The 55,221-nt window shown below is 62.3% G+C and carries 52 protein-coding genes; 31 read left to right on the top strand and 21 right to left on the bottom strand.

Annotation, left to right across the window (positions count from 1 at the left end):
* Positions 1 to 128, bottom strand: a 128-nt coding sequence (locus tag BUB04_RS20455) for an IS1634 family transposase N-terminal domain-related protein (RefSeq protein ID WP_492215221.1), incomplete at its 3' end; no start/stop codon positions are given.
* A 505-nt stretch (positions 129 to 633) separates the two neighbouring features.
* Between BUB04_RS20455 and BUB04_RS19435 the strand changes: the two genes are divergently transcribed.
* The 7 genes from BUB04_RS19435 (at position 634) to BUB04_RS14615 (ending at position 9,603) form a co-directional block, all read left to right on the top strand.
* Positions 634 to 1,173: a tetratricopeptide repeat protein gene (locus tag BUB04_RS19435; RefSeq protein WP_178372005.1), complete on the top strand. Its 540-nt coding sequence runs from the start codon at positions 634 to 636 to the stop codon at positions 1,171 to 1,173.
* 88 nt (positions 1,174 to 1,261) lie between these two features.
* Positions 1,262 to 1,795, top strand: a complete 534-nt coding sequence (locus BUB04_RS14640; protein WP_073040791.1) for a chemotaxis protein CheW — start codon at positions 1,262 to 1,264, stop codon at positions 1,793 to 1,795.
* Positions 1,792 to 3,807 (top strand): methyl-accepting chemotaxis protein, encoded by a 2,016-nt coding sequence (locus BUB04_RS19430; RefSeq protein WP_073040789.1) that lies wholly within the window; start codon positions 1,792 to 1,794, stop codon positions 3,805 to 3,807. The genes BUB04_RS14640 and BUB04_RS19430 overlap by 4 nt, the downstream gene beginning before the upstream one ends.
* Positions 3,808 to 3,822: 15 nt before the next feature.
* Positions 3,823 to 6,174 carry a hybrid sensor histidine kinase/response regulator gene (locus BUB04_RS14630; protein ID WP_073040787.1) on the top strand — a complete coding sequence of 784 codons (2,352 nt, stop codon included), beginning with the start codon at positions 3,823 to 3,825 and terminating at the stop codon, positions 6,172 to 6,174.
* A 522-nt stretch (positions 6,175 to 6,696) separates the two neighbouring features.
* Positions 6,697 to 7,749 carry a chemotaxis-specific protein-glutamate methyltransferase CheB gene (gene cheB / locus BUB04_RS14625; protein WP_178372004.1) on the top strand — a complete coding sequence of 351 codons (1,053 nt, stop codon included), beginning with the start codon at positions 6,697 to 6,699 and terminating at the stop codon, positions 7,747 to 7,749.
* A gap of 103 nt (positions 7,750 to 7,852) precedes the next feature.
* A complete protein-coding gene (locus BUB04_RS14620; protein ID WP_073040783.1) occupies positions 7,853 to 8,647 on the top strand; it encodes a response regulator in 795 nt (264 codons plus the stop codon).
* A 29-nt stretch (positions 8,648 to 8,676) separates the two neighbouring features.
* Entirely contained in the window at positions 8,677 to 9,603 is a 927-nt protein-coding gene (locus BUB04_RS14615; protein WP_245795208.1) for a diguanylate cyclase, read from the top strand.
* Positions 9,604 to 10,324: 721 nt separating this feature from the next.
* Here the strand turns inward: BUB04_RS14615 and BUB04_RS14610 are convergent.
* Complete coding sequence (locus BUB04_RS14610) at positions 10,325 to 10,813, bottom strand: hypothetical protein (RefSeq protein WP_143156509.1); 489 nt, start codon at positions 10,811 to 10,813, stop codon at positions 10,325 to 10,327.
* A 174-nt stretch (positions 10,814 to 10,987) separates the two neighbouring features.
* Between BUB04_RS14610 and BUB04_RS14605 the strand changes: the two genes are divergently transcribed.
* The 4 genes from BUB04_RS14605 (at position 10,988) to BUB04_RS14590 (ending at position 14,421) form a co-directional block, all read left to right on the top strand.
* Positions 10,988 to 11,956 (top strand): radical SAM protein, encoded by a 969-nt coding sequence (locus BUB04_RS14605; protein ID WP_245795207.1) that lies wholly within the window; start codon positions 10,988 to 10,990, stop codon positions 11,954 to 11,956.
* A gap of 215 nt (positions 11,957 to 12,171) precedes the next feature.
* Positions 12,172 to 13,098: a sulfite exporter TauE/SafE family protein gene (locus BUB04_RS14600; protein WP_435051098.1), complete on the top strand. Its 927-nt coding sequence runs from the start codon at positions 12,172 to 12,174 to the stop codon at positions 13,096 to 13,098.
* Between the two features lie 16 nt (positions 13,099 to 13,114).
* Positions 13,115 to 13,549: a DUF1634 domain-containing protein gene (locus BUB04_RS14595; RefSeq protein ID WP_073040779.1), complete on the top strand. Its 435-nt coding sequence runs from the start codon at positions 13,115 to 13,117 to the stop codon at positions 13,547 to 13,549.
* A 14-nt stretch (positions 13,550 to 13,563) separates the two neighbouring features.
* A complete protein-coding gene (locus BUB04_RS14590; protein ID WP_073040777.1) occupies positions 13,564 to 14,421 on the top strand; it encodes a universal stress protein in 858 nt (285 codons plus the stop codon).
* A 51-nt stretch (positions 14,422 to 14,472) separates the two neighbouring features.
* Here the strand turns inward: BUB04_RS14590 and BUB04_RS14585 are convergent, their stop codons facing one another.
* Entirely contained in the window at positions 14,473 to 15,669 is a 1,197-nt protein-coding gene (locus BUB04_RS14585; RefSeq protein ID WP_073040775.1) for an FprA family A-type flavoprotein, read from the bottom strand.
* Between the two features lie 245 nt (positions 15,670 to 15,914).
* Here BUB04_RS14585 and BUB04_RS14580 point away from each other — a divergent pair, with 245 nt between their 5' ends.
* Positions 15,915 to 16,640 (top strand): tetratricopeptide repeat protein, encoded by a 726-nt coding sequence (locus BUB04_RS14580; RefSeq protein WP_073040773.1) that lies wholly within the window; start codon positions 15,915 to 15,917, stop codon positions 16,638 to 16,640.
* Positions 16,641 to 16,723: 83 nt separating this feature from the next.
* Here the strand turns inward: BUB04_RS14580 and BUB04_RS14575 are convergent, their stop codons facing one another.
* Both BUB04_RS14575 and BUB04_RS14570 read right to left on the bottom strand, forming a co-directional pair.
* On the bottom strand, positions 16,724 to 17,548 hold the full coding sequence (locus tag BUB04_RS14575; RefSeq protein ID WP_073040771.1) for a nitroreductase family protein: 825 nt from the start codon (positions 17,546 to 17,548) through the stop codon (positions 16,724 to 16,726).
* A gap of 18 nt (positions 17,549 to 17,566) precedes the next feature.
* Entirely contained in the window at positions 17,567 to 18,340 is a 774-nt protein-coding gene (locus BUB04_RS14570; RefSeq protein ID WP_073040769.1) for a competence/damage-inducible protein A, read from the bottom strand.
* A 110-nt stretch (positions 18,341 to 18,450) separates the two neighbouring features.
* Between BUB04_RS14570 and BUB04_RS14565 the strand changes: the two genes are divergently transcribed.
* Complete coding sequence (locus tag BUB04_RS14565) at positions 18,451 to 19,179, top strand: amino acid ABC transporter ATP-binding protein (RefSeq protein WP_073040807.1); 729 nt, start codon at positions 18,451 to 18,453, stop codon at positions 19,177 to 19,179.
* A 77-nt stretch (positions 19,180 to 19,256) separates the two neighbouring features.
* Positions 19,257 to 20,327: a branched-chain amino acid aminotransferase gene (locus tag BUB04_RS14560; RefSeq protein WP_073040767.1), complete on the top strand. Its 1,071-nt coding sequence runs from the start codon at positions 19,257 to 19,259 to the stop codon at positions 20,325 to 20,327.
* A 784-nt stretch (positions 20,328 to 21,111) separates the two neighbouring features.
* On the opposite strand, the gene serA is transcribed toward BUB04_RS14560, so the two are convergent.
* The 6 genes from serA to BUB04_RS14530 all read right to left on the bottom strand — a co-directional run bounded on the left by serA (position 21,112) and on the right by BUB04_RS14530 (position 27,737).
* A complete protein-coding gene (gene serA, locus BUB04_RS14555) occupies positions 21,112 to 22,692 on the bottom strand; it encodes a phosphoglycerate dehydrogenase (RefSeq protein WP_073040765.1) in 1,581 nt (526 codons plus the stop codon).
* Positions 22,693 to 22,999: 307 nt separating this feature from the next.
* The gene (locus BUB04_RS14550; protein ID WP_073040763.1) at positions 23,000 to 23,719 is read right to left on the bottom strand and encodes an ABC transporter ATP-binding protein; all 720 of its coding nucleotides are present in this window, start codon (positions 23,717 to 23,719) and stop codon (positions 23,000 to 23,002) included.
* Positions 23,712 to 24,488, bottom strand: a complete 777-nt coding sequence (locus BUB04_RS14545; protein WP_073040761.1) for an ABC transporter ATP-binding protein — start codon at positions 24,486 to 24,488, stop codon at positions 23,712 to 23,714. The genes BUB04_RS14550 and BUB04_RS14545 overlap by 8 nt, the downstream gene beginning before the upstream one ends.
* Positions 24,489 to 25,514 carry a branched-chain amino acid ABC transporter permease gene (locus BUB04_RS14540; protein ID WP_084076521.1) on the bottom strand — a complete coding sequence of 342 codons (1,026 nt, stop codon included), beginning with the start codon at positions 25,512 to 25,514 and terminating at the stop codon, positions 24,489 to 24,491. It abuts the gene before it with no gap.
* A 15-nt stretch (positions 25,515 to 25,529) separates the two neighbouring features.
* Positions 25,530 to 26,456, bottom strand: coding sequence for a branched-chain amino acid ABC transporter permease (locus BUB04_RS14535; protein WP_073040757.1), 927 nt, complete (start codon positions 26,454 to 26,456; stop codon positions 25,530 to 25,532).
* 108 nt (positions 26,457 to 26,564) lie between these two features.
* Positions 26,565 to 27,737 (bottom strand): ABC transporter substrate-binding protein, encoded by a 1,173-nt coding sequence (locus BUB04_RS14530; protein WP_073040755.1) that lies wholly within the window; start codon positions 27,735 to 27,737, stop codon positions 26,565 to 26,567.
* 180 nt (positions 27,738 to 27,917) lie between these two features.
* Here BUB04_RS14530 and BUB04_RS14525 point away from each other — a divergent pair, with 180 nt between their 5' ends.
* On the top strand, positions 27,918 to 28,496 hold the full coding sequence (locus BUB04_RS14525; protein ID WP_073040753.1) for a flavodoxin family protein: 579 nt from the start codon (positions 27,918 to 27,920) through the stop codon (positions 28,494 to 28,496).
* Between the two features lie 138 nt (positions 28,497 to 28,634).
* Here the strand turns inward: BUB04_RS14525 and BUB04_RS14520 are convergent, their stop codons facing one another.
* From BUB04_RS14520 to pgeF, 4 genes are all read right to left on the bottom strand, one after another.
* Complete coding sequence (locus tag BUB04_RS14520; protein ID WP_218588480.1) at positions 28,635 to 29,051, bottom strand: four helix bundle protein; 417 nt, start codon at positions 29,049 to 29,051, stop codon at positions 28,635 to 28,637.
* A gap of 99 nt (positions 29,052 to 29,150) precedes the next feature.
* Entirely contained in the window at positions 29,151 to 30,137 is a 987-nt protein-coding gene (locus BUB04_RS14515; RefSeq protein ID WP_073040750.1) for a dihydroorotate dehydrogenase, read from the bottom strand.
* Complete coding sequence (locus BUB04_RS19095; protein ID WP_073040803.1) at positions 30,083 to 30,955, bottom strand: dihydroorotate dehydrogenase electron transfer subunit; 873 nt, start codon at positions 30,953 to 30,955, stop codon at positions 30,083 to 30,085. Before BUB04_RS19095 ends, BUB04_RS14515 begins: the two co-directional genes overlap by 55 nt.
* 13 nt (positions 30,956 to 30,968) lie before the next feature.
* On the bottom strand, positions 30,969 to 31,775 hold the full coding sequence (pgeF, locus tag BUB04_RS14505) for a peptidoglycan editing factor PgeF (protein WP_073040801.1): 807 nt from the start codon (positions 31,773 to 31,775) through the stop codon (positions 30,969 to 30,971).
* A 337-nt stretch (positions 31,776 to 32,112) separates the two neighbouring features.
* On the opposite strand from pgeF, the gene BUB04_RS14500 reads away from it, so the two are divergent.
* The 10 genes from BUB04_RS14500 (at position 32,113) to BUB04_RS14455 (ending at position 43,428) form a co-directional block, all read left to right on the top strand.
* A complete protein-coding gene (locus tag BUB04_RS14500; protein WP_073040748.1) occupies positions 32,113 to 32,628 on the top strand; it encodes an FKBP-type peptidyl-prolyl cis-trans isomerase in 516 nt (171 codons plus the stop codon).
* A gap of 272 nt (positions 32,629 to 32,900) precedes the next feature.
* Positions 32,901 to 34,082 (top strand): ABC transporter substrate-binding protein, encoded by a 1,182-nt coding sequence (locus BUB04_RS14495; RefSeq protein ID WP_084076520.1) that lies wholly within the window; start codon positions 32,901 to 32,903, stop codon positions 34,080 to 34,082.
* A 134-nt stretch (positions 34,083 to 34,216) separates the two neighbouring features.
* Positions 34,217 to 35,119 carry a branched-chain amino acid ABC transporter permease gene (locus BUB04_RS14490; protein WP_073040745.1) on the top strand — a complete coding sequence of 301 codons (903 nt, stop codon included), beginning with the start codon at positions 34,217 to 34,219 and terminating at the stop codon, positions 35,117 to 35,119.
* A gap of 2 nt (positions 35,120 to 35,121) precedes the next feature.
* Positions 35,122 to 36,096, top strand: coding sequence for a branched-chain amino acid ABC transporter permease (locus BUB04_RS14485; RefSeq protein ID WP_073040743.1), 975 nt, complete (start codon positions 35,122 to 35,124; stop codon positions 36,094 to 36,096).
* 6 nt (positions 36,097 to 36,102) lie between these two features.
* Positions 36,103 to 36,930: an ABC transporter ATP-binding protein gene (locus BUB04_RS14480; protein ID WP_143156507.1), complete on the top strand. Its 828-nt coding sequence runs from the start codon at positions 36,103 to 36,105 to the stop codon at positions 36,928 to 36,930.
* 14 nt (positions 36,931 to 36,944) lie between these two features.
* Entirely contained in the window at positions 36,945 to 37,676 is a 732-nt protein-coding gene (locus BUB04_RS14475) for an ABC transporter ATP-binding protein (RefSeq protein ID WP_073040741.1), read from the top strand.
* 40 nt (positions 37,677 to 37,716) lie between these two features.
* The gene (locus tag BUB04_RS14470) at positions 37,717 to 39,036 is read left to right on the top strand and encodes a phenylacetate--CoA ligase family protein (protein ID WP_073040739.1); all 1,320 of its coding nucleotides are present in this window, start codon (positions 37,717 to 37,719) and stop codon (positions 39,034 to 39,036) included.
* 114 nt (positions 39,037 to 39,150) lie between these two features.
* Positions 39,151 to 41,007, top strand: coding sequence for an indolepyruvate ferredoxin oxidoreductase subunit alpha (gene iorA, locus BUB04_RS14465; RefSeq protein ID WP_073040737.1), 1,857 nt, complete (start codon positions 39,151 to 39,153; stop codon positions 41,005 to 41,007).
* Between the two features lie 40 nt (positions 41,008 to 41,047).
* Positions 41,048 to 41,665: an indolepyruvate oxidoreductase subunit beta gene (locus tag BUB04_RS14460; RefSeq protein WP_084076519.1), complete on the top strand. Its 618-nt coding sequence runs from the start codon at positions 41,048 to 41,050 to the stop codon at positions 41,663 to 41,665.
* 374 nt (positions 41,666 to 42,039) lie between these two features.
* Entirely contained in the window at positions 42,040 to 43,428 is a 1,389-nt protein-coding gene (locus BUB04_RS14455; protein WP_073040733.1) for a hypothetical protein, read from the top strand.
* A 118-nt stretch (positions 43,429 to 43,546) separates the two neighbouring features.
* On the opposite strand, the gene BUB04_RS14450 is transcribed toward BUB04_RS14455, so the two are convergent.
* From BUB04_RS14450 to BUB04_RS14430, 5 genes are all read right to left on the bottom strand, one after another.
* The gene (locus BUB04_RS14450) at positions 43,547 to 44,989 is read right to left on the bottom strand and encodes an adenylate/guanylate cyclase domain-containing protein (RefSeq protein WP_073040731.1); all 1,443 of its coding nucleotides are present in this window, start codon (positions 44,987 to 44,989) and stop codon (positions 43,547 to 43,549) included.
* 287 nt (positions 44,990 to 45,276) lie between these two features.
* Positions 45,277 to 46,767 carry a diadenylate cyclase gene (locus BUB04_RS14445; RefSeq protein ID WP_073040796.1) on the bottom strand — a complete coding sequence of 497 codons (1,491 nt, stop codon included), beginning with the start codon at positions 46,765 to 46,767 and terminating at the stop codon, positions 45,277 to 45,279.
* Positions 46,768 to 47,206: 439 nt separating this feature from the next.
* Positions 47,207 to 47,653, bottom strand: coding sequence for a DUF2914 domain-containing protein (locus tag BUB04_RS14440; protein ID WP_084076517.1), 447 nt, complete (start codon positions 47,651 to 47,653; stop codon positions 47,207 to 47,209).
* Between the two features lie 220 nt (positions 47,654 to 47,873).
* Positions 47,874 to 48,980 carry a M20 family metallopeptidase gene (locus tag BUB04_RS14435; RefSeq protein WP_073040729.1) on the bottom strand — a complete coding sequence of 369 codons (1,107 nt, stop codon included), beginning with the start codon at positions 48,978 to 48,980 and terminating at the stop codon, positions 47,874 to 47,876.
* Positions 48,981 to 49,020: 40 nt separating this feature from the next.
* Positions 49,021 to 49,539: a GNAT family N-acetyltransferase gene (locus BUB04_RS14430; RefSeq protein WP_073040727.1), complete on the bottom strand. Its 519-nt coding sequence runs from the start codon at positions 49,537 to 49,539 to the stop codon at positions 49,021 to 49,023.
* 340 nt (positions 49,540 to 49,879) lie between these two features.
* On the opposite strand from BUB04_RS14430, the gene BUB04_RS14425 reads away from it, so the two are divergent.
* The 5 genes from BUB04_RS14425 (at position 49,880) to acpP (ending at position 53,872) form a co-directional block, all read left to right on the top strand.
* Positions 49,880 to 51,118, top strand: coding sequence for an aminotransferase class I/II-fold pyridoxal phosphate-dependent enzyme (locus BUB04_RS14425; protein WP_073040725.1), 1,239 nt, complete (start codon positions 49,880 to 49,882; stop codon positions 51,116 to 51,118).
* Positions 51,119 to 51,383: 265 nt separating this feature from the next.
* Positions 51,384 to 51,917: a thermonuclease family protein gene (locus BUB04_RS14420; RefSeq protein WP_073040723.1), complete on the top strand. Its 534-nt coding sequence runs from the start codon at positions 51,384 to 51,386 to the stop codon at positions 51,915 to 51,917.
* A 120-nt stretch (positions 51,918 to 52,037) separates the two neighbouring features.
* The gene (locus BUB04_RS14415) at positions 52,038 to 52,502 is read left to right on the top strand and encodes an NUDIX hydrolase (protein WP_073040721.1); all 465 of its coding nucleotides are present in this window, start codon (positions 52,038 to 52,040) and stop codon (positions 52,500 to 52,502) included.
* Positions 52,503 to 52,693: 191 nt separating this feature from the next.
* Positions 52,694 to 53,620, top strand: coding sequence for a TetR/AcrR family transcriptional regulator (locus BUB04_RS14410; RefSeq protein ID WP_073040719.1), 927 nt, complete (start codon positions 52,694 to 52,696; stop codon positions 53,618 to 53,620).
* Positions 53,621 to 53,623: 3 nt separating this feature from the next.
* Complete coding sequence (gene acpP / locus BUB04_RS14405) at positions 53,624 to 53,872, top strand: acyl carrier protein (RefSeq protein ID WP_073040716.1); 249 nt, start codon at positions 53,624 to 53,626, stop codon at positions 53,870 to 53,872.
* Between the two features lie 75 nt (positions 53,873 to 53,947).
* Here acpP and BUB04_RS14400 read toward each other — a convergent pair whose 3' ends face one another.
* The gene (locus tag BUB04_RS14400) at positions 53,948 to 54,148 is read right to left on the bottom strand and encodes a hypothetical protein (RefSeq protein WP_073040714.1); all 201 of its coding nucleotides are present in this window, start codon (positions 54,146 to 54,148) and stop codon (positions 53,948 to 53,950) included.
* A gap of 882 nt (positions 54,149 to 55,030) precedes the next feature.
* On the opposite strand from BUB04_RS14400, the gene BUB04_RS20420 reads away from it, so the two are divergent.
* On the top strand, positions 55,031 to 55,221 hold a 191-nt coding region (locus tag BUB04_RS20420), incomplete at its 3' end, for an IS1634 family transposase N-terminal domain-related protein (RefSeq protein WP_492215220.1).

The following is a 55,221-nucleotide window of genomic DNA, read 5'->3' as shown; positions in this document are numbered from 1 at the left end:
AGCTTTCCCAAATTGAGAAGAGTCCTCTGCCTAGGCCCCTTGGGAGTCCTGTAGGACTCAACCAACTGGTGGTAGAAGTAGGTGGTTCCCGTTTGGTGATCTTTTTTTCTGACTCGTCGAATGAACATAGTAGCAGGACATTAGCATGAGGAGGGAAGGCGAGTCAATTCTGGCCCCTTATTTTCTACCACTACACCCAATTTTCGAGGCCCCTTCAACGGCCTTTCAGATAGTTAGATGAGCAAAATCGGCACACTGTCGCACTATGCAGCATATAGATGACAAACTTGGGCCAAGGCGATCCTCTTCCGGAAGAATTCGGCGCGTGAACCGATGACCGCCGGGGTCCCCTCCTTTCGGATCTCCCCCTTCCCACTTCAGGGCCGTCTGACCCTCCATCCCGATAAAGGTCTGGTGCTGTTTGCACCCAAACGGCAGGGGACGCCCAATCGGGAAGGGGCGGGTCAGCAGGAAAAGAAGGCGCCCGACGTTTCCTTCCGCTTCTCCGGTGAAGATGCGGGACTTCTCAAGTCGGTCCCTCCCGCGCCCGGGGGAATCCCGAAACCGCGGGAAATTTCGGCGCACCCCTCCCTGTTGAAACCGGCCACGGGCTTTCCGGGCGATGGCGGGAATGTGAAAACAAAGGACCCCGACCGGCTGCCGGAAATCCCGTCCGCGGAAGATCTCCAGGCTTTGGTGAATCAAGGGGAGCTGGAAAGCGCCCTGAAGCGAGCCACGGCCGCCCTGGAAAAGGATCGGTCGGCGGACGACGTGCTTCGCCGCATGGTGTCGGTTCTGGTGCAGGCTCTCAGCAACGCCGGGAGGCGCGACGATGCCGTGGCACTCCTGGAGCGGGCGGCCGCCCGCTGCAGACTGGATCCGGCCTACCCCATGCTGAAGGCCTCCCTTTGTTGTGAAGCCGGGGACCGGGAGGGTGCCATCGCCGCGTACCGGCAGGCGCTCTACCTGGATTCCTCCCTGGCGACGGCCCTCCTGGGACTGGGCACGCTCTATCGGACCATGGGAAACGAAGACAGAGCCCGGCGCTCCTGGGCGAAGGCCTTGGAAATTCTGGAAGCATGCGAGCCGGAAGAAGAGGTGCCCTACGGAGAAGGGCTCTCGGTGGCCCAGGCCCGCGCCCTGGTCCACCACCTGCTGGCCGGCAGGGAGTAGGGAGCAGGCGGGGCTCGTCCCGGCTGGTCGTGGACGTCACCTGTAGGCATGGTTCGCGAACCGCCCCTACGCAAAGAAGGAACATCCCATGGAAAACGCCAAGCTGGCCGTTCTGAAGGAACGGGCCAAGGCCCTGGCCAAGGGCGGCAACAAGGTAAGGGACGAAGAGGGTGAGGAATTCCTCGTCTTTTCCGCCGGCGGGGAACGCTTCGGCGTGAAGGCCGGGTTCGTGCGGGAGGTGGTCCGCGTGGAGGAGCCGACGCCGCTGCCGGGGATCCCGCCCCATGTGCTCGGTATTTTGAATGTGCGGGGAGAAATCGTTCCGGTGGCGGATCTGCATAGGCTTCTGGGTATCGAAGGCGGCCGGTCGGAATCGGTGGACCGCGTCCTCATCCTGGAAATCGGAAACGTGGTGCTGGGCTTGGCGGTGGATGGGGTGGACGGCATGCGGCGGCTCGATGCGCAGCACCTCCAGCCCGCCCCCTCTTCCGTGGCCGCATCCACCCCGGCGGCCGTGCTGGGCCTGGCGGCGAACCGGGTCCTGATCCTGGGCGGAAGGGAGCTTCTGAACGGGTTGTCTTCGGCGGACTCTGGATCCATGCAGGCAGGGAGGAATTCATGATCTTGGGAAGACTTCAAAAAAGTCTCACATGGCGGATGGCGGTTTCCTTCGGGGTTCTGGTCACGGCGGCCCTGGTCCTTTCGGGGGCTGTCAACTGGATCTATGCCGAACGGGATGTCCGGGAGGAGGCCTTCCGGACCCTTTCGGTGGTGAGCGACTTCCATAGGGATCGGCTGGAGTCTTATTTCGCCGAGAGGCTGCGGGCTTTCCGCATGTTGGCCGAATCCCGGGACGTGCATGACATTCTGGGCTGGGCCGCCCGTCGGGCCGCCCTTGAGAACGTCGAGGGAGAGGAAGCCAATTGGAACAGCTACGTTCTTTTGGCGACCAAAGCCCATGAGCGGTTCGTTTCCAAGGCGTCCAACTTGGACCTGGCGGACCTTCTCATCCTGGCCCCGGATCATCCCTCCCCCGTCTATTCCATGCGTTCCGGAGTGAAATCAGTTCCGGAACTGAACGAAGGCACCTCCAAGTCGGTGGAATCCCTCTGGGCGGAAGTGCTTCGGGAGCGCCGAGCGGTCTGGGGAAGACCGGCTCCCCACGGATCGGGCGGACGTCCGTCCCTCATCGTGGCCATTCCCATCAAGGCCGTAAAGGGGGAGGGGCTGGCCGGTGTGCTGCTGGCGGTGCTCAATACCGGCGCCCTGGACGACATCATCAGCCGGGACGGCTACCTGGGGGAGACGGTGGACGCCGGCCTGGTGGACGAAAAGGGCCGCTTTTCGGGCATCGGGGATGAAGAGGCGTCCCGGGCCCTGGATCCGAAGCTCGTCGCGGAAGTCCTTGGGGATGGGAAACAGGTCCGGGAACTGACCGAAGCCGGCGGACGGCCCGTCCTCAGAATGGTGGCCCCGCTGGGCCTTGCCAAGACGTTCGGCGCCCCCTTCGACTGGGTTCTGGTCGTGCAAACGGATGAGGCGGCTGCAATGGCCCGGATACGTGCCCTGGGGATCCGCTTTGCCGGCCTGGGGATCCTGATGGCGATGGGCGCGTGCGTGCTGGGAGTCTTCCTCTCGCGGTCCCTGGTGGGGCCCCTTCGAAGCCTGGAAGCGGCGGTGCGGGAAGTGGGCCGGGGCAATCTCAACATCTCCATCGAGGCCACCGATCGCCAGGACGAGGTGGGCGGCCTCATCAACAGCTTCCACCTCATGGTGCAATCCCTCCGGGATCAGACCCATGAGATCCTGGAAGGTGTCAATACGCTGGCGGCTTCCATGAGCGAAATCTCCGCCACGGCGGCCCAGCTGGCGGCCAGCTCCACCGAAACCGCCACGGCCGTGAGCCAGATCAGCACCACGGCGGAAGAGGTGCGTCAGACGGCGCAGCTCGCTCAGCAGAGGGCCGACGATGTGTCCAAAGACGCCTCCCGCATGACCCAGACATCGGAGGAAGGGCGCTACGTCACCCGGGAAGCGATCCAGGGCCTCCAGCGCATCCGGAAAGAAATGGATTTTGTGGCCGAAAACGTCATGCGCCTGAGTGAGCAGAGTCAGAACATCGGCGACATCATCGAGACGGTGCGCGACCTGGCGGACCAGATCAATCTTTTGTCCGTCAACGCGGCCATCGAAGCGGCCAAGGCGGGGGAACAGGGCAAGGGCTTTGCCGTGGTGGCCCACGAGATGCGCTCCCTGGCGGACCAGTCCAAGGAGGCCACGGAACAGATCAAACAGATCTTGACCGAGGTGCAGAAGGTTACCGGAGGGGCGGTCATGGCCATGGAGCGGGGGGCCAAGGCCGTGACGGCCGGACTGGAACTGGGGGAGAAGGCGGGAGGTGCCATGGAGCGGCTGGCTGCAACGGTGGAGGCGTCCGCGGACTCCGCCCTCCAGATTGCGGCGTCCAGCCACGAACAGCTGGTGGGCGTGGAACAGCTGGTGCAAGCGATTCAGAACATTCACGAAGCCACCGGACAGAACACGGAAGGGGCGCGGCAGCTGGAAATGTCCGTTCGGGATCTGGAAAGGCTCAGTCAAAGCCTCAAGAACGCGGCGGCCCGCTTCCGGGTCTAACAGAGGATGGGCTGAATGAACGAAGAAGAACTCTTGAGGCGACTTCGCCAGGCGTTCCAGGACGAAGCCCGGGAGAGGCTGGAATCGCTGGCTTCCCGGCTGGCGGATCTGGAAGGGGGCGTGGAAGGCGAAGAAGCCGACCAGGCCCTGGAGACGGCCTACCGGGAGGCGCACAGCCTGAAGGGAGCGGCCCGGGCCGTGGGGCTCACCCAGATCGAAGCCATTTGCCAGAGCGCCGAAAGCCTCCTGGCCGCCCTCAAGCGAAAGGAAATCCCGCCCGTTTCTTCCGTCGTGGACGCGCTCTACCAGGCCTTGTCCGCCGTGGAGAACCGGCTGGAGGGCCCCCCTGACTCGGACCCGGACACGTCCATCGTTTGTCGAATCCTGGAAGAGGCCCTGGTCGAGGCGAAGAGCGCAGCGGCGCAGAGGCCCCATCAAGAGACCGCAGGCGCCGGCCCCGTTTCCGAGCAGGAAGACGTCCCATTTCCTGCCGCCGCACCGGAACCGGTTTCCGAGGAGCCCATTCCCACAACAGCATCCCCGGTCAAAAAGGAAGAAACCCCGCCCGGCGACCCCCGCCGGGAAATCCGCACCGTGCGGGTGGATGTGGATCGCCTGGACCTCTTTCTCCATCGGGCCGAGGAATTCATCTCCACCCGGCTGGAAATGGAACGGCACGTGCGGGATCTCAAGCGCCTTTTGGGCGAACTGGAGCACATGAAGAAGAGATGCTCCTTCGCCGCCAAGGAGCTCCGGTGGTTGCGGGAGGCGGCCAAAGCGGACGGCCAAGGGGCCTCCGGCCCGGCGCCGTCGGAACTTCGGGACCTTCTGGAATTTGTGGAAACAAGCCGGGAGAGCCTTCTCGGGGCCTGTTCGCGGGCCCGGAGCGCGGTCCATCGGGCGGAGGGCATGCACCACCGCCTGGGGCAGCTGGTGGACGACCTCATGGAAGGGGCCAAGGAAGTCCTCCTGCAGCCTTTTTCCATCCTCTTCGCGGGGCTTTCCCGCATGGTGCACGACCTTTCCCGGCACCTGGGAAAGGAGGTGCGGCTGGAGACGGAAGGCGAAGACGTGGAACTGGATCGGCGCATCCTGGAAGACCTGAAGGATCCCCTGGTGCACCTGATCCGGAACGCCGTGGACCACGGCCTGGAGACCCCGTCCGAAAGGCGTGCGGCGGGGAAGAACCAGGTGGGTACGGTCCGCCTCCGGGTCCTCCGCCGGGATGCCGGTACGGTCTGCCTGTACGTGGAAGACGACGGCCGCGGGGTGCCTCTGGACAAGGTGAAAGCCCAGGCGGTGATGCGGGGATTCCTTTCCCAGGCCGAGGCGGAGGCCCTGAGTGATGAAGAAGCCCTGGACCTCATCTTCCGTTCCGATCTTTCCACCAGCCCCCTGGTGACGGACCTTTCCGGGCGCGGCCTGGGCATGGCCATCGTCAAAGACAAGGTGGAAAACCTGGGCGGAAGAGTCCGCGTGACAACCGAGGCGGGTCAAGGCACCCGCTTCGAACTGCAGCTTCCGGTCTCCCTGGCCACCTTTCGGGGCGTCCTGGTGGGGGAGGCCGGAAGGTTCTTCGTCCTGCCCACCCCGTACGTGGAGGCCGTGGTGCGGCTTCGAAAGGAGGATGTCCGGCGGGTGGAGGGTACCTGGACCATCACCCGGCAGGGCGCCGTGCTTCCCTTGCATCGCCTGGCCGATGTGCTGGGTGTGGCGACGTCGGGGGAAGGAGCCTTTTCGGAAGACGGATGCGGGATCGCCGTGGTGCTCCAGGCGGGCGGCATCCGTCGCGCCCTTCGGGTGGACGCGGTCTTGGGGGAGAGTGAGGTGGTTCTGAAGCCCCTGGGGACTTACCTGGGAAGAGTGCCCAACCTGTGGGGAGCCACGGTGCTGGGAGACGGTCGCGTGGTGCCCGTGCTCAACCCGCTGGACCTGGTGCGGCGTTCCGGAACGCGCACAGCCGTTGGATCCGGAAAAGGTGCGGCGGGGTCCGAACCGGACCGGCCATGGAACGTGCTGGTGGCGGAAGATTCGGTCACGTCCCGCACCCTTCTCCAGAACATCCTCACGGCCGCGGGCTACCGGGTGCAGACCGCTGTGGACGGAATGGATGCCTACACCAAGCTGTGCCAGGAACCCTTCGACCTGGTGGTCACCGACGTGGAGATGCCGCGCATGGACGGGTTCGAGCTCACGGCCAAGATCCGCGCAAACGAAAAGCTGAAGGACCTTCCCGTGGTGCTGGTCACCAGCCTGGATTCCCGCGAAGACCGGGAGAAAGGGGTGGAAGTGGGCGCCGATGCTTATATTGTCAAAGGGTCTTTCGACCAGAGCCACCTGCTGGAGGTGATGGCTCTGCTGCTTTAGGAGTTTTTCCGGAAACGCTGGGGATGCCCGTCTTTTTCGTAGTGCAGCCCTTTGGGCTGCGGGAGATCCACCGGGCGGCGGATAGGGTCTCGGGTCGTACCGCTTGTCACTCTAACGTGAAAAAACTGTGTTTTCGTTATGTTGCAGGAACACCGGAAGCCTGAAGCAACACCTGTAGGAGCGGCGAAAGCCGCGAAACGGCTAGCCGGCCATTCCATGGCGTCATGGTTGCTCCCTGCTTATCGCGCCTTGCTGAGCTTCCACAGAGAGGAGAAAGCTCCCATAGGGCGGCTGGCACCTCGGTGCAGGTTCTTTCATCCGTGTGGGGGTGGCGCAAGGGAGACCTTGATGGTTAAGGGAGCTACGAAGGCCCTCCCGCGGGGCTGAAGCCCCACGGGGAAGAAAGAAGGCGGGTTCCTTGTCGGTTGATCAAAGAAACTGGTTCTCGGACAAGCTTTTAGGGCGCGGCAAGCCTCGGATGGCCGCTAACGTTCCGTGAAGTCCTGCCGGGAGAAAGAAACGGTGGATCGGAAGATCAAACTGCTCATCGTGGATGATTCCTCCACATGCCGTGAGTATCTGAAGTACCTGTTTGAAAAGGACGGCGGCTTCCAGGTGGTGGGTACGGCGCGGGACGGTCTGGAGGCCGTTCGGCTGGCCGATAAACTTCGGCCCGATGTCATCACCATGGACATCAACATGCCGGTGATGGACGGCATCGAGGCGTCCCGAAAGATCCTGGAAACCCGCCCCGTTCCCATCGTGATGGTGAGCGAGGTCTGGGATTCGGAGGAGGTGCAGCGGGCCTTCGCAGCCATGGAGATCGGCGCCCTGGCCGGGGTTCAAAAGCCGGCGGGGCTGGGTACCAAGGATGCGGAAGAATCGGCCCGAAAACTGATTCGGACCGTGAAGCTCATGGCCGATGTTCCCGTGATGCGCCGCTCGCCGTCCGTAGCCGTTTCCAGGCCGACCGTTGATTCGGGGGACTGTTGCCCGGTAAAAGCCGGAAATTTCCGTGTGGTTGCCATCGGCGCTTCCACCGGAGGCCCGCCGGTCCTCAAAACGATCCTCTCCCGTCTGCCGGCCGACTATCCCCTCCCTGCCCTGGTGGTTCAACACATCAGCCCCGGGTTTCTCACGGGAATGGTGGAGTGGCTCCGGAAGGTGTGCAAAGTCACCCTTCGCATCGGAGTGGACGGGCAAAGGCTGGAGCCGGCAACGGTTTATTTCGCCCCCGACGGGTTCCACATGGAAGTCACCGGCGCGGGGACGCTGGCTCTTCGAGACGCGCCGCCCGAACACGCGGTCCGCCCCGCGGTTTCCTTTCTCTTTCGTTCCGTGGCCAGGGTCTACGGCCGGGACGCCGTGGCGGTGCTCCTCACGGGCATGGGGCGGGACGGCGCCGCGGAACTCAAGGAACTGCGCGATCGGGGGGCCCTCACCGTGGCCCAGAACGAGGAAACCAGCGTGGTTTTCGGTATGCCGGGGGAGGCGGTGCGCCTTGGGGCGGCCCGCTGCGTTTTGCACCCGGCAGCAATCGGCGACCTGCTTCTGGAAGCGGCCTCCGGCCGTTAGCATGGAGAGGGGCCGCTTCCGGAGGCATCGGTGCGGGGACCGGCCTTCGGCGGGACAACCTCCGGGAAGGCCTTGGGACAGTCCCCCGGATAGGATCACAAGGATGAAAGACTTGCAAGAAGGTTGGAGTGAAAAGCCCATGGAAAGCGATCGTAACGTGGCGTCTCAGGAGGAGATCACAATCCTGGTGGTGGAAGACAGTCTGACCCAGGCGGTCCGCCTCCAGAGCCTCTTGGAGGAAAACGGCTACCGGACCCTGCTGGCCGAAAACGGACGGGCGGCCCTGGAGCGAGTGTCGGCGGAGCCTCCCACGCTCATCATCAGCGACATCGTCATGCCGGAAATGGACGGCTACGAATTGTGCCGCAGGATCAAGAGCAATGAACGAACAGCTCATATCCCGGTCATGCTGGTCACCCAGCTCAATGAGCCGGAGGACATTCTGAAGGGCTTGGACTGCGGCGCGGACAACTTCATCACAAAGCCCTACGACGCCCCCTTTCTCCTGTCTCGCATCCAATACATCCTTATCAACCGAAAATTGAGGAAAAACACCCGAACCGACATGGGCCTGGAGGTCTTTTTCGCCAATCGGCGCCAATTCATCAATTCGGACCGGATCCAGATCCTGGATCTCCTCTTTTCCACTTACGAAAGCGCGCTGCAGAAGGCCCGGGAGCTGGAACGGATGAACCGGGAGTTGCAGGAGGCTTTGGACACCATCAAGACCCTGGAGGGCATCCTGCCCATCTGCTCCTCCTGCAAGAAGATCCGGGACGGCGAAGGGGTTTGGCAGTCCCTGGAGCGCTACATCGGCGACCGGTCCAAGGCCAAGTTCAGCCACGGGATCTGCCCCGAATGCGCCCGAAAAGTCTATCCGGATATCTTCGACAAATGATGCCGGGAAAAGAGGCGAGCGTGACGGACATGGAGGACAGGTTTCCGGTTCTCATCGTGGAAGACAGCACCACCCAGGCCCTTCGGCTGCAGTCCGTCCTGGAATCGCTGGGCTACGACGTGGCCGTGGCTGTAAACGGCCGGGAGGCCCTGGAACGGCTCCAGGACGACTTCCGGCCCCTGGTGATCACCGACTGGGTCATGCCCGAGATGGACGGCCTGAGCTTCTGCAGGGCCCTGCGGGACCGGGACCTTCCGGGCTACGTGTACGTGATTCTCCTCACGGCCAAGGACGCCCTGGACGATCTGGTGGCGGGCCTGGAAGCCGGTGCCGACGACTACCTGGTCAAACCCGTCCATCCTGCGGAACTGGGGGCCCGGCTCAAGACCGCTGGAAGAATCCTGGGCCTGGAAGCAAAACTCAAGAAAAAAAACGAAGAAATTCGGCACCTCTCCATCACTGACCCCCTCACCCGGCTTTACAATCGCCGCCACTTCAACGAACACCTGCCCCATGCACTCAAGGCTGCCGGGCGCTACGGGCGGCCTCTCGCCGTCGTCATGACGGATATCGATCACTTCAAGAAGGTAAACGACACCTACGGCCACCAGGTGGGTGACGAAACCCTGCAGGCCTTCGCCGGCGTGCTGCAGGCCTCTCTTCGACGGGGCGTGGACTGGGCCGCCCGCTACGGGGGTGAGGAATTCGTCGTGGTGCTTCCGGAAGCGGACCTGGAGGGAGGGGCCGTGGCGGCGGAACGCCTGCGGCTCCTGGCGTCCCAGCTGAAGCTCCAAAGCCCCCAAGGGCCCTTCCGTATCACGGCCAGCTTCGGCGTGGCGGCCGTGGATCCTCAAAAGGAGCCTGTGCCGTCCATGGAAGCCCTCCTGGCCGCCGCCGATGCGGCCCTCTACCGGGCCAAGGAAAACGGCAGAAACCGGGTGGAAACCGCCCGATAGGGTCAAGGCCCTGGATCCGCCCAACCGCCCATGGGTGACGACAAACGCCCCCGCTTGCCACGAGCGATCATGGTGAGGATCGCCCTCCGCCTGGATGAAAGAGCCTGTACGGAGGTGCCGGCTGCCTTGTGGGAGCGCTGCAACGCGCGATGAGCTGGGGTGGCCGCATCGCCATGGAATGGCCGGCCACCCATTTCGCGCCTTCCACGCGCCAGTAGGGGCGGGGTTTATCCCCGCCCGCTGACCGCGTGGTGCTTATGAAAACCGGTGTGGAAATCATTCCGTCTCAGCTTCCAACCGCCTTTCCCGCGTGAGCGGAATTCGATGGCATGCCAAAAGTCTGACGTTCCTGGGGAGCGCGGGTGCTCGGCGGCGGCCGGTACCGCCTTGTAGGGGCGGTTCGCGAACCGCCCCTACAAGCTTGTCCGAGAACTCCTTTCCTTAAGCACCCGACAAGCGATCTCTCCTTTTCCGTAGCCGCGGGGCTTCAGACCCGCGGAAAGGGGACATCGTAACCCCATGCATTGACAAGAAATACGCGATGGCTCATCCAACGTGTGGGGATTCTTCCGCAGCCCTGAAGGGCTGCGCTACGGGAAAAGCTTTCCCCTGGGAGCGCGGTCCCGGACAGGCTCTTACGGAAATGGCGGAAATCCGATTCCAACCGCGTCGCAAGGCTCTGTCCTGCGGTCCGCTGGCCCGGGGCTCCGCCCCCTTGTCATCATCCCTTCCGCCCCAGGATGGCGTCCGTGAGGAACCGGATCTTTTCGTCCACGAACCGCTCCCGGGCCGGATCGCCTTGGGCGTCTTCCAGAGAAAACTCGAGGCTCGTGGGGCTGTGGACGGAAAGGAGCTCCAGGCCCGTCTCCAGGGCGTTTCGCACCCAGAACCGCCAGGCCTCCATCGCTTCCTCTTTCCGTTGTTCCAGATCGCCCAGCGTGATGGTCTGGGATTCTCCGTAAAGCGCCAGATCCTCGTTCACGGCCGCCACCAGATCCTCGTCCAAGGCGGGTCGCCGCTCCGGAATGGAGCGGGCCACCACTTCCACGTAGATCGTGAAGGGATCCTCGGAAGCCTTCTCCGGCCGGCACACGAGGCACCGGTCGGCGTCGTGGGGTACGGCGGCGTTTTCCGCAAACCGGTTTTCCCGGGCGATCCGCCGGAAGTGGCCGATGGTTTCCTCCAACAAAGACTTATCTTCAGCGGGCATGGTTTCCATCCCTCCTCAGCTTGCGAAGATGGTCTCCCAACAAAGTCGAAACCGCCATTCCACCAACGCGCACTTGGACTGTTCGCATCGTACCGAGGCTTGCGCTGCAGCCTCCGCCTGATGTAGTCATCTCAACGGCATGTCACCATAGAACACCATCCGGAGAGGTTGGAAGTGCTTTCTTTGACCGTGCCCGACGTTTCCTCGAGTCAGGCCCCCGGCTATTGGGTCCTGCGCCGGCGGGGTGAACTGCGGCGGCGGGCGGCGGCCTTCCGGGAGATGTTGCGCTCCTGCGAGCTGTGCCCGCGCCGGTGCCGGGTGGACCGCCTGGCCGGCAGGACGGGATTCTGCCGGACCGATGCCCGCCTCCTGGTGGCGGCCGTGAGCGTCCATCCCTGGGAGGAGCCGCCTCTGGCCGGAACGGGCGGATCCGGAACCGTCTTCTTTTCCGGATGCACCCTGTCGTGCGTCTATTGCCAGAACTATCCCATCAGCCAGATGGGGGTGGGGCGGATCCTGACACCGGAAGAACTGGCCGAAAGGATGCTTCGCCTCCAGCGGCGCGGCGTCCACAACATCAACCTGGTGACGCCAACCCATCAGATCCCCCAGTTCCTGGAAGCCCTGGTCATCGCCGCGGAAGAGGGCTTGCGGCTTCCCATCGTCTACAACACAAGTGGGTACGAAAGAGTCCATGTGATCCGTATGCTCGAGGGCATCGTGGACATCTATCTTCCAGACATCAAGTTCGCCTCGCCCGAAGCTGCCCGGTTCTGTTGCGGCCGGAGCGATTACGTGCTCCAGAACCGTAGGGCGCTTCTGGCCATGTGGCGCCAGGCCGGGCCGCTCCGGGTGAACGGGGAAGGCCTGGCCGACCGCGGCATGCTGGTGCGCCACCTGGTGCTTCCCGGGGGCCTATCGGGGACGCCCGAATGCCTGGCGTTCCTTCGCCGGGCCCTGGGCAAAAGCGCCTGGGTGAGCCTCATGGACCAGTATTTTCCCGCCTACAAGGCCCACCGGATGCCGCCTCTGGACCGGCGCGCCTCGGAGGAAGAGATCCGGGCCGCCCTGGAGGCCCTCTGGCGCCTGGGCCTCCGAAACGGCTTTGCCCAGGAGACGTGCCCCTGCGGGGGGGAACCGTAATCCGTGATCCGTGGGGCGGGCGGTAGGGGCGAATGGCCATTCGCCCCTACCGGTTCTGGCGGCGGACGCGCCCCCACTTTTTCTTTGACCTGGGCGGGGACACCGTTTAAAATGCGACCGCTTTGTGCAAACCTTCACGAAAGGAACGGCAATTCTAAGGCAGTCAAGGGGGTTATGGCATGATCAAGAGGTTTGTCCAGTGGATGCAGTTGCGGATGTGGCTCGCCGCCGCCTGTGTGGTGGCGAGTCCGGCATGGGCGTGGGCGGAGGCCGCGGGGGCGGCGGCACCCGAGTCCAACAAGCCCTGGTGGTTCTGGCCGCTGGTGCTCTTTTTCTTTTGCTTCATCCTGGGCATCATCGCGGTGCTGGCGGGGGTGGGCGGCGGCGTCTTGTATGTGCCCCTGGTGAGCGGGTTTTTCCCGTTTCACCTGGATTTCGTGAGAGGCGCCGGCCTGCTGGTGGCCCTGGCGGGGGCCCTGGCGGCCGGTCCGGGGCTTTTGCGCCGGAACCTGGCCAACCTGCGCCTGGCTCTCCCCGTGGCCCTCATCGCTTCCACCTGCGCCATCGCCGGGGCCTTTCTGGGGCTGGCCCTTCCCACCAACGTGGTGCAGATCTGCCTGGGTGCCACGATCGTCTTCATCGCCATCCTGCTGGCCACGTCCAAGAACGTGGAGCGCCCGGAGGTGAAGACTCAGGACGCCATCGGCATGGCTCTGGGCATGTCCGGGTCCTATTACGAGGAATCCACCGGGGAGGTGGTGGAGTGGAAGACCCATCGGACCCTCACGGGCCTCATTCTCTTCATCGTGATCGGCATCATGGCCGGTATGTTCGGCCTGGGAGCCGGGTGGGCCAACGTTCCCGTGCTGAACCTGCTCATGGGAGCCCCCCTCAAGGTGGCCGTGGGCACCAGCAAGTTTCTCCTTTCCATCACGGACACGTCGGCCGCGTGGGTCTACCTCAACAAGGGTTGCGTCATCCCGCTCATGGCCATCCCGTCCATCGTGGGCCTCATGCTGGGATCCTTCGTGGGGGTTCGGGTGCTGGCGGTGGCCAAGCCCAAGATCATCCGGTACATTGTGATTGTGGTGCTGCTCTTTGCCGGCCTCAAGGCGCTGCTCAAGGGCCTGGGCATTGGATAGAAAGGAAGGTGCGGCCATGACGAAGACCAAAGCGACGAGGGAAAGCGCCAAGGCGTCTCCGGAACAGATGCTTTACGCCGATCTGCTGTTCTATGGGTGCTGGATCGGGATTTTCCTCATGATCATCACGTACGTGATCTACCTGGCGGGGGTGCTGGATCCCTACATCCCCCTGAACAAGATTCCTCATCTGTGGCGGCTGTCGGTGGATGAATTCCTCCACGAAGCCAACGCTCCCCACGGCTGGGGCTGGGCGTTGCTGCTCGGTAAAGGCGACTATCTGAACTTCCTGGGCATCGCCCTTTTGGGCGCCATGACCATCGTGGGCTTCGTCACCCTGATTCCGGCGTACGTGCGCAAGAAGGATTGGCTTTTCGTGGGGATCGTGACCCTGGAGGTGCTGGCGCTCATGTTGGCGGCTTCGGGCATTTTGGGCGCCGGCGGCCATTGAGAAAGGAGGGGATCATGAGCCGATTGAAAGTGTTGGTGGGCGTGGACAGAAGTCCCGAATCCCACATCGCCTTGCGATACGTGTGCCATCTGTTGGAGCATTTCGACGCGGAGGTGGAGGCGATCTACGCCAAGCCCGACGTGGACATGATCAAACTGCAACAGTTTGACGTACCGTTTCTAAAGCCCAAGGACCCCGGGGAGACCATCGAGCGGGAGACCGAAGAGGTTCGGGGCCAGATCATGGACGCCTGCCAGGTGTGCCTGGCGGGAAAGGTGCCCTGCGAGCCCAAGATCGTGGTGGGGGAGCCCGCCGAGGTGATCCTGGAAGAGGCGCGAAGCGGCGACTACGACATGATCGTGCTGGGATCCCACGGCCATTCCGCGCTCAAGGGCCTGATCCTGGGGACGGTCCATTCCAAGATCCTGCACCATGCCAATCGACCGGTCCTGATTGTGCGGGATCTTCGGGAGGTGCAAAGGGTGCTGGTGGCCTACCGGGGGTCCAAGTGCGACCAGGAGGCCCTGGAGTTCCTGGCGCCGCTGCTGGAAAGGAAGAAACCTCACATCACCGTGCTCCACGTGCGGGAGACGGACAAGGGCGAGAGCGAGGAGTTCGCGCGCGCCTGCACCATGCTGGGCAAGGAAACCCTGGAGAAGCTGGGGCACAGCCCCGAAGTGAAAGAGGCGGCGGGAGATTTCGTGGACGAAACCCTCAAGGAGATCATCTCCGGAAACTACGATCTCCTGGTCCTGGGAGCCTACGGGCACGACCGGCCTCGGATCGCCAAGATGATCAGCGACGAGGCCCTGAGCATCGTGAGCCGCACCACCCGCCCCGTTCTGGTCTACCGCAACAAAAACGACAACTGAAAAGGAAAGGGCTCCGGCGACGCTCCCCGGAGCCCCCTCACCCTTCAATCGTCACTCGTCACCCATCACCGCATCCGCCAATCGTTCGCCCAACTCCCGGCACTTTTCCCCATCCTCCTCCGTCCCGGCCCCCTTGGCCTCCACCACCGGCTCCACCAGATCCAGGTGCAGGGTGTCCGTAAACTGGCGCATGGCCTTCACGGCCCCTCCCGACCAGGCAAAGGAGCCTAGAATGCCCACTTGTTTGTTCTTGAGCATCTTGTTTTCCAGAAGCCGCAGCAGGTCGTCCATGGCCGGAAAGAGCCCGGTGTTGTAGGTGGGACAGGCCAGGAGCAGTCCCTTGTGGCGCCAGATGTCGGCCACCACGTAGGAGGCGTGGGATCGCGACAGGTTGTGCACCGCCACCGGCACCCCGCGTTCCACCAGGGCCCGGACGGCGCTTTCCACCAGCCTTTGCGTGTTGCCGTACATGGAGGCGTAGGCGACGGTGACTCCGGGTTCGCCCTCCTGGCGGCTCCATTCGTCGTAGAGGGAAACGGCTCGGCCGGGGTCCTTCCGCCAGACGACGCCGTGGGTGGGGGCCACCACCCGAAAAGTCAGGTTTTTGACCTTTTCGATCCCCTTTTGGACCATCTGGCTGTAGCGGGCGATGATGTTGGTGTAGTAGCGAAGCATTTCCCCTTCCATCAGTTCCAGGTCCGCTTCGTCGTCGAAAAGGCCCTGTTCCACCGAGCCGAAGCCCCCGAAGGCGTCGCCGGAAAAGAGCACCCCCGTGGTGGTGTCCAGGGTCATCATGGTTTCCGGCCAATGGAGCATGGGGGTGAGGTGGAACTGGAGCCGATGGCGCCCCAGTTCCAGGACGTCCCCGTCTTTCACTTCCAGGCAGTCCTGGTCCAGCCCGTAGAAGGCGGCGAGCATATCCAGGGTTTTCTTGTTGCCCACCAGGGTCAGGCCGGGAAACGCCTTTCGCAGGATCCGGATGGCTCCGGTGTGGTCCGGTTCCATGTGGTTGATGATGAGATAGTCCACCGTCTTTCCTGGAGGAAGGGCGGCCGCAATCTTCTGGATGTGTTCCGTGAGAAAATGTCCCTTCACCGCGTCGATGAGGGCCACTTGTTCATCCACGATCAGGTAGGCGTTGTAGGACACGCCGTAGGGTAAGGGCCAGAGGGCCTCGAAGAGTTCCGTTTCGTGGTCGTTGACGCCCACCCAGAACGTGTCGTCCGCCAAGGTCAGGGTTCGGTTCATGGCGATTCTCCTTGTTCATTGGTTGTAATGGGGTTCCCCGCGCAAACACCTTGCCGGAGAGACACTTCCATCTTTTTCTTTCCTTTTATGGCCGGTTGTGGCACAAGCAAGTGCCTCGTTCGGAACGTGCCTGGCCCGTCTATTGCTTATCTCAAAATCAGCCTTATGTTGAGCAGCGAACGTTCCGATAGAGATGTTGAAGCGGCACCGACCGCTCGCATTCCGGACGTGGAAAGGAAAAAGTCATGAAGAAATGGACCTCCGTCATCGTCGCGGCCATGGTGGGTGTGATCCTCACCACTCCGGCGGTCGCCATGCAAAGTGCTTCCGATCTTTACCTGAAGGCCCAGAAAGAATCCATCATGTTCAAACGGGTGGAGCTCTACACCGAGGCGCTGGAAAAGGACGCCACGCTGGTGGACGCGCACCGGGAGCGGGGCATCCTTTACTACTACCAAGGCAAGTACCAGGAGGCCGTGGGGGACCTCACGGCCTATATCGAGAGTGGATCCGCCGATCACCGCGTCTATCTCTATCGGGCCCTGGCGTATCTCAGACAGAACATGCCCGAGAAGGCCCTGGAGGATCTCCGTGCCGCCCACCGCATCCAGCCCAAGGACTCGGAGGTCCTGAGCCACCGGGCCCGCGTTTACTACGATCTGAAGCGCTTCGATGAGGCCCGTCGGGATGCGGACCAGGTCCTCCGGCTGCACGACGATGCCGCCTCCATGGCCCGGGCTCTCAATGTGCAAGCCCGGATTTACGCCGATCAGGGACACGAGCTGCTCGCCCGGGAACACTTCAAGAAGGCGGCCGCCCTGGATCCCACCCTGGGGCTTTTCCGGGTGTGGGCGGGGTATCTGAGCCCCGAGCAGGCCAGCCGCATCGGCCTGATGGCCCTGATCGTGCTGCCGGTGGTCCTGATCTTCCGGCTGAGCCTTCCCAAACCGAAGCGGAAGGGCGACGAGTAGGTTTCCGGGCTCGCCACCTGGAATTTCAACCGAACGCAAAAGGTAGGGGCGAAACATCTTTCGCCCCTACTTTTTTTTCGCCTTTATTCCATCCAGCGGAGATCCAGGGGGTTTCTTTCCGGCAGGCGGTGGTAGGTCACGTCGGGATAGCCCACCATCATGGTGCCGGTGATCACGTGGTCTTCGGGGATACGGAGGAAGGCCGCCAGGTCCCGAGCTGTCTGGGCGCAGGTGTTCACGTATCCGGCCCAGCAGGTGCCCAGGCCCAGGGTGGTGGCGTAGAGTTCCACGTATTCCAGGGCCAGAAAGGTGGTCACCCGGGCCGCCGCGTGGTCCTTGGGGGCGGTGACCACGATCAGTTGGGGGGCGTCTCGAAGGATCCGGTCCACGCCCCGTTCGTGAGCCCTGAGAATGCCCGGCATGTGGAACCTTTGGGCCAGTTCGGATCCCGAGTCCACCAGGGCCTTCATCCAGCGGACCACCAGGTCCTTGATGGCGGCCAGGTGTTCCTTCTTTTCCACAACGAGGAAGGAAAGGCCCTGGGAGTTGTGCCCGGAAGGGGCGTAGCGGGCGGCCTGCAGCAGCTTTTCCATGAGCTCCCGGGGGACCGGTTCCGGCTTGTAACACCGAATGGACCGGCGGGAGCGAAGGAAGTGGAGGGCCGTTTCCGGGTCCAGCACCGGAAAGCGTTCCAGCGGCTGCTGGGCCGCCAGGGGCGCGCGCACATTGTCCAGGGCGCCCTGGGGACAAACGGCCACGCAGTGGCCGCAGGCGATGCAGAACTGCGCCATGCCCCGAAGAACGGCCGGCCGGCCGTCGCCCTGGAGGGTCAGGATGCCCGCCGGACACACGCGGACGCACGCGCCGTCTTTTTCACACTTGGTTTCGTCCACCTTGATCAAGGCCATGAAGATCTCCTTTTCGAGTCAGTGGTTTTGAGGTCCTTTCGCACCGTAACGCACCTGCAGGTCGGACAGGAACATTTCGACGGACCGGCGGGAGACCCCATCGTCTTTCCCGAACCGGAAGCGGATGCTCACCTCGGGCCCCCCGGGTGCGATGCGCGGGTAGATCCCCACCCGAACGCGGGGATGCCTTCGGGCGAAATCCTCCACCGGCTCGGCCACGTCCCCTTCGGGAACGGGAAGGGTGATCTCCGCGGCGTCCAATTGCGGGCCGTCCGCGGGGCCCCAGAGATCATCCAGAACGGCGGCGGCCATGGGCTTCAGCATGCTGGGAAATCCCGGGAAGGCATAGACGGACTCCACCTGAAAGCCCGGGGCTCCCGTGGCATTGGGGATGAGGGAAGCTCCCCGGGGAAGCCAGGCCATGCGGCGCCTCTGCTCCGTGTACCTTTCCTTGTACCTGCGAGATAAGATGGCGTCGCACTCCTCGTGGAGTTCCAAGGGGCGGTTCAGGGCCAAGGCCACGCCCTGGCGCGTGCGGTCGTCGTGGGTGCCCCCGATGCCCCCGGAGATGAAGACGGGCCGACAGCCCTGTTCCAGAAGGTTCCGGACGTGAAAAGCGATCACCTCGTCATGGTCCGGGAGCACCAGGCCCACCTGGGCCGGACGTCCTCTTTCGGCGAAGGCTCGAAGCATCCAGATCAGGTTGTCGTTGGGCCGTTCGCCCAGGGTGAGCTCGTCGCCCACGGTGACGGCCGCCGGGCGGTCGGCCCCGGTTCCGTCTTTTCCCAACATGGCCGGCTCCTTCTCGGTTAGGGTGCTTGCAAACGCACGCCTATTTAGCATATTGTGGTGACGATCGAAAGACGACGGAAGCTCACCCGACGGGGGTTCGGATGGAACCCATGATTTCCTTCCAAGGCGTCCACAAGTGGTTCGGGGATCTCCACGTCCTCAAAGACATCGACTTTGCCGTGAACTCGGGCGAGGTGGTGGTGGTGTGCGGACCCAGCGGGTCGGGAAAGAGCACCATGATCCGCTGCATCAACAAGCTGGAGCCCATCCAGAAGGGGACCATCGTGGTGGACGGCATGGACATCAACGCCCCCACCACCGATCTCACGCGCCTTCGGGCCGAGATCGGTTTCGTCTTTCAGCAGTTCAACCTCTATCCCCACATGACGGCCCTGGAAAACATCACGCTGGCTCCCATGAAGGTGCGCAAGATGCCCCGGGAAGAGGCGGAGGCCCTGGCCCTGGACATTCTGGACAAGGTGGGCATCCGGGACAAGGCGGATCAGTACCCGGCGCAGCTTTCCGGCGGCCAGCAGCAGCGGGTGGCCATCGCCCGGGGCCTGGCCATGAAGCCCAAGATCATGCTCTTCGACGAGCCCACGTCCGCCCTGGACCCGGAGATGATCAACGAGGTCCTGGACGTCATGAAGAACCTGGCCCGGGAGGGCATGACCATGGTGGTGGTGACCCACGAGATGGGGTTCGCCCGGGAGGTAGCCCACCGGGTGGTCTTCATGGACGAGGGGAGGCTGATCGAAAGCGCCCCGCCGGAGGTCTTCTTCTCCAATCCTCAAAATGAGCGCACCAGGCTCTTTCTGAGCAAGATCCTCACTCACTGAGATGGGATCGGCCTCCGGACGGGTCCCGCCCGGGGCCGTTGGCGGTAACGGCATGGAACGCAACGTGGGAGGCTCCAATGCAGATCTCGGTTCATCCTGTGGCACCGGAACAACGCAGACCTCGTCCCGCTGACGACCAGCTGGTTTTCGGCAGGATCTTCAGCGATCACATGTTCCGCATGGATTACCAGGAAGGCGCCTGGCAGAATCCGCGGGTAATCCCCTACGGCCCCCTGGAACTGGATCCCGCCGCCATGGTGCTCCACTACGGCCAAGGGATCTTCGAGGGGCTGAAGGCGTACCGCTGCGCCGACGGCCGGATCCATCTCTTCCGTCCGCTCAAGAACATGGAACGGTTCAACCGGTCGGTGCGCCGCATGTGCATGCCGGAAGTGGACGCGCAACTGCACCTGGAGGCCATTGAAGCCCTGGTGCGCCTGGACGTGGAGTGGATCCCCCGCAGTGTGGGGGCCTCCCTTTACATCCGCCCCACCATGATCGCTTCGGAACCCCATCTGGGGGTCCGGCCCGCCGCGGAATACATCCACTACATCATCACGGGCCCGGTGGGGGCCTACTACCCGGAAGGGTTCAATCCCATCAAGATCTACGTGAGCGACCAGTACGTGCGGGCCGTGCGGGGCGGGGTGGGAGAAGCCAAGACCATGGCCAATTACGCGGCCAGCCTGTTTGCCGCCGAGCTGGCCAAGAAGAAAGGCTACACCCAGGTGCTGTGGCTCGATGCGGTGGAGCGGCGCTACGTGGAAGAGGTGGGCACCATGAACATCTTCTTCCGTCTGAAAGACGAGCTGGTTACGCCGCCTTTGAGCGGGTCCATCCTGCCCGGCGTCACCCGCGAATCGGTGATCGATCTGGCCAAGCATTGGGGCATCGCCGTGAACGAACGGCCCGTCACCATCGACGAGGTGATCGACGGCATCGCTTCCGGGGATCTCAAGGAAATCTTCGGCACCGGGACGGCGGCGGTCATCTCGCCGGTGGGAGAGGTCTTCTACAAGGAAAAGAGCTACGTGGTTCAGGACGGGAGCGTCGGGGAGTGGTCGCGGCGCTTCTATGACGAAATCGTGGGCATTCAGTACGGGGAAAAGGAGGATCCCTTCGGCTGGATCCACCAAGTGACCCTGTAAAATTATTTCCTGCGAAATTCAACAAGGGGGTTGAATTTCATTCAGTCCCGAATTAATGTACTAGGCAGGTAGGCTGACTCTATGTCGCCTTCTCCTAACCCCTCCTTGGCCTGCCCGGCTCGACCCCTCCGGCCGGGCAGGTTCTTTTTTGCGCTTAAATGGAGCCATTCTGCCGCTGCATTCTTCTTGTCTCCGCGCGCCATGAGCGGGCGGGGATAAAACCCCGGCCCTGCCCCACAGGTCCATCTGCCTTCGCAGGGGCGGGCCTTACGCCCGTCCGCGGGGACCTCGCGATGGAGAAGAATCGACCGATTTTGCATGAAGAGCGACCTCGTTCCCTTCGTGCGTGCACCGTGTAGGGGCGAATAATCATTCGCCCCTACAGGGGTCCGCTTCGCAAAGGTGCGTTTCATTCTCTGTTGTCACGGGCCGTCCGGGGGAGCATTTGAAAGAGAACCGCGAATGAACGCGTATAGACGCAAATGGAAATGACGGGTGTGTGGGAGCGGCGCCAGGGGGGGCAAGACCGTTGAGTTGAATTCACTCCTCTTGCAGACAGCCGCTTCGCCCGGCGCGTCCTTTGGGGAAATTTCCGTTCTTTTCGTAGCCGCGGGGCTTCAGCCCCACGGGAAAGGGTCATCTCAGCCCGATGAAGTGACACGCAGTAGCCGATGACCTATTCCACGTCCGCGGGCTCTTTCGCAGCCCCTAAGGGCTGCGCTGCGAGAAAAGCGGTCATCCCGGGCGTTTTCAGACAATCTGGCGGGATCCTTACATGGGGTCCCTACAACCACACCTGCTCCACGCTCAGGATGTCGGGATTGGATCGAAGGGCGTCCAGGGCTTCGGGGGGAGCTTCCCCGTCCAGGCGGATGATGGCGATGGCCCTGTCCTTTTCCGGGGTGCGGCTCAGGTGCATGTTGGCGATGTTCACCTGGTGGGTTCCCAGCGTGGTGCCGATGAAGCCGATCACCCCGGGCTTGTCCACGTTTTGCACGATCAGGTTGATCCCCTCCAGCTCCGCTTCCAGCCGGTAGGTGTTCATGCGGACGAGACGGATTTCATTGCCGGGAAAGACGGCGCCCGTGGCGGAGCGCTTCCGGCCTTTGCCCTCCACCGTGACGCGGATGAGCCCCGTGTATCCCCTGGCTTCCGACGTGGTGGTGGCCACCAGCTGGATCTTGCGCTCCTTGAGCAGCATGGGCGCGTTCACCAGGTTGACCTTTTCCGCCAGGATGGGATCCAACAGCCCCTTGGCGATACTCTGGGTGAGGGGATCCAGGGGAAGCTCCGTCAATTCCGGCCCGCTGTATTCGATCTCCACGCGCTCGATGGGAGAACAGAGCTGCCCCTGCAAGTGCCCCAGGCGCTCGGCCAGGGTGAGATAGGGCTTGATGCGCTCGTAATCCCGGGGGCTGATGGAGGGGAAGTTGACGGCGTTTCGGATGATGCCCCTCTTGAGATAGTCCACGATCTGGGACGCAATGGCCCGGGCCACGTTCTCCTGAGCCTGGAAGCTGGAAGCGCCCAGGTGGGGTGTGAAGATCACGTTTTCCAGGCGGAGCAGCGGGTTGCCTTCCGGGGGTTCCTTGGCGAACACGTCCAGGGCGGCCCCGGCCACATGACCGGAAACCAGGGCTTCGTAGAGGGCCTCTTCGTCCACCAATCCTCCCCGGGCGCAGTTGATGATCCGCACGCCCTTCTTCATGAGCGCAATGGAATCCCGGTTGATGATGTTTCGGGTGTCCGGCGTCAGCGGGGTGTGCAGGGTGATGAAGTCCGAACGCTGGAAAAGCTCTTCCAGCGGAACCCACTCGGTGCCCATGATGGCCGCCGTTTCCGGGGTGATGTGGGGGTCATAGACCAGCACGTTCATCTTCATGCCCAGGGCCCGGTCGGCCACGATGGCGCCGATCTTGCCCAGACCGATGATGCCCAGGGTCTGCTGGTAGAGTTCGGTGCCCATGAACCGCTTCTTTTCCCAACGGCCATCCCGCAGGGACTGGGTGGCCTGGGGCACGTGGCGGGCCAGGGCCAGCATGAGCGCCATGGTGTGTTCGGCCGCGGCCATGGCGTTGGCCCCGGGTGTGTTCATCACCAGGATGCCGCGGGCGCTGGCCGCCGCAATGTCGATGTTATCCACGCCGGTGCCCGCCCGGCCGATCACCTTGAGCCGGGGGGCGGCGCTGATGAGATCCTCCGTCACCTTGGTTCGGCTTCGAACCACCAGGGCGTCGCAGTCGGCCGCCAGCTCGCGGACTTCCTCCGGCCCAGGCTGGTCGGGGGCGAGAACTTCCAGATCGTCTTCGGCCCGGAGGAGATCCAGGCCCTTGGGGTGCATGCCGTCGCAGATGAGAATTTTCATGTCGAAACTCGCTTTTGCATGTGACCTGAATTGGACGGTTCTTTCTAATGGACAGCTCCTGAAGGGCGGGCGTAAAGCCCGCCCCTACAAAAAGCCCCGGACCCATTGGGTAGGGGCGGGGTTTATCCCCGCCCGCTAATCACGCGGTGTAAGAGACACCCGAAGAAAAAATCGCTCAGATTAGGTGTGAACCGTCACGGCCCCTTTGCGCCACCCCGCGTGGATGAAAGAGCGGGCCGTGCGCACGAACGGAACGGGGTCGCGTTGCATACAAAATAGGATGTCCGCGTGAGGTGCCCGAGGCGCGTCAGCCCAGGTACGCCTTCTTGATTTCCGGATTTTCAGCCAGTTCCTGAGCCGGACCTTCCATGACGATCCGGCCGGTCTCCATCACGTAGGCCCGGTGGGCATAGCGGAGCGCCAGATGCGCGTTCTGTTCCACCACCAGGATCGTGGTGCCCGCTTCGTTCAGTTCCTTGAGCACCCGGAAGAGCTCCTGCATGAGCAGGGGCGAAAGGCCCATGGAGGGCTCGTCCAGCAGGATGAAGCCGACCCCGCTCATGAACGCACGCCCCATGGCCAGCATCTGCTGCTCCCCGCCGCTCAGGGTGTCGGCCCGCTGATTCTTGCGGTCCGCCAGCCGGGGGAACAGGCCGAAGACCCTTTCATAGTCCCTCTGGATGTTCGCCGGGTCCTTGCGGGCATAGGTGGCGATCTTGAGGTTCTCCATGACCGTCAGGTTCCCAAAGATGTGCCGGCCTTCGGGAACGAGGCCGATGCCGTGCCGGGACACCACCTCATGGGGAGGGACCCCGATGAGATCGACCCCCTTGTACAGGATGGAACCCTTGGTGACAAGAGGGGCTTCCGGCGGGGGCAGCCTCATGATGCTCAGGAGGGTCGTGGTCTTGCCGGCCCCGTTGGCTCCCAGAAGCGCCACCATCTCGCCTTCCTTGACGGTGAAGGAGATGCCGTGCAGGGCCTGAATGTTTCCGTAGCGTACGTGGAGGTCCTTGACTTCAAGCATGGCTCAGCTCTTCGCTTCCCAGATAGGCTTGGATCACCCTGCGGTTCTGTTTGATTTCCTCGGGAGAGCCGTCGGCGATGGTTTCTCCGAAATCGAGCACCTGCACTCTTTCGCAGACGCTCATCACCACCCGCATGTGATGCTCGATGAGCCAGACCGTCAGGTCGAACTGCTCCCGGATCCACCGGATGAGGTCGATGAGCTGGTCGATCTCGCCGGGGTTCATGCCCGCGGCGGGTTCGTCCAGGAGCAGGAGTTTCGGGCGGGTGGCCAGGGCCCGGGCGATTTCCAGGCGGCGCTGCAGTCCGTAGGGGAGGTTTCCGGGGAGTTCCTGGGCGTAGTGGCGCAGTCCCATGAGTTCCAGGAGCTCCTCCGCCGTCTTGTGCACGTTCTTTTCCCGCGCGGTGAAGCGCCGGGTGCGAAGCAGGGCGTCCTTCAGGCCGTAGCCCAACCGAAAGTGCTGGGAGATGCACAGGTTGTCGTAAACGGGAAGGGTGTTCCAGAGCCGGATGTTCTGAAAGGTCCGGGCGATCCCCATGGCCGTGACGGCATGGGGCCGCAGCCCGGCGGTCTCCTTTCCCTCGAAGAGGATCTCTCCCTCCGTGGGGCGGTAGAACCCGCACACCAGATTGAAGACCGTGGTCTTGCCGGCTCCGTTGGGCCCGATGAGCCCCATGAGCTCCCCGCCTTCCAGGCGCAGGTTGAAGTCGTAGACGGCCCGGAGCCCTCCGAAGAAATGGGTCATGTTGCGTATTTCCAGAAGCGCCATCTAGGACACCTTTTCAGAGGATGAAAACCATTTTCTGAGTCGCGGAAAGACGTCGGTGAGTTCCCGGTTGCCCAGGAGTCCTTCGGGGCGAAAGAGCATGAGCACGATGAGAAGGAGCGGCACCACCACCCATTTGATCACCTGCAGGGGGCGAAGCAGCTCCAGGAGTACCGTGAAGAGGACGGCGCTCAACACCGAGCCGCTCAGGGATCCCATGCCGCCCAGATAGACCATGACCATCACTTCCGTGGACTTCATGATGGTGAAGGTCCCCGGGTTGATGTAGCCCAGGATGTGGGCGAAGAGCCCCCCGGCCATGCCCGCCAGCCCCGAAGAAAGCATGAAGGCGATCATCTTCATGTTGCGGGTGTCCACCCCCATGATCTCGGCGGCGATCTCGTCATCGCGGATGGCCACGATGCCCTTGCCGTAGGTGGAGTTGACGAACCGGTGGATGATCCACACGGTGAGGCCCGTGAAGACGAGGATCCAGATCATGACCCAGGGCAGATCCGCCACGTCCCGCATGGAGTTCACCACCTTCCGCATGCCCATGAACCCCCGGGCGCCGCCGATGGCCTGGATGTTCTCCACGGAACTCTTGACGATGTAGTTCACCGCCAGCGTGATGATGGCCAGGTAGTCGCCCCGGGTGCGAAAGGATGGGATCGCCACCAGCAGTCCCGCCAGGGCCGCGGCCACACCGCCCGCCAGCAGCGTGACCGGAAAGAGGTAAAGGGCCGCCGAAGGGGAAAGCAGAGGGGGGCCGAAGACCCGGTCCGAAGTGAAGAGCCACACGTTCAGAATGGAGGTCACATAGGCTCCCACCGCCATGAACCCCGCATGGCCGCACGAAAATTCCCCCATGTAGCCGTTGATGATGTTGAGCGAGCTGGACAGGATGATGTTGATTCCGATGAACATCACCACCAGCTGCAGATAGGCGTTGATCAGATTGTGGTGGGAAATCCAGATCAGGACGACGGAAAAGAGCAGATAAAGCCAAAGACCCAGGGATCGTCGCATCGTGTTCATCCAGCTCTAGATCTTGGTTGCTCGAGCCACGCCGAAAAATCCGGTGGGCCGGACACTGAGGAACACCAAAAGGATACTGAAGGAGATGAGATCCCTCAAAGTGGACGGAAAGAAGGCGGCCACGAAGATCTCGATGAAACCCAGGAGGAATCCGCCGGCGAAGGCGCCCCGAATCTCGCCGATGCCGCCGATGACCGCGGCGATGAAGGCCTTCCAGCCGATGAGCGCCCCCATGTAGGGTTCCAGCACGGGGTAGGCCGTGGCGAAAAGCACCCCTCCCAAGGCCGCCATGGAGGATCCCAGAACGAAGGTGAAGACGATCACCGTGTCCACGGGAATGCCCATGAGCGGCACCGCCATGCGGTCGTAGGAAATGGCTCGCATGGCCATGCCCAGCTTGGTTTTTCGCACGACCGTTTCCAGAAAGACAAAGACCAGCAGGGCGGCGATGATGACCAGGATCTTGATGTTGGTCACACTCACCCCGCCCAGATCGTAGACCGCCTTGGGAAGCAGCTCCGGAAAGCTCCGGCGGCTGGCTCCCAGCAGCGCCAGGTTGCCGTTTTCCAGCAGGAGGCCGCACATCAGGGCCGTGATGACCACATAGAGGCGGGGAGCTCCCTTGCGGCGAAGCGGTCGGTAGGCCACCCGCTCCAGCGTGACTCCCACCACGGACGTCAAGGCCATGGTGAGGAGAAGGGTCAGGAGGAAAATGACGGACGGGGGCAGATCCAGGGGCAGATGGAAGGCGTATTTGCCCAGAAAAAAGCTGGCCACGAAAAAGCCGATGTAGGCCCCCACCATGAAGATGTCCCCGTGGGCGAAGTTGATCAGGAGCAGCACCCCGTAGACCAGCGTGTAACCCAGGGCGATGAGGGCGTAAAAGCTTCCCCACTGGAGAGCGTTCAGAAGGTTTTGCAGAAAGACTTCCACCGTTCCGTGCGACTCCTTTCAAGGAAAGAACGGGCGCGCCGCCATGGGCGCGCCCTCCGGAAACGATTCACCGGGTTTTCGTCATCCCCAGGGTTTTCGGACAAGCCCCTACGGACACACGGACTTGTAGAACTCAAACTCGCCCTGATCGCTGATCTTCACGATCACGGCGCACTTGATGGGATCGCCTTCCGGCGTGAAGGTCATCTTGCCCGTGATGCCGTCGAAGTCCTTCACCTTGGCCAGGGCGTCCTTGACCATCTCCCGGTCCTTGTCCAGGTTGCCCGTCAGGCCGCCCGTTTCCTGGATGGCCTGAAGCAGCAGCCGGGTGGCGTCCCAGGTGAGGGCCGCCACGTCGTCCGGAACATAGCCGTATTTGGCCTTGTACTTTTCGATGAACTCCTTGGTGGCTCCCTTGGCGCCCGCCGCCGCATAGTGGGTGCTGAAGAAAAGGCCCTTGCAGTCGTCTCCGCACAGGGTCATGAGTTCCGCCGAGCCCCAACTGTCGCTTCCCATGATGGGCTTGTTCCATCCCAGTTCATGGGCCTGCTTCACGATCAAGGGAACTTCATCGTAATACTGGGGCGTGAAGAGCACATCGGCGCCCGACTTGATGATGTTGGTGAGCTGGGCGCTGAAGTCCCGGTCCTTGGTGGTGAAGGTCTCGAAGGCCACCACCGATCCCGGGCCGTGAATCTTTTCGAAGGCTTCCTTGAAGTATTCGGCCAGTCCCTTGGGGTAGTCGCTGGCGATGTCGTAAAGAACCGCCGCCTTCTTGGCCCCGAACTCCTCGCTCACGAACTTGGCCGCCACGGGCCCCTGGAAGGGATCCAGGAAACAGGCCCGGAACACGTACGGGCGGTCCTTGGTGGTCTGCGGGTTGGTGGACCAGGGGGAAATCATGGGCGTCATGTAGCTATCGCACACTTCACCGGCCGGAATGGCCTGCTTGCTGGCCTGCGGGCCGATGATGGCCAGCACCTGGTCCTGGGTGATCAGCTTGAGGGCGGCCGCCGTGGCCGACTCCGCCTTGGATTCGTTGTCCTCGTAGATGAATTCCAACTGATAGGTCTTGTCACCGACCTTAAGACCCCCCGCTCCGTTCACTTCCTCCTTGAGCATCTCCGCCGCGAACTTGGATCCCTCGCCCACCTTGGGAATATCTCCCGTCAGTGGTATATTGAATCCGATCTTGAGGGTGTCGGCCGCCGAGCCGACGGAAACGAACGACAGGGCCACCAGCAGACTCAATACACTCAGAACAGATCTCTTCCGTGACATGATTCCCTCCTTTGCTCAGGAAGTGCTGGAGTTGTTTGGGGTGGAAAAATGGAAAGGCAGGCCATCCTATAGCACGGAAAGGCTATCGGTTCAATCAAGTAAAGAAGATCCTGCGGCGATAAGTGCCCGGGATCAGTTGTGAAATGTTTGTAAATATCAAAACGTGTTTGGAGGTTATGGATGCAGATCGTGGGAATCTATGGTTCTCCCCGAAAGGGAGGCAACACGGATCGCATGATGGACGCCTTTCTGGAAGGGGCCTTGGAAGCTGGCGCTTCCGTGGAAAGGGTGTATGTGCGGCGGCTCAAGATGCAGGGATGCGTGGGCTGCGGCGGGTGCGATGAGACGGGAGCGTGCGTGGTGGACGATGGGATGCAGCCGGTTTATCCCCTGCTGGAGGCGGCCGACGGGGTGGCGGTGGCGACTCCCATCTATTTCTACAACGTTTCGGGGCAGCTGAAGCTTTTGATCGACCGCTGCCAGGCCCTCTTCATGAAAAAGCAACTGGAACTTCCGGACGGAAAAGCTCATGGGCAGACCAAGCCCAAGAAAGGGTTCCTCCTGAGCGCCGCCGCCACCCGGGGAAAGAGGCTTTTCGATTGTGCGCTCCTCACCATGCACTATTTCATGGACGCTCTGGGAGGCGAACTGGTGGGGGACCTGTGCTTTCGGGAGCTGGAAGGAAAAGCCGACGTGGGCAAGGATCCCCACTTGTTGGCCCGCTGCCGCGAAGCGGGACGACAACTTCTGAGGGAGTGACGAGTGATGGGTGACGAGTGATGGGTGACGAGTGACGAGTGATGGGTGATGGGTGATGGGTGATGGGTGATGGGTGATGGGTGATGGGGGCGTCCGCTCTTGCAGCCATGCGGGGTGGAGCAAGGGGCGCTATGACGGTCAGGCGGTTGGAGGTTGTTTGAAATGGCGTAACAGGCCGAGAAGAAGCTTTCGGACCAATTCGATCTTGGTTTCGAGGCCCTCGTCCCGGGCCAAGCCCAAGTCTCCTGCAAGAATCCATTGGGTTTCCAATTCGGCCAGGGACCCCAGGGCGACGTAGAGGAATTGGATGAATTCCTTTTTTGAATGGCGGGCTGCGCCTTGTGCAATGTTGCAGGGAATGGACACTGCAGAGCGCCTCATCTGGGCCGTCATCCCATAAACTTCCTCCTTGGGAAACCGGGCGGTGACTTGATAGACGGCCTTAGCCAACTCCATGGCGGCTTTCCAGAGTTCCAGATCCTTGTGGGTGCGCACCTCCCCTTCCTGCACGCCTTCCGGCCCCTTGCCCACTCTTGTGTCCTCCGGAGCTGCCATGGCACCAATCCTCCTTCACTCATCACCCACCGCCCATCACCCATCACTCATTACTCGTTACTCATTACTCATCACCCATCACTCATCACTCATCACTCATCACTCATCACCGGCACACGTCTCTTCCGCCAGGGGAAAACGGCAGGAAGTGTCCAGGGTGCCGATGTATTCCCGAACGGAGGCCAGGCCCTGGTGCCGGAGGAACCGTTCCAGGCCGTCCAGGATCTCCACGGCGCTGGTGGGCCGGACCAGGCTGGCGGTCCCCACCTGGACGGCGGAAGCTCCCACCAGCAGGAACTCCAGGGCGTCCAGGGCCGTCTGAATCCCGCCGATGCCGATGACGGGGCACGACACGGCCTGCACCACCTGGTAGACGCAGCGCAGGGCGACGGGCTTGATGGCGGGCCCCGAGAGGCCGCCCAGGATATTGGCCAGCTTGGGCCGGCGGGAAAAGACGTCGACGGCCATGCCCGATACCGTGTTGATGCAGGAGATGATGTCCGTTCCCGCGTCTTCCACCGCCCGGGCGATGAGGGCGATGTCGGTGACGTTGGGGCTGAGCTTGGTGATGAGCGGGCGGGTGGTCTTTCGGCGGACCGCTTCCGTCACCCGGGCTGCCATGCGCGGGTCGGTTCCGAAGGCGATGCCGCCTTCCTTCACGTTGGGGCAGCTGATGTTGACCTCCAGGGCCGCGATGCCCTCCTCGTCCTCCAGGCGCTCGGCCAGAGCCGCATACTCCTCCTCGCTGTTTCCCAGGATGTTGACCACCACGGTGGCGTTGCGTTTGCGGAGGTAGGGGAGCTTTTCCGCCACGAAGCGTTCCACTCCCACGTTTTCCAGGCCGATGGCGTTGAGCATGCCCGCCGGGGTTTCGGCGATGCGCGGCGGCGGGTTTCCCGGGCGGGGTTCCAGGGAGATTCCCTTGACCACCACGGCTCCCAGCCGGGCCAGGTCCAGGAAGTCGGAGAACTCCTGGCCGTAGCCGAACGTTCCCGAAGCGGTGAGCACGGGGTTCTTGAGGGACAGGGGCCCTAGCTGCACACGAAGGTCAGGGGCCGAACGGGCGTGGGTTCCATCTTTTCCCATAGGATTTTCCTCGAATCGAAGACAGGTCCTTCCTTGCACACGTGCACGTGCCGGGCCCGGCTGGAATCGTCCGGGTGTGCGGCCGGCAGGGCGCAGCCCAGGCAGGCTCCGATGCCGCAGGCCATGACCGATTCCAGGGACATGGTGGCCCGAACGTCCTTTTCGTGGGCCCATGCCGCCACGGCCGCCTGCATGGCCAGCGGGCCGCAGGCATAGAGACGTTGGGGGAGAAGACCGCTTTCCCGGACGCTTTGATCCATCAGGTCCACCACGGTGCCGCACGAACCGCGGGATCCGTCGTCGGTGCTGAATGAAGCGCGGATCCCCCTACGTTCCAACTTTCCCAGCGGTACCAGCTCCGAAGCCGTGCGGGCGCCGTAGAAAAGGAAGACTTGGCGGGAATCCTTCTCACGGGCCCAGTCGGCCAATCGGTATCCCAGCTCCACCATCGGGGCGATTCCGATGCCTCCGGCCGCCAGAGCCACGATCTCCTCCTGGGCTTCCGGCATGGGAAAGGCGTTGCCCAGAGGCCCGATCACGTCCAGGCTGGAGCCTTCCTTTCGCTGCGACAGCAGCCAGGTGCCTCGGCCCACCACCCGAAAGAGGATCTCGAAGAGGCCGTCGTCCTTGTGGATGCGGTGAAAGGAGAAGGGGCGGTTCAGGAGCGGGTCGGCCCCTTCCGAGGCGATCCGAACCATGACGAACTGGCCCGGGCGCGCCGTGGCCGTGATTCTCGGAGCGTAGAGGACGATCCGGTGGGTGTCGTCCGCCACCCGGCGGGTTTCCAGAAGGCGCGCTTTTTCCTGTGTCTTGGGCACGGTTCCATTCCTCCTAGCTGAGGGCGATGACGGCCGCCAGGCGGCCCGTCACCCTGTCACGGCGGTACGAAAAGTACAAGTCCGGATGACACACGGTGCATTGGCCGGCCAAGTGGATGTTTTCGGGTCGAAGGCCCGCCGCCGTGAGCTGGCTGCGGCTGATGGCCCAGAAGTCGAAATAGGTGGGCCGAACCTGGAACTTCCAAAAAGACGGAGGAAGTTCCTTTTCAAAATGCCGAAATTCGGCGCAGCACGGCCCCAGGGAAGGGCTCACGGCGGCCACCAGGGATTCCGGGCGGCACCCGAAGCGTTCCGTGAGGAGGGCCACCGTCTTTCCCAGGATGTCGGCCGCGCTCCCTCTCCAGCCGCTGTGCACGTTGGCGATGACCCGCTTTTCCGGATCCGCCAAAAAGACCGCCTGGCAGTCGGCGATGCGCACCAGAAGTCCCACCCGGGGAAGGGCCGTCGCCAGAGCGTCGGCTTCGGGTCCCACGAAGAGGGAAAATCCCTGGTGGTCCCTTCGGTCGCACCGGGCCAGGAACGCCTCGTCCACCACCGCCACGCGATCGCCGTGGACCTGGCGGACGGCCGCCAGGGTCGTGAGACCGGTGTGGGAAGCGATTCGGCCGAGATTCCGGGCCACTGCGTCGGGATGGTCCCCGTTTCCGAAGGCCGTGTTGAGGCTGTCGTAGGGCGGGCGGCTCACCCCGCCCCGGCGGGTGAAAACGCCGTGGATAAGGCCCGGCAGGGAAGCCAAGGCGGCCCATTGCAAGGGTTGAAGGCCGTTTGACTCCCTGTTTGACACACTCTTATCCGGCATGATCCACACCACTACTTCTCCCAATGGAACCCAACGATCATGGCGCCACTTGCACCAACCTGCATGGATGGAAGACTCTCCACCGGGGGTGCTGTCCGCCCTGTGAGAGCGCCGCAAGGCGCGATGAGCGGTTTGATCGCGTTCATCTGTTTTCGTAGGGGCGGGCTTTATGCCCGCCCGCAAGAGCTGTCCATGAGCGTCGGTACCTATAGCACGACGAAGCGCGGAGGCCCAAGGGGGGATGTCTTTGGTTGACAAAATCGGGGTGGCCCTTAAGTTGAGGGTTAATGAAACCGTGGAAAACCCGCGAACCGTCGCACATAAAGGAGCCGACCAGATGATGCAGGTCAAGGAATGCATGAAGGTGACCATCGATTTCACCATCAAGACCACCACGAAACATGGAGAAACCCAGCAATCGCCGCCCGCCACCTGTACGTTCGTCTACGGGGTGGATGTCCAATATCCGTCGGTGGAAGCCGCTCTCATGAACAAGAAGGTGGGGGATCGGGTGCAGGTGTACGTGCCTCCGGAGGAGATCTTCGGGCCCCACGACCCTGAACTCGTCCGGGAGCTTCCCCGATCCGACTACAAGGAAGAACGCCTCCGGGTGGGCAAGGTGTATCGGGAGATGCGAAACCGCTCCCTGGTGGAATTCCTGGTTCTGGAGCTTCGGGATGACGTGATCGTGGCCGATTTCAACCATCCCAACGCGGGCGCTTCGGCCGAATTCGACATCGTCATCCGCGACATTCGGGAAGCCAGCAAGGAGGAGATGCGCCCGTCCTGTCAAAGGGGAGGCACGGTCCGATCGTGCGCCACTACGCCGGACGGCCTCCTTCTTTCATCTTGACAGGTCGGCCTTTAAGCCTGTAAGCAGGTAAGACCTCAGTCACGTCAAGCTAATAGGAGGGCGGAAGCGCCGTGAGAACCCAATTCAGCTTTAACCACATCGGCTATTACTACTACGGCTACCTCAGGCGGTCTGCCCTGTGAGGTGATCTCCCGCCGAGAAAGCCGTGGGCAGACCGCAGTCGGTTCTGCCCACGGCTTTTTTGTTTGGGCCGTGGGGTTGTTCCCACGGCCTTTTTTGTTGGCCGTTTCTTGAGAATCAAGGAGGTTGCCATGGTCGGAGGAAGGTTGGCCCAATGTGTGGGAAGATGGAGCCGGATCGTGCTTTGGGTGTGTGTGTTGGCCCTGATGGTGCCGGCCGGGGTCTTGGCGGGGGGAGAGCCCTACAAGATCGGCGCGGTCTTTTCCGTGACGGGCGGCGCCTCCTTCCTGGGGGAGCCGGAAAAGAGGACGGCGGAGATGATCGTGGAGCAGGTGAACGCCCAGGGCGGGATCAACGGGCACCCGGTGGAGCTCATTCTCTATGACGATGAAACGGACGCCACCAAGTGCAACCTGGCGGTGAAGAAGCTCATCAAGAGGGACAAGGTTCCCGTCATCATCGGTCCCACCACCAGCGGAAACAGTCTGGCCGTGGTCGGTCTGGCGGAAGATTTCAAGATTCCCCTCATCTCCTGTGCGGCCAGCTACAAGATTGTGGAACCCGTGGAGAGCCGTCGCTGGGTCTTCAAGGTGGCCGGTTCCGACAAGCACGTGGTGGGCAAGATGTACGACTACATGAAGGCCAAGGGCATCTCCAGGATCGGCATCATGACCGTGTCCGATGGCTTCGGGGCCAGCGGCCGTGAGGAGCTCTTGCGATTGGCCCAGGAATATGGCATCACCGTGGTGGCCGATGAACGCTACGGGCCCAAGGACACGGACCTCACGGCTCAGCTCACCAAGATCCGGGAGTCGGGAGCCCAGGCGGTGGTCAACTGGTCCGTGGGCCCCACGGCCGTTCTGGCCGTCAAGGGTTGGCGGGATCTCAAGATGGAGGGGATGCCGCTCTTCCAGAGCCACGGCTTCGGAAGCAAGAAGTACCTGGAGCTGAGCGGCGATGCGGCCGAAGGGGTTCTTCTCCCCCTGGCGCGGGTCAATGTGGGACCCTTGCTGCCCGACGACCACCCCCAGAAAAAGGTGATCATGGAATACAAGCAGGCCTATGAAGCCAAGTACCAGGAGCCCATCTCGTCGTTCGGCGGCCACGCGTGGGACTCCATGCACCTGGCCCTGGCGGCCCTCAAGGCCGTGGGTCCCGACCCGGCAAAGATCCGGGACTTCCTGGAAAATACGAAGAACTTCGTGGGCCAGCACGGCATCTTCAACTTCTCGCCCCAGGACCACAACGGCCTGAGCAAGGACGATCTGGAAATGGTGGTGGTGAAGAAGGGGGACTGGGCCTTGGCGCAATAGTAGGGGCGAATGGCCATTCGCCCCTACTATTATTGCCGTGCGGAAACCGTTGAGTGGAAGGCAAGGGGCGGATCATGCCGTCGGCCTGATCCGCCCCCTTGGTGCGAATCTCAGACAGCAAGGACCGATCTCAGATGGAAAGTGCGGGGTTCGGGGCGGCGTGGCTCCAGTATGCGCTGGGGGGGATCACCATCGGAGCCATCTATGCCCTGGTGGCCATCGGCTACAACATCATCTACAACGTGACGGAGATCATCAACTTCGCCCAGGGCGAGTTCGTCATGCTGGGCGGTCTTTTCGCCGTCTTCTTCTACGAGGCCTGCGGTCTGCCCATCTTGGCGGCGTTTCTGGCGGCCGTGGCGGCCGTGGCTCTGACGGGGCTCGTCTTGGAACGCTACGTGATCCGAAACGCCCGGCAGGCCACGGTCCTTTCCATGATCATCATCACCATCGCCTTTTCCATCCTGCTCAAGGGGGGAGCCATGCTGGCCTGGGGAAAGGACCCCTACCGGCTGCCTCCCTTTACGGGCGGCGGCTCCATCTTGTGGAACGGAGTGGCCGTGCAGCCCCAGGCCTTGTGGGTGCTGGGAGTGAGCGGGATCATCGTGGTCTGCCTCACCCTCTTCTTTCGAAGAAGCGTTTACGGCAAGGCCATGCTGGCCTGCGCCGACAACCCCGCCGCCGCTCGCCTGGTGGGCATTCCCGTGCGGACCATGATCTTTCTCTCTTTCATGCTCAGTGCCGCCATCGGCGCCGCGGCCGGGGTGTCCATCACCCCCATCACCCTCATGGAATACGACCGCGGGGCGCTGCTGGGTCTCAAGGGCTTCGGGGCGGCCGTTCTGGGTGGGCTGGGCCAGTTTTTCGGGGCCCTGGTGGCGGGGTTGTTGCTCGGCCTGGCCGAATCCTTCTGCGCGGGCTATGTGTCGTCCGGCTATAAGGACGCCGTGGCCCTGGTGCTCCTCCTGCTGGCTCTCTTCTTCAAACCGGAAGGTCTGTTCGGCAGCAAGGAAGCCGCCGGACTGAAAAGGTTCTAGGCATGAATCTTCGCAAGTTCGCTCCCGTCGCCGCGTTCGTCGCCTTCATGGCGGCGTTTCCCTGGATGGTGGCTCCTTTCGACGCGATTTCCCACTATACGGACGTGATGGTCTTTGCGGGCATCTTCTGCCTGGTGACCATCGGCCTGAGCCTGCTCATGGGCTTTGCCGGCCAGATTTCCCTGGCGCAGGCGGCCTTCTTCGGCATCGGCGCCTACGCGTCGGCGATCCTGACGGGCCGGTTCGGATGGAATCCCTGGGCGGCCATGCCCGCGGGGGCGGCCGCGGCCGCCGCCGTGGCCTGGATCGTGGGCGTTCCCGCCCTGCGCCTCAAGGGCCATTACCTGGCCATGGCCACCCTGGGCTTCGGCGTGATCGTGCACATCGTCCTGAACGAGGAGGTGGAATGGACGGGCGGGCCCTCCGGCATGGTGGACATCCCCGGGCTTTCCGTCGCCGGGGTCCGCGTGCTCAGCGAAACGGCTTGGTACTACCTGGTCTGGACGTTCGTGGCCGCCGCCCTGATCTTTTCCTACCACGTGCTCCATTCCCGGGTGGGAAGGGCGCTGCGGGCCATCCACGAGGCGGAGAAGGCGGCGGAGGCCATGGGCGTCCCCGTGGCGTCCTACAAGGTCCAGGTCTTCGTCTACAGCGCCGTGCTGGCTTCCCTGGCCGGGAGCCTGTATACCCACTACGTCACATTTCTCACGCCCAGCTCCTTCGACCTCATGTGGTCCGTCCGCTTCGTCCTCATGGTGGTGGTGGGCGGCATGCAGAGCCTGTGGGGCGCCGTGCTGGGAACGGTTTTCCTCACCTTCGTGGGCAACGAATGGCTCCATGTTTTTGCAGATTTTGAGGTTCTGGTCTATGGTGGCATCCTGCTGGCGGTGGCCCTCCTGGTGCCCCAGGGCCTGGTGGTGTGGATGCAGGAAAAACTAAGCCGAAGGCGGGAAACGCTCCTGCCCCGATCGGAATAGGTGTTCATGACGTCTCCGCGTTTTTCTTCCAGCGATCCCATCCTGATTCTGCAGGACGTGCACATGCAGTTCGGCGGCGTGACGGCCCTCAAGGGAATCCGTTATCAGGTGCCCCGGGGGATCGTTCAGTCCATCATCGGTCCCAACGGGGCCGGAAAAACCACGCTGCTCAACTGCATCAGCGGCGTGCTTCACCCCACGGAAGGCCGCATTTCCTTTCTGGGGCGTCGTGTGGAGCGGGAACCTCCCCATCGCATCGCCGCCCTGGGAATGTCCCGAACGTTTCAGCACGTGGCGCTCTTTCCCCAGATGAGCGTGTTGGAAAACGTGATGGTGGGCCGGCATGTGCGCACCAGGTCGGGCTTTTGGGCCGCCGGGTTGCGCACCCGATCCATGCGCCGGGAGGAAGCGGCCATCGGGCGGGATGCCCGCGCCTGGCTCGACTTCGTGGGGCTGGCCGACGCGGCCCATCTTCCCGCGGGGGCCCTTCCCTTGGGAAAGCAGAAGATTCTCGAAATCGCGCGCGCTCTGGCCACCGATCCGGCGTTGCTGCTTCTGGATGAACCCGCCGGGGGATTGAATACGAGGGAGACGGAGGAACTGGGAGAACTCATCGGCCGAATCAAGGAGCGGGGAACCACCGTGATCCTGGTGGAGCACGACATGAATCTGGTCATGACCATCTCGGACCGCATCCTGGTCCTCTACTACGGGCAGCCTCTGGCCAGCGGCGTACCGGACGAAATCAAGGAAAACCCCGAAGTGATTCAGGCGTACCTGGGAGACGAATGGACTCCGGACGAAGGGGCGCCCATCATGAACGGTCAGTTGTAACGGGAAGGAACGGCGTGCTCACGGTCCGAAGCCTGCACACCTACTACGGAAACATCCACGCCCTGAAGGGCGTCTCCCTGCACGTGAGGTCCGGAGAGATCGTGGCCCTCATCGGAGCCAACGGGGCCGGCAAGACCACCCTGGTCCATTCCATCGCGGGGCTGCTCAGGCCCCAGAAGGGAAGCATTCTCTACAAGGAAGAGGACATCACCGGCCTGGCCCCGGAAGCCGTGGTGGAACGGGGGATCGCCCTGGTGCCGGAAGGACGCCAGATCTTCGCCACCCTTTCCGTGGAGGCGAACCTGGAGATGGGGGCCTTCATTCACCGCAACCGGCGCGATCAGGTGCGTCGCGACATGGACGCTCTGCTGGAGCGCTTTCCCATCCTGAGGGAGAGACGCCGTCAGCTGGCGGGGACGCTCAGCGGCGGGGAGCAGCAGATGCTCGCCATCAGCCGGGCGCTCATGGCCCGACCCGAATTTCTCTTGCTGGACGAGCCGTCCATGGGGCTGGCGCCCCTGGTGATCCGGGAAATCTTCGCCATCATCCGCCGGCTTCGCGACGAAGGCCGCACGATCCTGCTCATCGAACAGAACGCCCGGGCCGCCCTGCAGATCGCCGACCGGGGCTACGTGATGGAAACGGGCAAGGTGGTGCTCCAGGGCGAAGGCCGCGAACTCCTGGCCCACCGGGAGGTGCAGCGGGCGTATTTGGGCAAGGGATCCAAGGAGATATGGGACGCCTGACGGGCGCACAAGACCGTGGGGAAGAACCGGGGGGAGAGGCATGACGGTGGAATCCCGTCCCATCTGGGAACCGGAAAAGGAGTGCATGGATCGCGGGGAGTTGGAGCAGCTTCAGCTGGAGCGGCTCCAGGCCACGCTCAACCGCGTCTATCGAAACGTGGCCTTCTATCGCAAACGATTCCGGGAAATCGACTTCGTCCCGGAAGACGATCTGACGGAGCTGGCCGACCTCAAGCGGCTCCCCTTCACCACCCGGGACGACGTGAGCAACAGCTACCCTTACGACATGTTTGCCGTGCCGTTGCGGGAGGTGGTGCGCGTGCACACCTCGTCGGGCACCTCCGTCAATCCCCGGGTGGTGGGCTACACCAAGCGGGATCTCAAAAACTGGGCCCAACTGACGGCCCGGGTGCTGGCTTCCGCCGGGGTGACCCACGATGACGTGATCCAGATCACCTTCGCCTACGGCCTGCTCTCCGGAGGTCTGGGGATCCATTACGGTGCGGAGCGCCTGGGGGCTTCCGTCCTGCCCACTTCCGTGGGAAGAACGGAACGGCAGATCAAGATCATGCAGGATTTTCGAACCACCGCCCTGGTGTCCACCCCGTCCTATGCGCTCATCATTGCGGACCGCATGGAGGAGCTGGGGGTGGATCCCAAACAGTTGAGCCTCCGGTTTGCCATCTGCGCCGGGGAACCCTGGACGGAAGAGATGCGCCGCGAGATCGAAGAGCGGCTCTTCGTTACGGCCACCGACAACTACGGGATCAGCGAAGTGATGGGACCGGGTGTGGCGGGCGAATGCCTGGAAAAGACGGGCATGCACTTCCAGGAGGATCACTTCCTGCTGGAGGTGATCGACCCGGAGACGGGTCGGGAGTGCGAGCCGGGAGAGCTGGGCGAACTGGTCATCACGACGCTCACCAAGGAGGCCTTTCCGGTGATCCGGTACCGCACGGGGGACCTGTGCCGGATCGTGCCCGGGACCTGCCCGTGCGGGCGAACGTTTCGTCGGATCTCGCGCATCGAAGGGCGCTGCGACAATGTGGTGGTGATCAAGGGCGTCAACATCATCCCCGAACGGATCGGAGACATCCTGGAACAGGTCAAGGGGGAGCGGCCCGTCTATCAGCTGGTGGCTACGCGCCGCGGCCGGCTGGATCAGCTGGAGATCTGGATCGAGATCACCGAGCGCCTCTTTTTCGACAAGATGCGGGAACAGCGGACCCTGGTGGACGAGATGCGCCAGAAGGTGGCCAATTTCATCGGCATCGTTCCCCGCATCAAGCTGGTGGAGCGGGGAAGCCTGGAAAGGGAAGGCGACCGGGTGATTCCCTTCGTGGACCGCCGATCCGAGTAGGGGCCGCGGCGGGAAGGGAACCGCCGATGAACGCCGATAACGCGAAGGCGTCCGGTCCGAATGACGGAGCCAGTTCAGCTTTGCACCCACAACGGTTGAGGAGGAAGGACGAGCATGCACGAATTGCTGTCGCCGGATAAGGGCGGAAAGAGGCTTCTTTTGGGAAACGAGGCCATCATCCGAGGCGCACTGGAGGCGAACGTCGGCTTCGTGGCGGCCTACCCCGGGACGCCTTCGTCGGAAATCATCGACGGATTCGCCCGGCTGGGGGACGAGGCCGGCGTGGAGGTGGAGTACTCGGTGAACGAAAAGGTGTCCATGGAAAGCGCATGCGCCGCCGCCATCTCCGGGGTGCGGAGCCTCTGTTCCATGAAACACGTGGGTTTGAACGTGGCCGCCGATGCCTTCATGACCCTGGCCTATGTGGGGGTGAAGGCGGGCATGGTGATCGTGACCGCCGACGACCCGTCGCTCCACTCCAGCCAAAACGAACAGGACAACCGCTTCTACGCCAAAATGGCCCATGTGCCCATGCTGGAGCCGGCCACGCCCCAGCAGGCCAAGGAGATGGTGCTGGCGGCCTACGAGATTTCGGAAAAGTTCCGGATTCCCTGCCTTCTTCGCACCACCACCCGGGTGAACCACTGCCGGGGCGTGGTGGAACTGGGAGACCTGCCGTCGGGTTCCGTGCAGGGCGAGTTCCAGCGGGATCCCTTCAATCTGGTGGTGGTTCCCATGGTGGGCCGAAAGCTCCGGTTGCAACTATTGGAAAAGGAGAAGGGGCTCCGGGAAGTGTCGGAGTCCAGTCCCTTCAACCGCCTGGAGGGCAGCGGGCCCTGGGGCATCGTCACCAGCGGGGTTTCGGCGCTTTACGTGCGGGATGCCGTGAGGGAGCTGGGAATCGAGGACAAGGTGACCGTCCTGACGCTGGGCATGACCTATCCGATGCCGGAGCGGCTCATGGGCCGCTTTTTGCAAAGTGTAGACCGGGTGTTCGTGGTGGAGGAACTGGAACCCTACCTGGAGGAGGCCGTGCGGAACACGGCCCAAAAGCTGGGGCTCGGGCTTCCCATCTCCGGGAAAGGCCCGGACGGGATTCCGGAGGCCTTTGAGCTGGATTCCCTCAAGGTGAAAAAGGCCCTGGGCCGCTTTTTCGATGTCCCGGTGGAGACCCCGACTCCGCTGAGTGCCCCCCAAGACCTGCCGCCCCGCCCGCCCAACCTGTGCCCCGGCTGTCCCCATCGGGCCACCTACTATTCGGTCAAGAAAATCTTCGGCGAGGAGGCCGTTTACCCGACCGACATCGGCTGCTACACCCTGGGACTCCTGCCCCCCCTTCAGATGGCGGACTTCCTCATCTGCATGGGGTCCAGCGTTTCCACTGCGGGCGGCTTCTCCCGGGTTCTGGACCGGCCGGTGGTGGCCTTCATCGGGGATTCCACCTTCTTCCACAGCGGCATGACGGGCCTTGTCAATGCGGTCACCCACAACCGCAACATCCTCCTGGTCATCCTGGACAACGGCACCACGGCCATGACCGGCCACCAGCCCCATCCGGGTGTTTCCATCACGGCGGCGGGGCGCGTGGAACCCCGGGTGGACGTGGAACAGGTGGTGCGCGGCTGCGGCGTTCAGCGGGTCACGGTGGTGAATCCGCTCAACGTGAAAAAGACCCAGGCCGCTCTGGAAAAGATCCGGGAAGAGATGAAGGAGGGGGGCGTTTCCGTTCTCATCTCCCGTTCGCCGTGTCCGCTCTTCGAGCGGCGGATGCTGGGCACCAAGCAGCGGGTGGTCTTCCAGGTGACCGACGCATGCGACCTGTGCCGCGACTGCCTGTCCCAGCTGGGATGTCCGGCCTTCGTGTGGGAACGGGACGCCGGCGGCGAGTGCGTGCGAATCAACGAGACGCTGTGCAACGGCTGCGCGGTCTGCGCCCAGCTCTGCGACGCCGTGAAACCCAAAAAACTGTAGGGCGAATGGCCATTCGCCCCCACTTTAAGGGGAGTGGAGGATGACGACACAGAAGAGAATGGATGCGGGACTTCGCATCTTCTTTACGGGTGTGGGAGGCCAGGGAACTCTGTTGGCCACCCGAATGGTGGGCGAAGCCGCCCTGATCCAGGGCCTGAACGTCACCATGAGCGAGATCCACGGGATGGCTCAACGGGGCGGCGTGGTGGAATCGTCCATCGTGGTGGGAGACATCGCCAGTCCCATCATCGCCGACGGCCAGGCGGATGTGATGCTGGCCTTCGAGCCTCTGGAAGCGATTCGGGCTCTGGGCAAATGCCATGCCGGCACCACGGCCGTGGTGAACACGGTGCCCATCGTTCCTTTCACAGTAGCCGCCGGACAAGGGCAGTATCCCGACGTGCAGGACGTGCTGGAAGACCTCCAAGAGAGTTTGGCCAAGGTGGTGGCTCTGGATGCCGTGACCCTGGCCCGGGAGGCGGGGAACGTGAGGGCGGCCAACATGGTGGTGGTGGGAGCCTTTGCGGGCCTTCAGGTGCTGCCCGTCGAGCGTTCCGCCTGGGAAGAGAGCGTGCGCCGTCTGCTCCCGCCCAAGCTCCATGACGTCAACGAGCGCGCCTTCGCCCTGGGATTCGATGCCGGACGGGCGGTGGCCTGAGCAGACGATGTGTGCAATGAATTTCCATGGAGTGCACGGGCTTTCTGTTTCATGTGAAATCCATTGCCCAAAAGGTGCCGGTGTCGTTTTCCGGGTTGGGGGAAGGAGGGGGGCATGAGCCCGTTCTTCCCCTTGTTTTCTGGGGGGCTTAAATGGACAAGTCTTGTCCCCATGCGGTCCCGCGCCGGCGGCGGAGGCCCGCGGGAAGCGGGGGGATCCGGATGGGTGGCGGAGCCGCCTTTCCTGGTATGGGCCTTGCAAAATAATCTTTATCAAACACACCTGTCCTGTTGACGGCCTGCCTTTTTGACATTATCTAATGCGTTCTGAAAGCAGCAGGCTGCTTTCGAGAAGCAAGGACAGGGGGAGCCCGCATGATCATCGGCCACGAGTTGCTCGAAAAGACATGCAAAAACATGATCGAGACCATTCTCTTGTGCCTGGATCATGCCACCAAGGGAACCATCTATCGCATCGGCCCCATCCCGGAGCTGCGATCCGTTCGGGTCACATCCGGGATCCGTGAAAAGGAAAACGGGACCATCCGTTGGGGTCTTCCTGATGTCTCCGACTACAACCCGCCCGGCAAGACGTGGGACCAGTACCGGGATCGGCCCGGACGTGCCCTGGAGGCCATGGGATGGTGCGTGGAGCGCCAGAAGAGCTGGACCGCCGACAATCCCTACGAAGACCAGCGCAGCGTCCGCAAGCAGTTGAGCGGGGAGCCGGAGGACTGGCACCACATGGAACCTGTGCTGGTCAAGAAATCGGATCTCTACGGTCAAGACGCCGACCACCTTGAGTACCCCCGCAACTGGAAGGGCACCCCCATCTGGCAGAACAGCGATTATGTGGTGGTGGCCGTCATCAAGATTCACTTTCTGCCGCACACGATCCAGCGGGGGGATCGGGCCACCAAGGTGATCAAGAAGCTGTCACGCGTTCTGGGCACCGAGATGTTCTCTCTTCATATCCGCGAATCGGTGAGTCAGGTGCAGCAGGAGCTGGCCAGCGAGCGCATGGCTTCGTGTAACGCCGTGGCCCACGAGCTTCGGAATACCCTGGCGAAGCTGAGTTTCATCTTTTCGGCTATTAACGCGGAAATCAGTTTTCTGAGGGAACAGTGGGAGGAGGAGATCTGCCGGAGCGTGGGAGGGATCCGCGACAAGACTTCCGTCCTCGTCCACCTGAACCAGATCCTCTTGAGCAAGATGGCCCTGCTGAACGGCAACCAGGACCTGGTGGAGGTGGCGCGCTCCTTGGCGGAAGAGCAAAACGAGCTGGCGGCCCTGTCCCTTCTGCCCGAACAGGCGGAACGTTGGGTGATGCACAAGATCCGCCCTAAATGGCAGCGCCTCTTGGAAGAATCCCCGCTCTGGGCCGAGGCGCGGCAGGAGATCGAATCCCTCCTGGATCAGCTTCGAAAGGCCCTTTGGATCGGTATGGACGCGGAATTGGCCGACCGCCTGCATCACTTGCCGGAAGAGCTCAGAAGGCACTGGCCGCGGTTGGCCTACGTGGATTTTTCGGCCGACAAGCTCCCTGTTTTGGAAGAGATCCTGCAACTGCTCAACCACCCCCAGATGGCCATCCCCCACAAGAAGCAGACCCACAAGGTCCTGTCTTCCCTCAAGGCCCTGGTGGAGATCATCCCCGAGATGGAAGCCCGGACCAACCGAATCCTGGAATCCATGCGCAACGGCTCGGGGAAAGATCTGCAGGACTACTGGCGGGATCTCATCATGAACGGCGATCCGGCCTAGGAGCTTGTCTGAAAACTCCCCCCAACCGTCACTCCCGCGCAAGCGGGAGTCCATAAGTTGCCGGAAATTCTGGATCCCCCTTTCGCGGGGATGACGAATCGGCGTTGAACGGCGCAAATCAATCGTTCTCGGGCAGCCTCCTAGCCGTAAGGTCGGAGGCCGCTGCAATCCCCTCTTCCTTTTCGCCGGGCGTTTCCCCCCACTGTTGAAGGATCCGCGCCAGCTTCTGTCGGGCTTCGGGTGTCATCTGGTCGGGCTGGATGGTGATTTCGAATCCGGGGCCCCGATGTGTGATCCTCCGGTCTCTTTCCGGCCCTTCAAGCCCTTCCAGTACGTAACCTTGGATGGGGTAATGAATCCCCTTCAGATGGAGTTCCCCCACTTCCTGGGCCGTCACCTTGTCGGCGATGAGGGCGTACGTGGCGCGGCTCATGAGGATCCGGCCGGGTCCGGCCTTTTCCTGAAGGCGGGCGGCGATGTTCACCTGGGAGCCCATGGCCGTATAGTTCAGCCACCGGTCGGAGCCGAAGCTTCCCAGGACGCACACGCCCGTGTGGATCCCCATGCGCACCAAGAAAGAATAGGGATAGCCTTGGCGGCGCCATCGATCGTTGAGTGCCTCCAGCTTCCGCTGCATGGCCAAGGCCATGGCGGCGCAGCGATAGGCTCCCTCGGCCGGATCCATGTCGCCCGGGGCGCCGAAGAGCACCATCATGCCGTCGCCCAGGAGCTTGTCCACGGTGCCGCCGTGGTCGAAGGCCGTGCGGATCATGGCGTCGAAGTACTCATTGAGCTGCTGGGCCATCTCTTCAGGTTCCATGGCGTCCGTGAGGGTGCTGAAACGGCAGATGTCCGAGAAGAAGACGGTGATCTTTCTTCTTTGGTGTCGCAAGACGGCGTCCCCGTTCTCTCTGTTGAGGTGCTCCACCAGCGGGTCGCTGACAAAAAGCGAAAGCCGTTGGTTCAGCCGCGTGATCTCCCGGTCTTTTTCCCGCAGCTGGGCCAGGGAGGCCTTGAGATGCAGGGTCTGGGCGGCGAAGCGATCCAGCAGGAGGGCCAGGAAGATGCACACGGCCAGAAACGCCAGGGCCCGGATGACTTCACGGCCCATGTCCACCGGCTTCCCGCTCGAGGCCAAGGTCAACAAGGCCAGGTAGAGGACCATGTACCAGACGGCGGTGAGTAGAACGCCCCGGAAGCGGACCCGGCCGGCCAGGAAGAAGAGGCCCATGAGCCAGCCCACCAGCATGAAATCCCGGGCGGTTCCCACGGCGTAGTAGCCGTAGGCGGCCACCGGGGCGAAGAGCAGCCAGTTGGGAACCAGCACAAAGTGGGGATCGAAGGCAAGATGGCGGTCCCAGCGGAAGTGGAGGGCCAGGCAGGCCAAAAGATGGGCCGTCGTGGCCGCGCCGAAAAAGACGATGAGCTGGTCCGTTTCGATATCGCTGTATCCCATGTACTTGAGGACCGCGATCATCGCGATGGCCACCAGCCAGCCCAGGTAGGCCAGCCAGAGGGCCTGGACCTTCCGCGTTCGGTCGTCGGAAGCGGTCGCACCCATGCCCTCTCCTTTTCATGTCCATGCACCCCGGCGCCGTAACGGAAATTCCACGGTCCCGGGTGTAGGGGCGAACGGTTGTTCGCCCCTACATCTTCCGTTCGCCAACGGTGCAAGCGGGCGTTTCATAGAAACGGTCATGGTTTCCCATCCCCCCTGGATGAACAGGCCTGTGCCGTTGCCGCATCCCACTCAGTCCCATCGGCGTTTATTCGCGTTCATGCGCGGTTCTCTTTCTCGCGTCCAACGACCGCGCTTCGACGAAAACGGGGGAGGTGGAATGGGCGGGTTCAGTTTTCGCTCTTGCGGGATCGGTCTTCGGTGGAAGGTTCTTCTTGGGCTTCGGGTGTTCGTTTCGAAACGGTGAAGACGACCTTCACCCGTTCCTGCGCCGGCGAGGTCGGTTTGAGCGAGGGAGGCGACACGATGATCGGCACGGACAGCTCTCCCGATTCCGTGATGGTGTCCAGACGCACGGGGGTCGTGTAGAGCGTGTGGATATGGTCCAGGATCGTCTTTCCACCCACCACCTGCACTTCGGAAGGAATAACCTGAACCTCGGTGAGAAGCAAATCGTCCGGCAGTCTTCCCGTCCAGTCCACCTGGACCGGCACGCTCTTGGTCCCGGGGATGTCCAGGACGACTTCCACCGTGGGGGGCGACACCGCGTTGAAGAAAACACCCGGTGGGAGCTGAATGTTTTCCTGGTTGATGGCGAACACGTTCCGCCCCTCCTGTGCCTTGCTCAGGTCGATGCGCACGTTGATCTGCTCGGGGCGCATGGACTTCACCAAGGCGCTGGACCCGTGGAGCTGCAAGTGCACCTTGTTGGCGGAGGTCTCCAGGATCTGATATTGGGCGGGGCGGTTCACGAACTCGATGGGAACGTCCAGGGCGATGAGGGTGTCGCGGCCCCGGGTGAAGCCGAACCAGACGGCGGTCATGATGCCCAGGGAGAGAAAGGCGGCCAGGGTCAGCTTGCCCATTTCCCGGCGGCGGAAGTCGGGGTCCCTCTCGTGTCCCATCCCCAGGTGTTCCTCCAGAAGATGGACCACTTCTTCCGGCTTGGAAATGGGTCGGATCCAGTTGCCCTTGGCGACGCTCACACGTCCCCGCTCTTCGGAGACCACCACCACCAGGGCGTCGCTTCGCTCGGCCAGACCAGCCGCAGCCCGGTGGCGTGTTCCGTAGAAGGTGGGCAGGTCCGCACGCTGGGACAGCGGAAGCAGCACCCCCACTTCCGTGATCTTGTCCCCCTCGATGATGGCCGCACCGTCATGGACGGGGTTCTGAGGCCAGAAGATGCTCATGAGCATTTCCTGGGAAACCCTGCCGTCCCATGGGATGCCCCCGTGCACCAGCTCCCGAAGGTCCTCCTTGCCGGGAAAGACCACCAGGGCGCCCATGCGCTTTTTGCCCATCTGGAAGAAGGTGTCCGCCAGGACGTCCACGGGGGAGGTCTTCTCCATTAGGGGGGATCCCCACAGGAAGTTCTTGAGATTGCGGGCTTGGAGGGCCGTTCGGATCTCGTTTCGGAAGACCACGATGATGATGATGGCCGCCGCCGCCGTGATGGCCTGGAGCGCCCAACTGGTGAGGATGAGGCCCAGGGACGCGGCCACTTCCTGGATCACCCACAGCGAGGCGATGCCGGCCAGGATCCGAAAGGCGTTGGTGTGGCGGAACAGCACATAGAGGCGAAAAAGGATGTAGCTGTTGACCAGGATGTCCACCAGATCCTGCCAGCGGATGGTGATGAGCATGTCGAAGAAGTTTTCCATGTCCGCCACGCGTCGCTTACCGGGCGGGGATAAACCCCGCCCCTACCCAAGGGATCGGAGCGTTCTTGTAGGGGCGGGCTTTATGCCCGCCCTTCCCAACCGCTCAATTAAGGAGCATGATTGCCATTGCGCCAGCCCGCACGGACGAAAGAGCGGATCGGTGCAAGAGGCCTTCTGTGGGAGCGCCGCCCGCGTGATCTCATTGGGGGGTCATTCCCCCATGGGGAGAACGGGCACCCCCAGAGCGGCTTTCGCCGCTTCCCCAGGTGAAGGTTTGGGTCTTCGTGCTCTCTGGAAAGTTTCGGAAGTATGGTTCTCTCCGTTCACAGAGCACTCAACCTTCCCTCCATCTGCCGTGCCCACAGCCGAAGCGGCCGGTCGAGGGAAGGAATAGGATGCAGGCGCCCTTGGCGAACCGCTTCGATGTGGACGATGGAGATCAGTCCGTGATGCTGAAGCGCAAAACCTTCAGGATCCGCCCATCGGCATCCGTCACTTCCACCCGCCAGGGGCCCTTGTCCGTCTCTCGAAGCCGGATCAGGCTGTAGGTGGCCCAGCGGGGCGGGTAGAGCTTCAGGCGGATCTGGGTGGTCAGCTCGTCCCTGTGGTACCATCGGTGAAAGATTTGGGTCGGAGCCGACACCGCGTCGAAGAGGGTGTAGCAAAAGACCCGCCCTTGGGATACGGGAAAGACCACAGCGCTGTTCACGGGAAGAAGGTTCTCCACCGCTTCGCACATGGTGGCCCTCGCAAGATGCAGCATCACCTCCCGGGCCTCCGCCGGAGCCTTGGGTGCCTCCTGAGCGTAAAGCCCCTCCGATGCCGTAAAAAGCAGAAGAAGGGCCAAACCCGAAAGGATGCCGATGTGGGACCTGGAAGGGGCCATCTGGAACGCACTCCTCGTCTTCGGGCGAACCGCCACCGGTGCTCCCCTCGAGCGGTCTTGGAGCAGCACGGCTTGGGGTGGGATGCTCATGCTTTGGGTTCGCAAGCTTGCGGCTTCCGGCGAGTCGTCCCGGGAAGGACCATCTCCAAGGGAAAACCTACCCGGCAAGGATATCAAAAACTCTTAGAAAGTCAAATAATTAGTGTAAGGGATCCAGGGCCTACAAAGAGAGCAGGATCTGTTCGTAGAGACGTGCGGCGGTCACCACGTGTTCGAAGGGCACGGACTCTTCCGGCGAGTGCGCCTTTTCCAAGAGCCCCGGACCGAACAGGATGGGCTTGACGCCAGCGGACCACAGCACGTTGGCATCGGAATGGCTCCGGAAGGGAACGGGTTCCCAGGGGAGCTGGTTTTCATCCCAGATGGTCTTCAGCTTCTGCACAAAGGCGCTCTTTTCGGGGATATCGTAGCCGGCGTGTATCTCGGTGAATCGCACCGACGGCTGGAGGTTGGGATAGTCGGAGCGGAGCGCCTCCGTGATCTGCTCCAACTCCAGGATGATCTCTCCCAGGGGAGCGGCGGGAGGCACGTGCAGGTCGAGCCAGGCCTCGCAATAGTCGGGAACCACAAAGCCGGCCGAAGACGTGCTCAGGTCCCGAATGTTGGTGATGACATCCGGCCGTTTTTCCTCCAAGTGGTGCAGGATCTTCAGAAGAAAGTGCAGGAGTCCCTCGGCGGGGTTGTCGGCACGCCTGGCCATGGAGGCATGCATGCGTTTTCCCCGGGTGACCGTTTGGACTTCCAGGTAGCCGTAGTGGCTCAGGCCTGCGGCCAGATTGGTGGGTTCGCCGATGATGGCCCAGGGAAAATGGTAGTCCCGCACCAGCCTTCGGGCGCCGTCGCCTTCCTCCTCTTCCCCCACCACCAGGGCCAGGGCTGCGGGGAGCCGCCGATCGCTCTTCCGGTAGGCCGACAGATAGGCTTCGATCATGGCCGCGCATCCGCCCTTCATGTCGGCCGCCCCCAGCCCGTAGATCTCGCCCGCCTCTTCCTCGAAGCCGAAATCTTCCAGGTCGTAGGCGGAAATGGTGTCCACGTGGCCGATGAGGGCCAGCTGGATGTCTTCTTCCGGCGGAACCACCAGGAGGTTGCAGCGCCGGTCGTCCACGGGTTGTCGGATCAGGGGAAGGTCGTAACGCTTGAGATAACCGTGGAGGTAGTCGATCACGTCCTCTTCCTTGCCGGAGGGACTGTAGATGTTGATGAGTCGCTCCAGAAGACGGCGAAGTCTCCGGGGATGGACGTTCGGATGGTCGGCTTGGGACATGGGCGGCTCCGTCGTGTGCTTCGGGGGTCGGTTTCCGGGATCATCCTTCCTTGACAGATCGTTTCTTGCGCTCGCTCAGGTTGAGACTCAGATAGATGTGCTCCTTGGGATTGGAAAATCCCATCTTCTTGAAAAAGGCCAGGGCCGTTTCGTTGTCCGCCTCGGAGTCCACGAAAATGATGCGGACACCTTCATCCAACGTGGCGTTCTTGAAGTGCTCGAAGAGCCTTTCCGCCACGCCGGTTCCCTGGAGGTCCGGACGCACGCCCAGCCACACCAGGTGGGCGTATTTCCAAGCCGAGCGCGGCTTTGAGATGGTCGTGCCCAGCGCAAATCCCACGATGGTATCGTTCATTTCCGCCACGAAACAGTATTCCGATTCGCTGAGGTAGTAGGAGGCCACCTCGTAGGAGTCCCACGTCCGATAAAGGTTGGGCACGGTGTCCGCCGTGAAGAGTTCCTCCCCCAGGTGGAAAACCTTGGGAAGATCATCGATTTCCATGTGGCGGATGGTGACCGCGGGGCGTCTTTTCTTTCCGGTGCATCTCTTCTGGGGCATGGGGCGAACGAAATCCTCCTGATTTGTTTGATGTTCGTGATCTTTCCTTATCCATTGCCGTCCATCGGGTCAACATGAGACTTGGCGCTCGAAATGTTTGACACGGGGAGGGATTCTCCGTAGATTGGCCATGAAGGAGAAAAAAGATGAGCCGCACGAGCACCTTGAGTGCAGCGGCCGCCGCGACCGGTTCAGCCCTGGCGGCGGCGCGCTGATCCAACATCCCAGTTGCCGAACGCCACGGGCTGATGCTCGGCCCGCGGCGTTTTCCCTTTAAACCCCGGGCCGAAAAGGCCCGGGGTTTTTTGTTCGGCCTTCCGTCTTACCTTGGGAGGACACCATGAAAGAGGAGAGCATCATTCGATTTGCCGACCGCATGAACCAGCTGCCCCCGTATCTTTTCGGAATGATCAACAAGATGAAGATGGAAAAACGGTGGCGGGGGGACGACGTGATCGACCTGGGCATGGGCAATCCCATTGATCCGGCTCCCGAGACGGTCACGGAGAAACTCTGCGAGGTGGTTCGGGACCCCAAGAGTCACCGCTATCCCGTGGCCACGGGACTTCGAAACCTTCGCCGGGAGATCGCCAAGGCCTACGAGAGGGACTACGGTGTGACGCTGGACGGCGACCGGGAGGTTCTGTGCACCATCGGATCCAAGGAAGGTCTGTCGCACCTGTGCCTGGCTCTCGTCGGCCCCGGGGATACGGTGCTGGTCCCGGCCCCCGCCTTTCCCATCCACATCTACGCGGCGGTGATCGCCGGCGGGCAGGTGATCCGCATTCCCATGGCTTCCCCGGAAGAGCTCCTGCGCAGGGTGGACGATATCTGCCGGAGCCTGGTGCCCAAGCCCAAGCTCCTCATGTTGAACTTTCCCCACAACCCCACGGCGGAGCTCGCCACCCTGGACGTCTTCCGAGAAGCCGTGTCCCTGGCCAAGAAACACCGATTCATGATTGTCCACGATTTCGCCTATTCCAAGATCACCTTCGACGGATACCGGGCGCCCAGCTTCCTGGAGGTCCCGGGGGCGCGGGACGTGGGGGTGGAGTTCGGATCCTTTTCCAAGTCCTACAACATGGCCGGATGGCGCTTGGGCTACTGCGTGGGCAACGAGGAAATCATCAGGGGCCTGGCCCAGATCAAGGGCTACTACGACTACGGGATTTTTTCCGCCATCCAGATCGCCGGGATCGTGGCCCTGCGGGACTGCGAAGAGGATGTGCGACGCCAGGCGGCCATCTACCAGCAACGCCGCGACGTCTTGTGCAGCGGGCTTGAGCGGCTGGGATGGGACGTCACGCCGCCCAAGGCCGGGATGTTCGTCTGGGTGCGGATGCCCGAGGCTTTGCGCCCCATGGGTTCCATGAAGTTCGCCCTGGAGCTCATGGAAAGGGGGAATGTGGCCGTGGCGCCGGGCATCGGCTTCGGCGAGGAAGGCGAAGGTTATCTGCGCTTGGCCCTGGTGGAAAACGAACACCGCATCCGCCAGGCTCTTCGGCAGATGAGGCGCTCCATTCAGGAAATGTGCGACGAAGGGCTGGCTCCTCCCATGAAAATGGCCGCCGCCCGTTGATAGGAGACGCGACCTCGTTCCGTTCGTGCCCACGGCCTGTAGGGGCGAATAATCATTCGCCCCTACAGGGGGCCTGTCCATGGATGGAGTCTGCTAAACCATGATAACACGTCGGTTCGACCGCCTTGAGGCAAAGAAAGCAACACTCGCAGAAAAGTCTTTATTTTTCGGGTTTCTTGGCGGGGGTTGCCTTGCGGCGCTGATTTTCTTGGCGCTGTCTCCCCTTCGGGCTGCGAGCCTCCCGGAATATGCTTGGGTCGTTCGGGTGTACGACGGGGATACCGTGCTCCTGGATACCGGGGACAAGGTGCGCTATTTGGGAATCGACGCGCCGGAGGTGGATCACGAAGGGGGCGCCGGCGACTGCTATGCCCTCCAGGCGTGGCGCCGGAACAAGGGGCTGGTGGAAGGACGGAAGGTTCAACTTCGCTATGACGAGGTCCGGAGAGACGAACACGGGCGTCTGTTGGCTTACGTCCATACGCCGGATGGGCGATGTGTCAACACCGTGCTGCTCCGGGAAGGCTGCGCGCTGGTGTTCCGAACTCCCAAAGGCTTTGAGCGCTTCCGGGAGTTCCTGGACGCCCAACGGAACGCCATGAAAGGAAGCAAGGGCCTTTGGGGGGAATGCCGGGTCCAGCCGGCTCCTTTCTATTTGGGGAACCAAAGGTCGTATGTTTTTCATCGGCCGTCGTGTCCCTTTGGGACTCAGACGGCCCGAAGAAACCTGGTCCGGTTCAACAGCCGTTGGGACGCCCTTTGGGACGGTTACCGCCCATGCCGGCGCTGCCGCCCCTAGTGGGAAAGAGAACCGCGAATGGACGCAAATAGATGCAAATGGAAATGGCCGATCTGTGGGTGCGACCAGGATCGTTGATGGGGACTATTGGTAGGGGCTGAAAGAGGGCAGGAGCTTCCCATGAGTTCGCGCAAGTACCCGGACCGCCCCATGGTGGGAGTGGGCGCCACCGTGTTTGAAGACGACAGGGTTCTCTTGGTTCAAAGGGGCCGGGAGCCTTCCTTGGGGAAATGGTCCCTTCCCGGGGGGCTGGTCAAGCTGGGGGAAAGCCTGGAAGAAGCCGTCCGTCGGGAAGTGGAGGAAGAAACGGGCCTGCAGGTGAGGCCCGTGGATCTGGTGGCCTGCCTGGATCGGGTGCTTCGGGACGAAGATCAGAGGATCGCCTACCACTACGTTCTTCTCGACTTTCTCTGTGAGGTCGTTTCGGGAACCCCCCGAGCGGGAAGCGACGTCACCGCCTGCACCTTCGTCCCCCTGAACCGGCTGTCGAGCCTGGATCTCACCCGAGGGACGAAGGAGGTGGTCCTTCGGGCCTGGGACCTTCGCAAAGACTCAGGCCCCCGCCTCTATGACCCAACCCTCTAATCTTCCTCCGTCCTCCCCCCTTCTTATCCCGTACCCCATACCCCATATCCCTTACCCCATCACCCTCTCCCCCTCTCCCCCTCTAATCCTTCAATCCTTTAATCCTCCCCATCCTCTGCCCTTGACATCGGCGCGAACGGACTGTATGATGGACCAGTCCGTCAAAGAAAGGGGACCGAGGCAAAGAAACGGTGATCGGAAAGAGACGCCAGAAAGAATTGCAGGAAGCCCTGAAGCGGCTCGCCCTGGAAGGAACCCCGGACCCCCTGCGGCTTTGTTTCCGCAAATGCCTGGGGTCCGCGCCGTCGGAAGGCGATTCCGGCCCCTGGGTGGACCTGCTGCAAACGGTCCTGGCCAACCTTCGCCGCATGCCGGAAACGGAAGCACCGCCTACGCCGCGGGTCGTGGAGGTTGTTCTGTCGGTGGCTCAAGAAAAGGGAGTGCCCGCCGAGGACTTCCTGAAGTCCGCCGTCGTGGAGCTCCTGGAACGGGTGCCGTCCGACAGGACGGGCCGCACCGTGGTGCAAAAGGACACCCGGGACCGGATCCTGGAAGCCGCCCTGGACGTCTTTTCCGAAAAGGGTTTCCACCACGCCACCATGGACGAAATCGCGGAGCGCGCCGGTGTGGGCAAAGGAACCGTCTACCGGTACTTTTCCAGCAAGGACAATCTTTTCAGCCAACTGGTGCAGGCCAGGCTGCAGGAACTGGAGCGGGAAGCCGAAGAGGTCCTGGATAGCGACGACGACGTGCTGTCCATGATCGAAAAGTACCTGGGGATCTATTTTGCCTTCTTCGATCGCAACCAGCGGCTCTATCGGGTCATGGTTCAGGAACACCCCGAGCTGGACGACCGCCTCCAGGACCTCTACGTGGAAGAGATCATGAGGCGCATTCCACGGCTGAAGCGCAAGATCTATGAGGCTCGCCACCGAGGGGTGCTCAAGGACGTCAATTTCCACACGGTCTTTTACGGCGTCATGGGCTTCATCCATGGCGTGATCCAGCGGTGGCTGGCCCACGAGTGCGCCTACTCGCTGGAAAAAGAGCTGTCAACGGTCAGGGAAGTTCTTTTCTACGGGTTTGTGAACCGCCAAAACACCAACACAGGAGGATAGACCATGGACGTGAATGAAATGAAGGCCAAGGTGGTGGACATCATCGCCAATCAGCTGGGCGTGGAAAAGGATATCATCACCCCGGAAGCTCACGTGGTGGACGATCTGGGCGCCGATTCCCTGGACGTGGTGAAGCTCATCATGGCCTTGGAAGAGGCCTTTGATGTGGAAATTCCCGACGAAGAGGCGGAAAACATCCGGACCGTTCAGGACATCTACGACTACATCGACAAGATTCAGTCCGCCGCTTGACCGCGGATGCATCAAAAGGCTCGGTGCCGCTTCTCCTCGGCGGGGGGGGGCGGGCCGAGCCTTCTTTCTTCCCGCCTATTCCTCCCCGGAAGTCTCTTCCAGGGCCCCGGCCCCTTCCAGATCCGCAGCCCGCGCGTCCAGAACCGTGTTCTTGAGCGCCCAGAAGATGGCCCGGAAATTGGCCTCGAAGTTGGTGGGCGAAACCCGGCCCAGCTCGATGAACTTTACGATGATTTCCTTGGCGAGTTTCAGGAGCTTTTCGTCATCCGGATTCATGGGTGTTCTCCGTTGGGTACTCGGTTTCAATCCTGGAACTACTCTTTCCCATCCATTATGCTGGGTCTCCGGCAGTCGGCGCCCTGGGAAAAACCCACCGGTGAACGTGAAAGCTGCACATTCTTCTTTCGCCGCCCTGTGGGACTGGGTTACCCTGCCATCTTGGCGAGGCTCGCCACCCCGCAGGGATGAAAGGATGCAACGCACCTCTGAAAAGCAGACCATTGCAGGGGCGAAAGAGTATTCGCCCCCAGGAGGCTGTCCGAAAACGTCGCGGATGATTCCTTTCCTCGTAGCGCAGCCCTTTGGGGCTGCGGAAGGGCCTTCGGGCGTCGGGTAGGCTGTCGGGTACTGCCTGCCACTTCAAAGGGGTACGATGGCTCTATCCCCCGGGGCTGAAGCCCCGCGGCTACGAGAGGAACGGAAACGCCCCTGCATCTTGAGCAGGAAAGCGATTCTCGGACAAGCTCCTGGGGTCCAGGCGCATGGACGGTGCAAACCAGCGTTTCGCAAAAAGGCCGTTCCGGCGTCCCCGTAAAGATGGCCCGGAAATCGGCCTTGCCGGATGTCAAAAAAAGCCTCTGCTGGTCGGAAGGAAGGCCATGCGGTTTCGCAGCAGAGGCTTTTAGGCTTCTGGAAATGCCCCGGAAGGCACCTCCCAAGCCCGCTCCTATCTACCACGAAGCCTGGAGGCTGGGCAAGGGGGGCTTCCGCTTAGCCCAAGTTTGTCATCTATATGCTGCATAGTGCGACAGTGTACCGATTTTGCTCATCTAACTATCTGAAAGGTCGTTGATGAGGCCCCGAAAATTCGGTGTAGTGGTAGAAAATAGACGGCCAGCATTGACTCGCCTTCTCTCCTCATGCTAATGTCCTGCTACTATGTTCATTCGACGAGTCAGAAAAAAAGATCACCAAACGGGAACCACCTACTTCTACCACCAGTTGGTCGAGTCCTACAGGACTCCCAAGGGGCCTAGGCAGAGGACTCTTCTCAATTTGGGAAAGCTGGACCTCGAGCCCAAACAATTAAAAGGATTAGCAAATCGCATTGAAGAGATCCTCACCGGGCA

Origin of the sequence: Desulfacinum infernum DSM 9756 (assembly GCF_900129305.1) — a bacterium.
Classification (GTDB): domain Bacteria; phylum Desulfobacterota; class Syntrophobacteria; order Syntrophobacterales; family DSM-9756; genus Desulfacinum; species Desulfacinum infernum.
This window is presented reverse-complemented; position numbering and strand designations above follow the sequence as displayed.

Coding starts and splice junctions, on each gene's coding strand:
- BUB04_RS14640 (WP_073040791.1), top strand. CDS start 1,262: ATGGAAAACGCCAAGCTGGCCGTTCTGAAGGAACGGGCCAAGGCCCTG.
- BUB04_RS19430 (WP_073040789.1), top strand. CDS start 1,792: ATGATCTTGGGAAGACTTCAAAAAAGTCTCACATGGCGGATGGCGGTT.
- BUB04_RS14630 (WP_073040787.1), top strand. CDS start 3,823: ATGAACGAAGAAGAACTCTTGAGGCGACTTCGCCAGGCGTTCCAGGAC.
- BUB04_RS14620 (WP_073040783.1), top strand. CDS start 7,853: ATGAAAGACTTGCAAGAAGGTTGGAGTGAAAAGCCCATGGAAAGCGAT.
- BUB04_RS14615 (WP_245795208.1), top strand. CDS start 8,677: ATGGAGGACAGGTTTCCGGTTCTCATCGTGGAAGACAGCACCACCCAG.
- BUB04_RS14610 (WP_143156509.1), bottom strand. CDS start 10,813: ATGCCCGCTGAAGATAAGTCTTTGTTGGAGGAAACCATCGGCCACTTC.
- BUB04_RS14600 (WP_435051098.1), top strand. CDS start 12,172: ATGTGGCTCGCCGCCGCCTGTGTGGTGGCGAGTCCGGCATGGGCGTGG.
- BUB04_RS14595 (WP_073040779.1), top strand. CDS start 13,115: ATGACGAAGACCAAAGCGACGAGGGAAAGCGCCAAGGCGTCTCCGGAA.
- BUB04_RS14590 (WP_073040777.1), top strand. CDS start 13,564: ATGAGCCGATTGAAAGTGTTGGTGGGCGTGGACAGAAGTCCCGAATCC.
- BUB04_RS14585 (WP_073040775.1), bottom strand. CDS start 15,669: ATGAACCGAACCCTGACCTTGGCGGACGACACGTTCTGGGTGGGCGTC.
- BUB04_RS14580 (WP_073040773.1), top strand. CDS start 15,915: ATGAAGAAATGGACCTCCGTCATCGTCGCGGCCATGGTGGGTGTGATC.
- BUB04_RS14575 (WP_073040771.1), bottom strand. CDS start 17,548: ATGGCCTTGATCAAGGTGGACGAAACCAAGTGTGAAAAAGACGGCGCG.
- BUB04_RS14570 (WP_073040769.1), bottom strand. CDS start 18,340: ATGTTGGGAAAAGACGGAACCGGGGCCGACCGCCCGGCGGCCGTCACC.
- BUB04_RS14565 (WP_073040807.1), top strand. CDS start 18,451: ATGATTTCCTTCCAAGGCGTCCACAAGTGGTTCGGGGATCTCCACGTC.
- BUB04_RS14560 (WP_073040767.1), top strand. CDS start 19,257: ATGCAGATCTCGGTTCATCCTGTGGCACCGGAACAACGCAGACCTCGT.
- serA (WP_073040765.1), bottom strand. CDS start 22,692: ATGAAAATTCTCATCTGCGACGGCATGCACCCCAAGGGCCTGGATCTC.
- BUB04_RS14550 (WP_073040763.1), bottom strand. CDS start 23,719: ATGCTTGAAGTCAAGGACCTCCACGTACGCTACGGAAACATTCAGGCC.
- BUB04_RS14545 (WP_073040761.1), bottom strand. CDS start 24,488: ATGGCGCTTCTGGAAATACGCAACATGACCCATTTCTTCGGAGGGCTC.
- BUB04_RS14540 (WP_084076521.1), bottom strand. CDS start 25,514: ATGCGACGATCCCTGGGTCTTTGGCTTTATCTGCTCTTTTCCGTCGTC.
- BUB04_RS14530 (WP_073040755.1), bottom strand. CDS start 27,737: ATGTCACGGAAGAGATCTGTTCTGAGTGTATTGAGTCTGCTGGTGGCC.
- BUB04_RS14525 (WP_073040753.1), top strand. CDS start 27,918: ATGCAGATCGTGGGAATCTATGGTTCTCCCCGAAAGGGAGGCAACACG.
- BUB04_RS14520 (WP_218588480.1), bottom strand. CDS start 29,051: ATGGCAGCTCCGGAGGACACAAGAGTGGGCAAGGGGCCGGAAGGCGTG.
- BUB04_RS14515 (WP_073040750.1), bottom strand. CDS start 30,137: ATGGGAAAAGATGGAACCCACGCCCGTTCGGCCCCTGACCTTCGTGTG.
- pgeF (WP_073040801.1), bottom strand. CDS start 31,775: ATGCCGGATAAGAGTGTGTCAAACAGGGAGTCAAACGGCCTTCAACCC.
- BUB04_RS14500 (WP_073040748.1), top strand. CDS start 32,113: ATGATGCAGGTCAAGGAATGCATGAAGGTGACCATCGATTTCACCATC.
- BUB04_RS14495 (WP_084076520.1), top strand. CDS start 32,901: ATGGTCGGAGGAAGGTTGGCCCAATGTGTGGGAAGATGGAGCCGGATC.
- BUB04_RS14490 (WP_073040745.1), top strand. CDS start 34,217: ATGGAAAGTGCGGGGTTCGGGGCGGCGTGGCTCCAGTATGCGCTGGGG.
- BUB04_RS14485 (WP_073040743.1), top strand. CDS start 35,122: ATGAATCTTCGCAAGTTCGCTCCCGTCGCCGCGTTCGTCGCCTTCATG.
- BUB04_RS14480 (WP_143156507.1), top strand. CDS start 36,103: ATGACGTCTCCGCGTTTTTCTTCCAGCGATCCCATCCTGATTCTGCAG.
- BUB04_RS14470 (WP_073040739.1), top strand. CDS start 37,717: ATGACGGTGGAATCCCGTCCCATCTGGGAACCGGAAAAGGAGTGCATG.
- iorA (WP_073040737.1), top strand. CDS start 39,151: ATGCACGAATTGCTGTCGCCGGATAAGGGCGGAAAGAGGCTTCTTTTG.
- BUB04_RS14460 (WP_084076519.1), top strand. CDS start 41,048: ATGACGACACAGAAGAGAATGGATGCGGGACTTCGCATCTTCTTTACG.
- BUB04_RS14455 (WP_073040733.1), top strand. CDS start 42,040: ATGATCATCGGCCACGAGTTGCTCGAAAAGACATGCAAAAACATGATC.
- BUB04_RS14450 (WP_073040731.1), bottom strand. CDS start 44,989: ATGGGTGCGACCGCTTCCGACGACCGAACGCGGAAGGTCCAGGCCCTC.
- BUB04_RS14445 (WP_073040796.1), bottom strand. CDS start 46,767: ATGGAAAACTTCTTCGACATGCTCATCACCATCCGCTGGCAGGATCTG.
- BUB04_RS14440 (WP_084076517.1), bottom strand. CDS start 47,653: ATGGCCCCTTCCAGGTCCCACATCGGCATCCTTTCGGGTTTGGCCCTT.
- BUB04_RS14435 (WP_073040729.1), bottom strand. CDS start 48,980: ATGTCCCAAGCCGACCATCCGAACGTCCATCCCCGGAGACTTCGCCGT.
- BUB04_RS14430 (WP_073040727.1), bottom strand. CDS start 49,539: ATGCCCCAGAAGAGATGCACCGGAAAGAAAAGACGCCCCGCGGTCACC.
- BUB04_RS14425 (WP_073040725.1), top strand. CDS start 49,880: ATGAAAGAGGAGAGCATCATTCGATTTGCCGACCGCATGAACCAGCTG.
- BUB04_RS14415 (WP_073040721.1), top strand. CDS start 52,038: ATGAGTTCGCGCAAGTACCCGGACCGCCCCATGGTGGGAGTGGGCGCC.
- acpP (WP_073040716.1), top strand. CDS start 53,624: ATGGACGTGAATGAAATGAAGGCCAAGGTGGTGGACATCATCGCCAAT.
- BUB04_RS14400 (WP_073040714.1), bottom strand. CDS start 54,148: ATGAATCCGGATGACGAAAAGCTCCTGAAACTCGCCAAGGAAATCATC.